The following is a 54,841-nucleotide window of genomic DNA, read 5'->3' as shown; positions in this document are numbered from 1 at the left end:
GGCCGCGCACCCAGATGTAGGACGCCAGCGTAATGATAAAGGCGCTCATCTTCACCTTGACCACGAGATAGCCGTTGAAGGCGCCGATGAGGCCGCCGACGGCCAGCGCAACCAGCAGCGAAACCGGAACCATCAGCCATTGCGGATTGAGCTGTATGCCCATGCCGATGCCCGATGAGCAGAACAGGATGCCGACCGCCATGGCGCTGAGTGCGGCCACCGATTCCACCGACAGGTCCATATGGCCGGCAATGATGACCAGCGACAGGCCGATCGACATCACGCCGAGAACGCTCGAGGCCTCGATGATGTTGGCGAAGATGCCGAGCTGGAAATAGTTGGGGACGAAGACGGAAAAGACAACCAGCACAAAGATCAGCATGAACCAGACGAGGTTGTCGAGGACGAACTCCAGGGCTTTGCGGCTGCGCGGGTTCATGGGCTGATCCGGTTGGCGCCCCCGAGAAAATCAGGCTGAGAAATCAACTCGATTTCATCGGGTTCAGGCGCGGGTTTAGGTTCGCCACGGTGTCCTGGAACGCGGCGTCGTGAATGGGCAGGCTCCGGGCCGCAATGGCCCGGAGCGCTTCGCTAGGCGACTATTCGACAGACTTGATCGTGTCCGTCGGCGGCTTCTGGTTGCCCCAGAAGGCCGGATTGTCGACGTTTTCCTTGGTGATGGCGGCGCCCGGGATCTTGATGTTGGGGCCCCAGCTCTCCTTGGTCACGGTCGATTTCAAGCCGAGCACGTCATACTCGCCAGGCTTGATTTCCTGCTTGCCGGCGATCTTGTCCATGAACATCGCCACGGCCGCGGCCTGCGCGTAGAGCGGCTGCTCGACTTCGACATTGAGCCAGCCCTTGCGGATCAGGTCGAGACCGACCGGAGCGCCGTTCGAGCTCATCAGCATGACGTCGCCCGGCTTCTTGCCGGCGGCCTCGAGCGAGGCGACGGCTGCGACCGACAGGTGCGCGGCATGGCTGAAGATCAGGTCGATGTCGGGGTTGGCGAGCATCTGGTCGGCAACGATCGTGCCGGCGTTGCTGGCTTCCCATTGCATGGCCGGCAGCGAGATGATCTTGACGTCAGGAAACGCCTTCAACTTCTCCTCGAAACCCTTCTGGATGTCGAGCGTGTAGGGATCGCCGGGATCGCCGAGCACCTGCAGGATCTTGCCCTTCACAGAACCGTTCTTGGCGGTCAGAAGCTTTTGCGCCTGCTCGGCGGCGACGTAGCCGATCTCGACCGTGCCCGCCACCGAGGTGAAATCGGACGGGGTCGAGGTGATCTGGCGGTCGAACTCGACCACCGGGATGCCGGCCGCACGCGCCGCTTCGATGGACGGCTTCAGCGCGTTGAAATCGACGGCGGCCAGGATGATCGCCGCCGGCTTCAGCGCAATGACGTCGTTCATCTGCGATTGCTGCGCGTCGGTCTTGTTGTCGGCGTTGAGTGTTTTCACCTCATAGCCGACCTGCTTGAGGAACAGCTCCAGCGCGCTCACCGAGCCGGTCTGGAATTCATCGAGCAGGGTCGGGACCATATAATAGACGGTGCCCTTGGTCTGGGACATTGCCGGCGTGAGCGAGGCAAGAGCCAGTGCCAGGATACCGAAGACAAGAACCAGTATTCGCTTCATGTCGTTCGCTCCTCTTTTATACCGGACCCCTCTTTTGTCCCTCAACCTGCCGGTCCGGCACCGGCAAGCGTCTCACCGGTGATCATGTTGATCACCGCATCGGGACTTGTTTTGTTGCGTGCGACATCGCCGGCCACGACGCCTTGCCGGATCACCACGATCCGGTCGGCGACCTGGAAAGCCTGTTGCATGATGTGGGTGATGATGACGACGCCGATGCCCTGGTTGGCCACCTGGCGGATCATCTCGAGACCGCGCCTGGTCTGCTCGACGCCGAGTGCCGCGAACGGCTCGTCAAGCAGCACCAGCTTGCCGCCCCAGTGCACGAAGCGGTTGAGCTCGATGGCCTGGCGTTGGCCGCCCGAGAGATGCTCGACATTGGTGCGCAGCGACGGGATGCGGGTGCCGGCACTTGCCAGCGCCTTGCCGACCACGGCCTCCATGGCGCGCTCGTCGAGGATGGGGACACCGAGAACCTTGCGGGTGATTTCGCGGCCCATGAAGAAATTGGCGACGACGTCGACATTGGTGCAGAGCGACAGGTCCTGGTAGACGGTCTCGATGCCGGCAGCTTTGGCCTCGGCTGGCGTTTTCGCCAGGAATTCCTTGCCCTCGAACAGCATGCGGCCGGAGCTCGGCTCGAGGCCGCCGGCGATGATCTTGACCAGTGTCGACTTGCCGGCGCCGTTGTCGCCGAGCAGCGCCACGACTTCGCCCTTGCCGATCGAGAAGCTGATGCCCCTCAGCGCATGAATGGCGCCGTAATTCTTGGTGACGTTTTCGAGTACCAGCAGCGGTTCGGTCATGCCGCCACTCCCTTGCTGTGCATGAGGTCGGACCGGCGCTCGCGCTCGGCAATGAACATCTGGCCGAAGCGCGGCGACAGCACGCCCGAAACGGCTAATGCGGCAGCGCCGCGCAGCACCGAATGCTTGCCGCCGGTCGCCACCGTCACGCGCGGTGTCTTGCGGTCGCGCCGCGCCGAGACCGAATTGGGAAGCTGTCCCGCCGCGCCGACCAGCTTTTCGAGCAGGTCGGTGGGCGCAAGCCCGCCGAGGATGACGGTTTCCGGGTCGAACACATTCTCGATGGTGACGATGGCGTTGCGGAAGATCGGCGCGATCTCGGCCACCCAGGCGGCGTCGCTGATGTTGCGGCGGCGACGTGCTTCGAGCGAGAGATACCGTTCGAGGCAGCCGCTGTTACCGCATGGGCAAGGCTCGCCACCGGGAACGGCAGGGATGTGTCCGATTTCGCCGGCATTGCCCCAGGCGCCGCGCATCACCGCGCCGTCATGCACGATGACGCCGCCGAGGCCGACGCCGAAATAGAGGTAGTAGTATTCGGAGTAACCGGAGCCGAGACCGTAAAGCCGTTCGCCCATGGCCGCCGCCGCCATGTCGGTTTCGAAGAAGGCCGGCAGCCCGGTCGACGCCGCCAGCCGTTCCGGCAGCGCGACATCCTTCCAGCCGGCCATGGTCGTCGGGCCGACGAAGCTCATCGACTCCACGCCGAAGGGTCCAGGCAGCGCCATGCCGATGCCGAGCACGCGTCCGCCGGGGCGCAGCGCGGTCAGCTCGGGCACCATCGCGCCGATCAGCTCGAAGGCATGGTCGGGCGTCGCATGCGGCGCCTCGCGATGCATGCTCTCGATGACATCGCCGCTGAGATTGATGAGCGCCGCGTCGATCCCCAGCGGGGTGAGGTGGACGCCGACGGCATAGCCGCCCTCGGGGTTGATCCTGAGCGTCGCCGGCGGCAACCCGCGTCCGCGCGGCTCTTCGCGCAGCGACAGCACATAGCCATGCTCTTCGAGTTCGCGAACGATGGTCGATACGGTCTGGACGGTGAGGCCAACGCGGCCGGCAATGTCGCCGCGAGCTATGGGACCGTGAAGGCGGATGGACTCCAGCACGATGCGCCGGTTGTAAGGCCGCCCGAACTCCTGATTGGTTCCCCGCAGTGCCATGTCCCGCGCCCTTTAGGAAGGCTAAGACTTGCACAGGCAATTTATTCAGTCAAATGGAATTCAAAAATAATTCGGAATGGTTCCCAGACGCGGTGCAGGACCTGTCCCATGCGCCGCGCTGGCCGATTGCAGCCGGGCTGAAACCACCGCAATGGTGAATGACGTCAGGCGGGCGCGGGGCTCGCCCGACCAGTGATCCAGCAGGAAAACCGATGATCGAATTGCCTTTTGCGCGCGATGAGTACCAGCGGCGGCTCAAGAAGATCCGCACCGAGATGGCGGCGCGTGGGCTGGAACTGCTGGTCGTCAACGATGTCGCCAACCAGCATTACATCACCGGCTATGACGGCTGGTCGTTCTACACGCCGCAGGTCGTGCTTGTCCCGATCGAAAACGAGGCCGAGCCGGTCTGGATCGGCCGCGCCATGGATGCGGCAGGCGGCTTGCTGACGGCCTGGATGAAGCCGGAGAATGTGGTCGGCTTCCCCGAGGACCACGTGCAGCGCGCCGATCGCCATCCGATGGACTGGATAGCGGCCTGCATCGTCGCCAAGGGCTGGGGCGCGAGACATATCGGCATCGAGCTCGAAGCCTATTATTTCTCGCCGAAGGCGCATGCCCGGCTCGTCGCCGGCCTGCCCAATGCGAAATGGCACGACGCCGATCTGCTGGTGAACTGGATCCGCGCCGTCAAATCCGCCCCGAAATTGCTTATCTGCGCAAGGCGTCGACACTTGCCGAATCGGCGGTTTCGCGGGCCTTCGAAGTCATCGCGCCAGGCGTGCGCGAATGCGATGCGATTGCCGCGATCCAGGCGGCGCAGATTGCCGGCAGTCCAGACTTCGCCGGCGACATCACGGCACTGCCGCCGACCATCCTCGGCGGCGAGAATGCATCGGCTCCGCACATCATGTGGAGCGATCGGCGCTTCGGCAAGGACGAAACGATTGCGCTCGAACTTGCCGGTGTCTGCCGCCGCTATGCCGCCGGCCTAGCCCGAACGATGCAGCTCGGCAAGACGCCGGCCCGTGTCGCCGACACCGCAAAGGCGGTGATCGAAGGCATGGATGCGGTGCTCGACGCGGTCAGGCCGGGGACCACAGCCGAAGCGGTCGAGGCCGCATGGCGCAAGGTTATCCAGCGCTACGGGCTGAAGAAGGAATCGCGCATCGGCTACTCCATTGGCGTCGCCTATCCCCCGGATTGGGGCGAGCACACGATCAGCCTGCGGCCCGGCGACAAGACCGCGCTGCAACCCGGCAATGTCGTGCACTCCATTCTTGGCATGTGGATGGATGGCTGGGGCATCGAGATCAGCGAGACCATTCTGGTGACCGAGACCGGCCATGAGACGCTAACCAAATTCCCGCGAGACATCCATGTCAAATCCTGACCGGTCAGCCACGACGGACGCCACCGCGACCCGCCTGACGCATCTGCTCAATATTGGATCGTCCGGCGCTCGATCAGCACCACAAGACAAAACAGGACGATCGACAGGCCCGATGACAGCACGATCGCCGCGTAGAGGCGGTCCGACTGGTAGTTGAAGGACGCCTGGATGATCAGCGGCCAAGTCCTTGGTCGGAGCCGATCCATTCGCCGACAATGGCGCCGATCACGGCGGTGGCCGAGGCAATCCTCAGCGATGAGAACAGCATCGGCAAAGCGCGCGGCAGCCGCAGGCTCCAAACACTTCTGGGCGCGTGCCTCAGAGGGTTTCCAGCTTGCAGAAACTTCACGCCGCAGGGCGTGAGTCAACGATCACGACGCCGGAGCACGCGATGTCGGATTGCCAAACAACAGGATGGTACAACGGGTGAAGGAGGCGGGGGCGTGCAACCAGCCGCCTGGCTTGACCCTACAGATACTGCTCGACCTTCTTGCCGACGGTCAGGAAGCGCAGCGGGTCGATGGCCTCGCCATTGTGGCGGACTTCGTAGTGCAGGTGCGGGCCGGTCGAACGGCCGCTGCTGCCGGTTTTGCCAATGATGTCGCCGGCTGCGAGTTTTTGGCCGACGGCAACGTCGATCTCGCTCAGATGGCCGTAGCGCGTGGCAAAGCCGTTGCCGTGATCGACCTCGACCATGCGGCCATAGCCGCCGTTCCAGCCGGCCTTGGTAACGATTCCGGCCGCCGTGACCTTGGCTGCCATGCCGACCGGCGCGCGGAAATCCATGCCCGAGTGCAGGGCAGCGGTGCCGAGGATGGGGTCAGTGCGCACGCCGAACGGGCTGGTGACGGAGTGGCCCGGCGCCGGGTTGGCGAGCGGCAGCCGCCGCGCCTCTTTCTTCAACTGGTCGAGCGTATCCAGCGCCTCGTCCAGTTCCTTGACCTTGCTGTCGAACATCATCGAGCTGTCAAGCGGGATCAGCGGTCCGCCGACATCGCTTTCGTTTTTGCCGAAATCACTGTCGACCGGCAGACCGGCCGCTTCCAGCGCCTGGGTGATGGCATCGGCGTTCTTGTAGGCGTTGTCGGCCAGGGTTTCGATGCGGGTGAGTTGCTGGCTCTCGATAGCCTTCAGTGAATCATTGATCGAGACGAACAATTTGTCGGCGCGGTCCGCAGCCGTTTCGCTGGGCAGCGGATCGGAACGTGTCGACCACAGCGAGAATGGCCTGGTGTCGCCCGAACCAAGGCTGGCGACCGAATAGGCGAGTGGCTCGCCGCCAGTCAGTTCGGCATGTTCGTCGGGTTTTGTTGTCGCTGCGGCATCAGCGGTTGGCAGCGTCCCGACTTCGTTTTCGGCCCGCTCGAGAATCGGGCCGAGGCGGCCATGGCGCTGGCTGAGCTGGCTCTGCCGCTCGATCAATTCGCTGACCTTGGTTTCCATCAGTTTTTGGTCGAGAAGCTGGCGGCTGGTGATGCGGTCGACCTGCGCGCGCAATGCGGAAATGCGATCTTCATAGGCCTGCTGCATGCGCGCCTGCCGGGCCTTGGTGGCGCCGATCAGATCGTCGCGCAGTACGAGATAGGAGGTCGCCAAGAGATAGCCGATGGCGATCGCCGCCAGTGCCGAGCCGAAAAAGGCGACGAGCCACGGCCGGATGGTGAAATGCCGTATTTCATTGCCCCGCGCAATGATGACCGTATGCGGCTCCTTGCGCCTGCCGAAGACCGCTGACTGACCGGTTAGGTTCACGGGACCAAGCTTTCGTTACGACACCAACGAAGCCCGATTACACATTATTAGGGTTAACAAAGTTTTGCCGTCGCGGGCGCGCTAGTGACCAACGGTGTCAGCCAACCGCATATATGTCTTATGCCCCTAATGCACTGCGCGGCGTTGGCCAGATCGGTGGCGCCTCAGAGCGCGCGGACCGCCTCCAGCACTGCTTCGGCATGGCCTTTCACCCGGACCTTGCGCCAGATCCCGGCGATCCGCCCGTCCTTGCCGATCAGGAACGTCGCCCGCTCGACGCCCATATAGTTGCGGCCATACATCGTCTTTTCGACCCACAGATTGTAAGCCTCGATCACCTTGCGCTCCTCGTCGGCAACCAGGTCGACGGTGAGATCGTATTTGGTTTTGAACTTGTCGTGCTTCTTCACGCTGTCCGGCGACAGGCCGATCACCACGGCGCCGGCCTTTTCGAACTCCGGCTTCAGCTGCGAAAAGCTGATCGCCTCATTGGTACAACTTGTGGTGTCGTCCTGCGGATAGAAATAAAGTACAACGGGCTTCCCCCGCATCGAGGCAAGGCTGATCGAGCCGCCGCCGTCGCGCGGAAGATCGAATTGCGGCGCAACGTCGCCAACGTCGAGATCAGCCATATCAATGCCCTTGTTTGAGGTTACGCGGCCCTAAATCAAAGAGATAGAGCATGATGCCTGGACAAACGGAAACCGTTTGTCCGAGAAAACCGCCTCACACTTTTCGGCATCATGCTCTAGCCTGCGTCGTTATAGTGTCGGGCGGGGATTCGTCCACGATCGAATTCGCACAACGGAAAATTGCGTGGATCAGGAAGAACCGCAGCACGAGAAAATCCGGTTCAGGCGTGACGAGATCACCGACCTGGGGGCTTTCCCGTCCGCTTGCCGCGTGCCGCCGCTCGGCAAGGCACGGATCGGCCGCGGCTTTCGTATTCTTGTTCGCGCATTTGCCGGCATTGGAGCCCTTGTGCTGCTGGCAGCGGCCGCCGTCTACGTCATCGGCGCCACCGGCATCGGCAGCGAACGGCTGCGGTTGGAAGCCGAAACGGCGATCGAGAAACTGGCCGGTTTCGACGTCAAAGTCGCCGTCGGTCCTGCCAGCCTGACACTTGACGGATCGAGCTTCATTGCGCTGCAGGTCAAGGATGTCAGCGTCGAGACGGCCGACGGCAAGCCGATGGCCGATGCCGGGCGCGTCCGCTTCGGCATCCGGCTGGTCCCGCTGCTTTCGGGCGAGGTTCGGCTGACCAGCGCCAGGATTTCCGACGCCCATATCGTCACCGCGGCAATGCCGTCGGGTGGTGACTGGATAGCGCGCCTGCGCAATCAAGACGGTCTCATCGATCCGGAAAAACTGGCCGCCGTCGTCTTCAGTGACGTCAATCGTGCACTCGATGCCGTGCGCGAGGATTCGATGCGCCGCATCGATCTCAAAAATGTCGCGTTCGAGCTGCCCGAGGCCGGATCGGTCAAGCTGGTCATGATCGCCAACGCCACGGTGCTGCAGTCAGGCCCCGGCAGCATGGAGTTCTCGTCCGAGGCGGATGTCGATGGCCGCGCGCTCACCGTCACGGCCACCGCCACCCGCGATACGAGCTCGATGCGCGTTACCGCCTTGAACGCCGCCATCGACATGGCGGATGTCGCGGAGACAACGCCGGCGGCCGGCGGGCGAACCGGCGCGATGGCTTTGAAGCTCACGGGATCCGAAGGCTCGGGCGAGACCGATTCGCGGCTGACGGGCTCGCTGTCGCTAACCGGCTCGGTGCTCGACCTCGGCACACGCGGGCTGTTGCCGGCCGATGTCGATGTCGACGCCGCCCTTGTCTCCGGCTCCAACAAGATCGATGTCGGCAGGCTGGTTCTAAAGACCGGGCGCTCGGCGTTCAATTTCGCCGGCTCGATCGGGCCAAAGCCGTCGACCGGCGCGGCCGGCGAGGAGCCTTCCTATCGTTACGACCTGACCAGCGACGGCTCGACGCTGGCGCCTTCGGAATCGCCCGAGCCGGCGCTGAATTTCTTCGCCCGCATCGCCGGCGTCTATCAGATCAAGAGCCGCAAGCTTGTCGCCGACCAGATCGGCATCAGGTCGGGATCGGGGGGCGAAGTGCTGGGAACCGCTGCGGTTTCCTTCATCGACAACGGACCGCCGGGTATCTCGGTGTCGCTCAACGTCCACGACATGGCGGTCTCGCACGTCAAGCAATTGTGGCCCTGGTTCTCGGCCAAGAACGCGCGGCTGTGGGTGCTGCAGAACCTGTTTGGCGGCCGCGTCGTCGATGCCAGCCTGCAGTTCCAGGTCGTGCCGGGGCGTCTCGGCAACGGCGTGCCGCTTTCGGCCGACGAGGTGTTCGGCCGCTTCCAGGTCGAGGGCTCGCGTTTCGACACCGCCGGCCGCATCCCGCCGATACGCGATGCCGTCGGCGTCGTTTCCTTCCACGGCAACGATGTCGACGTCGCGCTGTCCTCGGGCAGCGTCTATATGCCGAGCGGCCGCACCGTGGCGGCAAGCAATGGCACACTGTCGGTAAAGGCGGCAAACCACCCGCCGGTGATCGGCGCGCTCGACATCGACGTCGCCGGTGAGGCGCCGGCCATCGCCGAACTTGCCTCCTACGAACCGATCAACGCCATGCGCCATGTCGGCATCTTGCCGGACGACCTGTCGGGCACGGTGACCGGCCACGTCAAGGCCGACATTCCGTTGCAATCCGGCGTCGACACGTCGAAGCTCGATTGGCTGGTATCGCTCGACTACAAGGACCTGTCGCTCGCCAAGCCGTTCGAAGGCCAGATAGTGACCGATGCTGACGGTTCGATCGAAGTCGGGCCTGACAAGGCGGTGATCTCTGCCAAGGCGCGGCTGAACGGCATTCCAGCCCAGCTCGATCTGGTCGAGCCGCTCAGGGATGGCGGCCCGCCGCGCAGCCGCAAGGTGGCGCTTGTGCTCGACGACAAGACGCGCGCCATCGCCATGCCTGGCCTGTCGCCGCTGATTTCCGGCACCATCAAGGTGGCAATCGACAAGAGCGGCGAAGGCGGCAGCCAGAACGTCGACGTTGACCTGACGAGCGCCAGGCTGGACATTCCCTGGGCAGGCTGGAGCAAGGGGCCGGGCATTCCCGCCAATGCCACTTTTACCATGAGCAAGTCCGGCGATACCACGACGCTGTCCGACTTCGACCTCGACGGAAAGAGCTTTTCGGTCGAAGGCGATGTCGTCCTGGTCAAGGGCGCGCTGTCTTCGGCCCGCTTCAGCAAAGTCGCCTTGAACCGGGGCGACGATGTCGCCGTGACGGTGAAGCGGTCGGGCAAGGGCTTCGCAGTCGATGTCAGCGGCAACGCGCTCGATGCCCGCTCGCTGATCAAGCAGTTCACCTCCGATGTCGATACCGCCACCAAAACCACCGGCACGGACGCGGTTTCGGTTAGCGCCGACGTCAATTCGCTAAGCGGGTTCCATGACGAGGTCCTGTCCAATTTGAAGCTCGACTACAGTGCCGCCGGCTCCAGGGTGAACAGGCTCAAGGTCAGCGCCGCGGCAAGTTCCGGCGCCTCCATCACCATCAGCAATACGGCAGGCAATGGTGCTCGCGCGCTCACCATGAAGTCGGCCGACGCAGGCGCCATATTGCGCTTCCTCAACATCTACGAGCACATGGAAGGCGGATCGATCACGCTGGCGCTCAGCGGCGCAGCCGACGGCCCGATGCGGGGACAGGTCGATTCGAGCAACTTCTTCATCGTCAATGAACCCAAGCTCGCCTCCATCGTCTCGACCACGCCAACCGGCGACAGCCGCAGCCTGAACGAAGCGGTCAAGGGCAAGATCGACACTTCGCGGGTAAAGTTCGAGCGCGGCTTTACCGAGATCGACAAGGGGTCGGGCTATTTGAAATTGGCGAATGGCGTGCTGCGCGGCCCGCGCATCGGCACCACCTTCCAAGGCACGCTCTACGACCAGAACAACAATATGGACATGACCGGAACCTTCATGCCGGCCTATGGCCTCAACCGCATCTTTGGCGAACTGCCGCTGGTCGGCGCGCTGCTCGGCAATGGCCGCGACCGCGGGCTGATCGGCGTCACCTACCGGCTTAAGGGCAACGCCAACAAGCCGGTGCTGGACATCAACCCGCTATCGGTAATCGCGCCGGGCATTTTCCGCTCGATCTTCGAGTATCATTGAGGATCCCAAAAGACGGCTCAGGCCGGCCGCACCAGAACGTGTTTTTTCTTGCCCACTGAAAGCTTTGCGACGTTTTCCGGACTCAAATCCTGAGGCGTCAAAATCCGCCGGTCGTCCGAAACCGGCTGGTCGTTGACGCGCACGGCGCCGCCCTGGATATGCCGGCGCGCCTCGCCGTTCGACCCGGCAAGGCCCGCGGTGACCAGCAGCGACAGGATGCCGATGCCGGCTTCCAGCGCGGCGCCGTCCACTTCCACGGTCGGCAGCGTTTCGGCTGTCACGCCTTCCTCGAAGGTCTTGCGCGCGGTCCCCTCGGCTTGTTGCGCCGCCTCGCGGCCGTGCACGATGGCCGTGGTTTCGGTGGCCAGCACCTTCTTGGCCTCGTTGATCTCCGAGCCGCCAAGGGCGGCCAACCGCGCGATCTCCGAAAGCGGCAGCCGGGTGAAGATCTTCAGGAAGCGCTCGACGTCGGCATCCTCGGTGTTGCGCCAGTATTGCCAGAAATCATAGGGCGAGAAGAGGTCGCCGTTCAGCCACACCGCGCCCTTGGCCGATTTGCCCATCTTGGCGCCCGACGATGTCGTCAGCAGCGGCGTGGTCAGCGCATAAAGCTGCGGCGTGCCCATGCGGTGGCCGAGATCGACGCCGTTGATGATGTTGCCCCACTGGTCCGAACCGCCCATCTGCAGCCGGCAGTCCTGGCGGCGGCTGAGCTCGACGAAATCATAGCCTTGCAGGATCATGTAGTTGAATTCGAGGAAGGACAGCGACTGTTCGCGCTCGAGCCGCAGCCTGACGCTGTCGAAGGTCAGCATCCGGTTGACCGAAAAGTGGCGGCCGACATCGCGCAGGAACTCGACATAGTTGAGCTTCATCAGCCAGTCGGCATTGTTGACCATGATGGCGTCATTGCCAGTGTCGCCGAAGCGCAGGATGCGGCCAAAAATTCGCTTGATGCCTTCGATGTTGGTGGCGATCGCCTCGGGCGTCAAAAGGCTGCGCTGGTCGTCACGGAAGGACGGGTCGCCGATCATCGAGGTGCCGCCGCCCATCAGTGCGATCGGCCGGTGGCCGGTCTCCTGCATCCAGTAGAGCATGGTCGCCGAGATCAGATTGCCGATGTGCAGGCTGGTCGCCGTGGCGTCGTAGCCGACATAGGCGGTCACCGTTTCCTTCGCGAAAAGTTGATCCAGCCCGGTCTCATCCGAAATCTGGTGGATGAAGCCGCGCTCGCTCATAACGCGCAGGAAATCGGACTTGAAGGCGGGCATTGTTTCTTCCTGAAAGCGCCGGGTCTGAACGGCCCGGCATGGCCTGAACGCGGGCGTTTAGCATCCAAGCGCGTCAAGCAAAAGTGGTTTCCGATTTTGCGCCGGCATGGACAGCCTATTCTGCACTGCCGCGCATGCTTGCTTCATCCTGTCGGCTGGCGTAATGAGGCGCCGCGCCAACGGGTTCGATCCGCTGGAACGGCACCGGACGGCATCCACCGAATGCCATATCTTGTGACAGAGCCCGACGCGATATGCCGGACGCATTGATATCCATCGTCATTCCCTGCCGCAACGAGGCGGCGAACCTGCCGCTGCTGATCTACGAGATCGAGGCGGCGATGACCGGGCGCGACTTCGAAATCATCGTCGTCAATGACGGTTCGACCGACGATACGGCTTCGGTGCTTGCCGCTGAAGCCGCCAAACGTCCGTTTCCGCTTCGCCAGCTTCGGCACGAGAAATCCGCCGGCCAGTCGCTTTCGGTGCGCTCGGGCGCCTGGGCGGCGCGCGGCTCGATCGTTGCCACCATCGACGGCGACGGCCAGAACGACCCGCAATATATCCCCGTGCTGGTCGATGCGCTGCGCCAGGCTGGGCCTGGGTTCGGAGCCGCGCAAGGGCAGCGGCTGAAGCGCCGCGACAGCAAGATCAAGCAATTGGCGTCGCGTTTCGCCAACTGGCTGCGTGGCGCGATCCTGCATGACGACACCCGCGACACCGGCTGCGGCCTGAAGGCCATCCACACCGACATCCTGCGCAAACTGCCCTTCTTCGACGGCACGCATCGTTTCGTTCCGGCCCTGGTCATCCAGGAAGGCTACCGCGTCGTCCATTGCGACGTCGTCGACCGCTCGCGCCGCCACGGCAAGTCGAATTACGGCATCTTCGATCGCGGCCTGCAGGGCGCGCTCGATCTCGCCGGCGTCTGGTGGCTTCGGCGCCGGCGCCGCAGAATGCCAAAGGTAGAGGAAATCACGCATGGCTAACGTGTTTCAGGAATTGGCGACCTGGCTGCACCAGGTTTTCGTCAAGCAGTTCGACGCCTGGGTTCTGCTCGGCTTCGTTGCCCAGTTCTTCTTCACCATGCGCTTCCTGGTGCAGTGGATCGCTTCGGAAAAGGCCAAGCGCAGCGTCGTGCCGATCGCTTTCTGGTTCTTCTCGCTGTTCGGCGGCGGGCTGCTGCTGGTCTACGCCATCCAGCGTGAGGATCCGGTGTTCATCGCCGGCCAGGCCATGGGCATGGTGATCTACGTCAGAAATTTATGGCTCATCGCCAATGAGCGCAAGGCGGCGATGACCAAGGTCGACTGAGCCACCAGTCCCGCCAAATTCAGTCTGTCCGGTGTCGAAATGAGCAGGAACTACATCTTTCTCTTCCTGTTCAGCCTGATGATGACGGCGTCGGGACTGGCCTCTATGCCGCCGCTCGACCGCGACGAGCCGCGCTTCGTCCAGGCGACCAAGCAGATGACGGAGACCGGCGACTATGTCGACATCCGCTTCCAGGACGCGTCGCGCTACCAGAAGCCGATCGGCATCTACTGGCTGCAATCGGCCGCGGTGACGCTGAGCGGCGAGGGGGCACAGGCGCCGATCTGGATCTACCGGCTGGTCTCGGCGCTGGGCATCGCCATCGCCGTCGTCGCAATCGCCTGGACCGGGGCCAATCTGTTCGGCGCCAATGCCGGTCTTGCCGCCGGCCTGGTCATCGCGGCGATTTTCGCCACCGCCTTCGAAGGCCGTGACGCCAAGACCGACGCGATGCTGCTTGCCTGCTGCGTTCTGGCGCAAGGCGCGCTGGCGCAGATTTATCTGGCATCGCGCCGCAACGAGCCTGTCGCCGGCCATCTGCCGTGGATTTTCTGGGCTGCGCAGGGCGCGGCTATCCTCATCAAGGGGCCGATTGCACCGCTGCTGTCGGCGCTGACGGTGCTCACGCTGGTTGCTTTCGAGCGCGACTGGCGCTGGCTGGCGAGGCTGAAAGCCGGGCGTGGGCTGATTCTGGTGCTGTTGATCGTGCTGCCTTGGCTCGCCCTCATCACCTGGAAGAGCAACGGCGCCTTCCTGCAGCAGGCCGTCGGCAAGGATATGCTCGGCAAGGTCGCGCAAGGCGAGGAGTCGCACGGCGTTCCGCCGGGCTTCTACGTGCTGACCTATTGCCTGTTCATGTGGCCGTTCGGCCTTGTGGCGCTCGGCGCCGGACTGCAGGCGCTCAACCGATTGCGCGACGATCCGCACCTGCGTTTCTGCCTCGCCTGGTACGTTCCGTTCTGGCTCGTCTTCGAATTGATCCCGACGAAACTGCCGCATTATGTGCTGCCGGCCTATCCCGGCATGGCCCTGCTCATCGGCTGGCTTTTGACGCTGACGCCGCAAGAGGCAAATGCGCCGCTCAGGCGCTGGCAGACATGGCTGTGGTGGGCGACCGCATTCGGCACCGTTCTGGTGACAGTCGGTCTCGCCGTGCTTTGCGTCGGTGCGCCGATCTATCTCATGAAGACATTGTTATGGTGGAGCGTTCCGGCCGCCGCGGCAGCATTGGGCGCCGGCTACCTCGCTGTTTCGCGCCAGGCGCTGGTGCCGCTGGTCCGCATCGGCGGGGCTGCGGTTTGCGCCGGTATAACCTACGCCCTGCTGTTCGGTGTCATCGTGCCGTCACTGAAACCGATTTGGATGAGCCGGGAAATCGAGGCTGCGGTTCGCGCCGATCGTCCCTGTGAGATGAGCGTGCTCGCCTCCGCGCAATATCACGAACCGAGCCTGGTATTTCTGGTGGGCACAAAGACGGTACTGACCGATGTCGACGGGGTTGCGCAACATCTGCTTGGCGATCCGGCCTGCGCGCTGGGCCTGGCGCCGGTCGGTGATGAAAAACGGCTGGATGACCTGCTGGCGGGGCAAGGCAAGAAGGCCAGCCGCGTCGCTGAAATCGACGGCATCAACTATTCGTCAGGTGATAAACTGTCGCTCGGCCTGTACCGTGTGGCGAACTGATACCTCTTCAATGATGGCGCCGAGCTCCGCATGTTGATGAAGTCGCCAAAGCCGGCGCGTGCCGCTTTGCCTGCCATGCTCCGGCAGTCTGTCGCTAATTTCCGTGATACTTTCGGGATTGTACGGCATCGCCTGGCGACGCGCCCGGCGCGCTACCCGAAAATCCTGTGGTCGGTGTGGGTCGTGGCCTGGCTTTTGCTGACGATCGCGGTGTCGCTCCGTTTCGACCATCTTGCAGGGACCATGGCGAGGCAGTGGGCTTCAGGCTCGACCAATGTCTTTCGCATCGCCGAGTTTTTTACCTTCTTCGGCCTCGGCGGCTGGTATCTTGTCCCGTCGGTACTGGTGCTGATTGCCGCGAATCTGACGGATTGGCGCAGCCTTTCCCGGCGCGCGCGGATGACCTTCTACAACTGGACCTGCTTTGCCTTCATGGTGCTGGGTTCGATCGGGCTCTCGGCCATGGTCGTCAACGCGCTGAAATATGGCGTGGGCAGAGCCAGGCCAATGAATTTCGACAAGCTCGGCGATCTGTCGCTGCATCCTTTTTCCATGGAGGCGCGCTTTGCCAGCTTCCCGTCCGGCCATGCCACGACCATGGGTGTCATTTTCGGCATTGCGCTACTGTTGTTGCCCCGGCGCAGATGGGTGTTGCTGGCTGCAACCTTGTCGGTCGCATCGACCCGAATCTGTATCGGCGCGCACTATCCGAGCGACACTGTCGCCGGATTCGGCCTTGGCTGTGCTGTTGCCATCGTCTGTGCGATGGTGCTTGGCCGGCTGGGATGTATCTTCCGCTACACGGCGTCGGGGTTGCCGGTGGCAAAAACTACGTTCCGCCTATTCCGTCGGGCTCGCAAACCAAACCAAAACGATGCGCCGAGACAGACGAATTTCCGCATTGGAGCAGCGCCGGCAAGCAACTGAATTGCTGACGCCTTTGGAACCATCTAGACTAAGACCACCCCAGCTAGCTGTCGATGCCACCCCAGCTCCGCACCAACCGAGCCATGTCAGGCGCGCCGGCGGCGTCCTTCTCCAGCCCTTCGGCGACACCGACGCGGTCGGCGACAGGCCGGTTCTGGCTGACTTTCCACTTGCCGCTGATTTCGGCGATCTCGATCTCCAGCCCGATGATGCCCTTGATCTGCGACTGGATGAAGGTCGGCGGCGCATCGGTCACCGCCCAGGGTGCCTCGCGGGCGTTTTCCTGCGACAGCGTCAACTCGGTGATCTGCTGTGCGATCCAGGCGGAATCCTCGATCACTCTTACCGTTCCTCGCACCTGGACAATGGCGTAGTTCCAGGTCGGCACGACCTTGCCGGTCTCGCGCTTGGTCTCGTACCAGGACGGCGTCACATAGGCGTCGGCGCCCTGGAAGACGACCAGCACCGGCGATGTCGGATTGTCGGCCAGCTGACGCCATTGCGGGTTGGCCCTGGCCAGATGGGCGCGCAGCCGGCCATTCGGCCCAACCTCTGCATCAAGCAGGAAGGGAATGGCATTGGCGACCGGGCCATCGGCGCCGTTGGAGATCAGCAACCCCAGCGGATGCGTCCGGATCAGCCCGTGCAGGACGTCCGGCCGCGTTTCCTGGAAATGGGGAGGCTGGTACATGATCGGTCATGCCTTCTTGCGCTGGCTGAACCGGCATTGTGCACCGTTCAGCCGAGCCGCGCCACATGTCAGGCTGGCTTCACCGTTTGGATCAGCCGAAATGGCATTGTCGCGCCCATGATGGGCACGACTGTGCACGGCATCGGACCGGGAGTTTTTGTTTTGGCGCAATTCCGGACGGAAAACCCGTTTACACTTTTCCTGGAATTGCTCTTAGCGCAGCCGCTTCGGCCGCGGATCGGACAATTCGCCGGCCAGCCGTCGGTCGAGATAGTCGGCGCATTCCTCGAGCAGCAGATCGGCGTCGTTGGCGAAGAAGTGGTTGGCGCCTGGCAAGGTCTTCTGCGTGATGGTGATGCCCTTTTGCGTGTGCAGCTTGTCGACCAAGCCCTGCACATCCTTGGGCGGCGCCACCTTGTCGGCATCGCCATGGATGATCAGACCCGATGACGGGCAGGGCGCCAGGAACGAGAAATCATAGGTGTTGGGCTGCGGCGCGATCGAGATGAAGCCCTCGATCTCGGGCCGGCGCATCAGAAGCTGCATGCCGATCCAGGAGCCGAAGGAATAACCGGCCACCCAGCAGCTCTTGGAATCCGGATGCAGCGACTGCACCCAGTCGAGCGCTGCGGCGGCATCCGACAATTCGCCGGTGCCGTGGTCGAATTCGCCCTGGCTGCGGCCGATGCCGCGGAAGTTGAAGCGAAGCGTGGTGAAATCGCGCTTCTGGAACATGTAGAAGAGGTCATAGACGATCTTGTTGTTCATCGTGCCGCCGAATTGCGGATGCGGATGCAACACGATGGCAATCGGCGCGCTCTTCTCCTTGGAAGGCTGGTAGCGGCCCTCCAGGCGGCCGGCCGGACCGGTGAAAATGACCTCAGGCATGAAATACTCCAAATGGCATACGAATGCGCGGCGCCCGGAACAATTCTTACTCCAGCCCCAGCCCTTCCGGGCCTTGACGCAGGGCAAGCGTCTTCTTAGAAGCTAGTTTAGAATTGTTCAAAACTGGATAGCCAGCCGTGACGGCCCGGCCATCCTCGCCGCAAGCCGCGTAAATAGGACGTCTTGCCTTGCAATTTCAAGGAAATAACGCGCTATCCTTGCGGAAAGGGTCTTGACGGGATCGATTGGGTGAAAATGGCCGCAGCACGCGCCTATCTCGACTACAATGCCAGCGCGCCGCTCATTGCCGAGGCGCGCGAGGCGATGATTGCCGCGCTCGATCTCGTCGCCAATCCGTCGTCGGTGCATGCCGAGGGGCGCGCGGCGCGGCGCCTGATCGACACTGCCCGGCGCGATGTGGCAGCACTTGTCGGCGCCAAGGCCGAGCATGTCGTCTTCACCTCGGGCGCGACGGAAGCCGCATCGACGCTGCTGACGCCGGATTGGCGGATGGGCCGTGGCACGGTGCGCATGAGCCGGCTCTATGTGTGCGAGGCCGACCACCCTTGCCTGTTGAACGGCGGCCGCTTCCCGGCAACACAGGTTTCGCGGATCGGCGTCGACGCCGATGGCATTGCCGACCTCGCTCAGCTGACAGCCGCTCTGGCCGCGCATGACAAGGCCGAAGGCCTGCCGTTGGTCGCGATCCATGCCGCCAACAACGAGACCGGCGTTATCCAGCCGATCGAGGCAATCGCTGCAATCGTCAAGGCGGCGGGCGGCATTCTGGTGATCGATGCCGTGCAGGCTGCGGGCCGCTTTTCCATCGATATGTCAGAGCCTTACGCCGACTATCTGATTCTGTCTTCGCACAAGATCGGCGGCCCCAAGGGCGTCGGCGCCATCGTTGCGGCAGCCGATCTGATGATGCCGAAGCCGCTGATCAATGGCGGCGGCCAGGAAAAGGGCCATCGCGGCGGCACCGAAAACCTGGCGGCCATCGCCGGCTTTGGCGCTGCCGCCCGGCTGGCTTTGGCTGGACTGAACCATGTCGATGCGCTCGCGCACCGGCGCGACGAGGTCGAAACCATCATCAAAACACTGGTGCCGGACGCAGAAATCTTCGGATCCGGCGCGCCAAGGCTTGCCAACACGACATTCTTCGCTATTCCCGGCGTCAAGGCCGAAACGGCGCAGATCGCGTTCGATCTGGCTGGCGTTGCGCTGTCGGCGGGATCGGCCTGTTCGTCGGGCAAGGTCGGGCCGAGCCATGTGCTGAAAGCCATGGGTTATGGCGACAGCCTGGGCGCTTTGCGCGTGTCCATCGGCCACGCAACGAGTGCCGGGGATATCGAACTGTTCCGTGCTGCGCTGGCCGGTATTGCCCAGCGCCGGGCGGGCAGGGAACAAGCCGCCTGAGGCGGCGACAAAGAATTCAGGCCTCGCGGCCTGGTAGAGCCGTGCGTTTGCAAGTGGCCGGGTGAATTCCCGGCCGAGACGCACTATATGAAACTTACGCCGCCCTCGGCGCCTCATGGGCAGCCCTCGGCGATGCCATAGTTTGAAAACTGTCGGGCCTTGACCCCGGCGTGGATGGAGAACGCTTATGCCTGCTGTGCAGGACACGATCGATCGGGTCCGAAAGATCGACGTCGACCAGTACAAATACGGATTCCAGACAGAGATCGCGATGGACAAGGCCCCCAAGGGCCTGAGCGAAGACATTATTCGCTTCATCTCTGCCAAGAAGGATGAACCGTCCTGGATGCTGGAATGGCGTCTGGAAGCCTATCGGCGCTGGCTGACGCTGGAAGAGCCGACCTGGGCGCGCGTCCATTATCCGAAGATCGACTTTCAGGACCTCTATTACTACGCGGCGCCCAAGAGCACGCCCGGCCCGACCTCGCTGAGCGACGTCGATCCCGAGCTGTTGAAGGTCTACGAGAAGCTCGGCATTCCGCTGCGGGAACAAGAAATCCTCGCTGGCGTGCAGAAGACCGACGTCTCCGATCTCGAGGAGCCCAGCGACAATGTCTACAAATCGGGCCGTGTCGCGGTCGACGCGGTGTTCGATTCCGTTTCCGTCGTCACCACCTTCAAGAAGGAGCTGGCGCAGGCCGGCGTCATCTTCTGCTCGATCTCGGAGGCCATCCGCGAGCATCCGGAGCTGGTCCAGAAATATCTCGGCTCGGTCGTGCCGACCTCCGACAATTTCTACGCCACGCTGAATTCGGCTGTCTTCACCGACGGCTCGTTCGTCTTCGTGCCCAAGGGCGTGCGCTGCCCGATGGAGCTGTCGACCTATTTCCGCATGAACGAGAAGAACACCGGCCAGTTCGAGCGTACGCTGATCATCGCCGAGGAGGGGGCTTACGTCTCCTATCTCGAAGGCTGCACGGCGCCGCAGCGCGACGAGAACCAGCTGCATGCCGCCGTCGTCGAACTGGTGGCGCTCGACGATGCCGAGATCAAATATTCGACGGTGCAGAACTGGTATCCCGGCGATGCCGAGGGCAAGGGCGGCATCTACAATTTCGTCACCAAGCGCGGCGACTGCCGCGGCCACCGTTCGAAGATCTCGTGGACGCAGGTCGAGACCGGTTCGGCGATCACCTGGAAATATCCCAGCTGCATCCTGCGCGGCGACGATTCCTCCGGCGAGTTCTATTCGATCGCCGTGTCGAACGGCTACCAGCAGGTCGATAGCGGCACCAAGATGATCCATCTCGGCAAGAACACGTCGAGCCGCATCATCTCCAAGGGCATCGCCGCCGGCTTCTCGCAGAACACCTATCGCGGCCAGGTCTCGGCGCACCGCAAGGCGACCAACGCCCGCAACTTCACCAATTGCGATAGTCTCCTGATCGGCGACCAGTGCGGCGCGCACACCGTGCCCTACATGGAAGCCAAGAATTCGACGGCGCAGTTCGAGCATGAGGCGACGACGTCGAAGATTTCCGAGGACCAGAAATTCTACGTCATGCAGCGCGGCATTCCCGAGGAAGAGGCGATCGCGCTGATCGTCAACGGCTTCGTCAAGGATGTTATCCAGCAGCTGCCGATGGAGTTCGCGGTCGAAGCGCAGAAGCTTATCGGCATCAGCCTCGAGGGCTCGGTCGGCTGACCGGACAATATATATCCAGGAAAGAAAAAATGCTTGAGATCAAGAATCTGCATGCCCGCATCGTCGATGACGGCACCGAGATCATCCGCGGCCTGAACCTGACGGTGAAAAACGGCGAGGTCGCCGCCATCATGGGCCCGAACGGCTCGGGCAAATCGACGCTGTCCTACATCCTCGCCGGCCGCGAGGACTATGAGGTCACCGAAGGCGACATCCTCTATAACGGCCAGTCGATCCTCGAAATGGATCCGGCCGAGCGCGCCACCGCGGGCATCTTCCTCGCCTTCCAGTATCCGATGGAGATACCTGGCGTCGCGACCATGGAATTCCTGAAGGTGGCGATGAACGAGCAGCGCAAGGCGCGCGGCGAGGAGCCGCTAAAAATTCCGGAATTTTTGAAGCGGGTGAAAGAGGCGGCAGCCTCGCTCAACATGGACATGGCGATGCTGAAGCGGCCGCTCAATGTCGGCTTTTCCGGCGGCGAGAAGAAGCGGGCCGAGATCCTGCAGATGAAGCTGCTGGAGCCAAAGCTCTGCGTGCTCGACGAGACCGATTCAGGCCTAGACATCGATGCGCTGAAGATCGTCTCGGACGGCGTCAACGCGCTGCGTTCGCCCGACCGTGCCATCATCGTCATCACCCACTACCAGCGCCTGCTCGAGCACCTCGTGCCGGATAGCGTGCATGTGCTTTACAAGGGCCAGGTGATCAAGTCCGGCGACAAGTCGCTGGCGCTCGATCTCGAAGCCAATGGCTATGCCGGCGTGATCGGCGAAGCCGCGTGAGATGCCAGGTCATTTTGTACCAAAAGACAGGGCCAAGCTTATGAACATGCATTCGACACCCCAGCGCACCCAGGCCGAAACGGCGCTGATCGACGCTTTCGGCGAGCGGCTGTCGCTGCTGCCGGGCGACGGTGCGGTGATGCTGAAGCGCGACGACGCCATCGAGGCGATCAAGCACGGCCTGCCGACGCGGCGCATCGAATCCTGGCATTACACTGACCTGCGCCGGCTGTTGACCGCGGTGCCGGCGTTCGATCCGACGGCCGCCGCCAAGGGGCTGGCTCCCATCGTCGAAGGTTCCGCCGTGCTGGCAGTTCTGAACGGCGTCTCGAGTGCGAAATTCCCTGCCATCGAAGGCGTGACCGTCCAGCGCCTGTCGGAAAAGCTGACCGATGGCTCGATTGCGCCCGGCCTCGACCCCTATGGCAGCGATGACGCCATCGGCGCGCTGAACACTGCTTTCGTCGCCGACGGCTATTTCGTCGACATCGCCGATGGCGCAGCACTGGAAAAGCCGATCGAATTGCAGAACGTGCAAGCCGGCGGACAGACCCATGTGCGCTTTCCCGTGCGTGTCGGCGCCGGCGCCAAGGCTGCGATCGTCGAGCGTCAGGCGGGCGAGGGCGCGGCTCTGGCCAGCTCCGTCAGCCAGCTGGTGCTCGACGAAGGCGCCGAGGTGACCTGGCTGATCATCCAGGAACAGCCGGAGACGGCCACCCATCTGGCGCAGTTCAAGGCGCATCTCGGCAAGAATTCGAAGCTGACGCTGTTTTTCATGAATGCCGGCGGCAAGCTTGTGCGCCAGGAGATCGTGGTGAAGACCACGGGCGAAGGCGCCGACTTCAAATTGCGCGGCATCAACCTTCTGGCCGGCGACACCCACACCGACGTGACCATGGTGCTCGACCATGCCGTGCCGCATACGACATCGACGGAAGTGATCCGCAATGTCGTGACCGGCAAGGCGCGCGGCGTCTTCCAGGGCCGCATCAACGTCCACCAATACGCGCAGAAGACCAACGCCAAGATGGCCTGCAACACGCTGCTTTTGTCGGATGATGGCGAGTTCTCGACCAAGCCGGAGCTGGAAATCTTCGCCGACGACGTCATCTGCGGCCACGGCGCGACCGTTACCGAGATCGACCACAACCATCTGTTCTACCTGATGGCTCGCGGCATCGACGAGAAGAGCGCCCGTGGCCTGCTGGTCAAGGCGTTCGTCGCCGAAGTGATCGAGGAACTGGACGACGAAACCATCGTCGAGGCCCTGGAAACAAGGCTGGACGACTGGTTCGTGGCGCATGGGTAGCGCCTCCCCTTCTCCCCTTGTGGGTCCGAAGGACGGGCGAGGCAAGTGACACGCCCCGGGCGGTGGCCGAGCGAAGCTCGGTCGGGTGAGGGGTGCGTGACGAAGTGAGGCGGTGCCTCAAGAGAGCTTGTAATGGACCAGAAGATCGAAACAACCCCATACGACGTCGAGGCGATCCGCCGCGACTTCCCGATCCTGTCGCGCGAAGTCTACGGCAAACCGCTGGTCTATCTCGACAATGGCGCCTCGGCGCAGAAGCCGCAGGTGGTGCTGGATACGATCCAGCACGCCTATTCCCAGGAATACGCCAACGTGCATCGCGGCCTGCATTTCCTGTCGAATGCCGCAACCGACGCTTATGAGAAGGCACGCGAGACGGTGCGCCGTTTCCTCAATGCGCCAAGCACCGACAACATCGTCTTCACCTCGAACACGACCGCGGCGATCAACACCGTGGCTTACGGCTATGGCATGCCCAATATCGGCGCGGGCGACGAGATCGTGCTGTCGATCATGGAGCACCACTCCAACATCGTGCCGTGGCATTTCATCCGGGAGCGGCAGGGCGCCAAGCTGGTCTGGGTGCCGGTCGACGATCTCGGCATCTTCCACATCGAGGAATTCGAAAAGCGGCTGACCGACAAGACCAAGCTCGTCGCCATCACGCATATGTCGAACGCGCTGGGCACGGTAACCCCGATCAAGGAGATCGTGCGCATCGCGCATTCGCGTGGAATTCCCGTACTTGTCGACGGCAGCCAGAGCGCCGTGCACATGCCGATCGACGTGCAGGATCTGGATTGCGACTTCTTCGTCTTCACCGGCCACAAGGTTTACGGGCCGTCCGGCATCGGCGTGCTTTACGGCAAGAAGGATATTCTCTCGGCCATGCGCCCCTTCATGGGCGGAGGCGAGATGATCGAGGAAGTGACGGAAGACGTCGTCTCCTACAACGAGCCGCCGCACCGCTTCGAGGCCGGCACGCCGCCGATCGTGCAGGCGATCGGGCTGGGTGCAGCATTGGAATACATGGAAAAGATCGGCCGCGAGCGCATCGCCGCGCACGAGGCCGACCTCAAGACCTACGCGCACGAGCGGCTGCGCGCCATCAACTCGCTGCGCATCTTCGGCGACGCGCCGGACAAGGGCGCCATCATTTCCTTTGAGTTGCAGGGCATTCATGCCCATGACGTGTCGATGGTGATAGACAGGCAAGGTGTTGCCGTCCGCGCGGGCACCCATTGCGCCCAGCCGCTGTTGAAACGCTTTGGCGTAACCTCCACATGCAGGGCATCGTTCGGCATGTATAATACCAGGGCCGAAGTCGACGCTTTGGCCGATGCGCTGGAAAAAGCGCGCAAGTTCTTCGGGTGACAGGTTCTTTGGATGACGACCATGGATGATGCGAGCCACACCACCGCGCCGGAAGCAGCCATCAATCCGCTGGTTTCCGCCTCGGCCATTCCCGCCGACGAACTGGCGCGGCTGACCGACGACATCGTCTCGGCGCTGAAGACGGTGTATGACCCGGAAATACCGGCCGACATCTATGAGCTCGGCCTCATCTACAAGATCGACATCGAGGACAACCGCGCGGTCAAGATCGACATGACGCTGACCGCGCCCGGCTGTCCGGTGGCCGGCGAAATGCCCGGCTGGGTGGAAAACGCCGTCGGCGCCGTCGAAGGCGTCTCCGGCGTCGAGGTCAACATGACCTTCGACCCGCCCTGGTCGCCCGATCGCATGTCGGAAGAGGCGCAGGTGGCGGTGGGCTGGTACTAGGTTGACTGAGGTTGGTGCACTTGCACCAGTGGTAAAACTTCACCATTTTAGGTGAGGAATCATTCGGCAGGCCTTGAACCTGCATGGAATGGAAGAGGAAAAAGAATGGGACGCTTCGCCGTCATCACGATGACCGAAAAGGCAGCCGACCGGGTGCGCGAGATCGTCGCCACGCGCGACAATGCGCATGGCATTCGCCTCGGCATCAAGAAGGGCGGCTGCGCCGGCATGGAATACACGGTCGACCTGGTGACCGAGCCCAACACCAAGGACGACCATATCGAACGCGACGGCGCGCATGTCTATGTCGCGCCCGAGGCTGCCCTTTTCCTGTTCGGCACCGAGATGGATTTCGAGCAGACCACGCTGCGCACCGGCTTCACCTTCCACAACCCGAACCAGAGTTCGGCCTGCGGCTGCGGCGAATCCGTCGAACTGAAGCCCGCCGACCTGAAGGCGCTGGCTGAGGCGCGCGCTTCGGCCTGATCTTCCTTCTCCCCGTTCACGGGGAGGTGAGGAATGGTCCGCGCAGCGGGCGAAAAGCCAATTGCTTGGCTTTTCGAATGACGAACGGCCCGAAGGGCCGGATGAGGGGCAGCGCTGACCATCGGAAGTCGCGCTCCGCGCCTCCCTGCTTACTTCACCCACATCTTCGTCCGCTTGTGCCAGTCGGCGATCGATTCCTCCGGATAGACGTCGAAGACCTTGTCCTTTTTGCCGATCATCGGCTCGACCCAACTCGCCTTGTATTTCAACATCAGATGCACCTTCTCCGGCGGCTTCGGCAACTCGCTGTCGATTGCCGAGGCGAAGGGGTGGACCAGGTCCGGCCATGTCGGATCGTAGAGCCAGAGCGCCGAACCGCACTTCTTGCAGAAATTGCGCTCGCCCGTCGAAATCTCACACTTTGGATGCTCGTCGTCCGCGATCTCGGCCTGGTAGACGCCGAGATTGCGCTTGCCCTTGATTTTCAGCGTCTTGTAATCGGCGCCGAGATTGATGGCGAAGCCGCCGCCGCCCTGCTGCTTGCGGCAGATCGAGCAGTAGCACAGCATGAACGGCACCGGCGTGTTGCTCTCCACCTCGAAATGGACGGCATCGCAGCGGCAGGATCCCTTGAGCAGCAGCGGCATGACAGAACTCCGACGGATGGCTCTCAACTTGCCAGCATGGTTTTTGGTTGCAGCCATGGCAAGCCCGGTGACATGATTGCGGCATGGACAATGAACGCATCGAAGAACTGTTCGAAGGCCTCGGCCCGGTCAGTATCCGAAAACTGTTCGGCGGCAAGGGTATCTATTTCGACGGCGTCATCGTCGCTATCGTGCTGCGCGGCGAATTGCTGCTCAAAGCTGACGAGCAAAGCGCGCCCGACTTCGAAGCCGCCGGCTGCAAGCAATGGACCTATACCGGCACCCGCCACGGCAAGCTGGTCGCGATGCCGTACTGGAGCATTCCCGACAGTGCTTTTGACGATCCCGACGAGATGGTTGTGTGGGCGCGCCGGGCCTATGAGGCGGGGCGGCGGGCGGGGAAGTAGTAACCCTGGGGCATTTCTTCATGGCTATGTTCATCAGACCAGAGCAACCTGACGATAAGCAGACCATTCACGACCTGACCATCGCGGCTTTCGAACCCACGCCGTTCAGCGATGGTTCGGAGGCTCCGATCATTACCAGGTTGCGGAATGATGGTGATCTGACGGTTTCGCTTGTTGCCGTCAGAGGTGGAGACATCGTGGGGAACGTAGCTTTCTCGCCAGTTACGGTTGGAGTTGAAAGCGACGGTTGATACGGGCTTGGTCCGGTATCTGTGTGGCCGGATAAGCAGCGGCAAGGCATCGGAAGTGCATTGATCGACGAGGGGCTTGCGATCCTCAAGGTGAACGGAGCAAAAGGCTGCGTGTTGATCGGTGATCCAGCCTATTACGGGCGCTTCGGCTTCAGAAGCGACGGCAATTTGAGCTATCAAGAACTGCCCGCGCAATATGTGCAATCACTCCCCTTCCAGAGCGAGCCCGCGACCGGGCAGCTGAAATTCAGCCCTGCATTCGACGGTAGGACAGATTCAAAGCCGAGGCGATTGGTTTTGACCCTACAGCGCCTTCGCAATCCTCGCCGCCAACCGCGCATTGTTCTCGACCAGCGCGATGTTGGTCTTCAAGCTCCGGCCGCCGGTCAGTTCGAGGATTTTGCCCAACAGGAACGGCGTCACCGCCTTACCGGTCACAATCTGCGCCTCGGCCGCCTTCTGCGCGGCCTCAATGTAGCCTGCCATCTCGTCGGCCGGAATTTCATCGTCCTGCGGCACCGGGTTGGCGATCAGCATGCCGCCGACCAGGCCAAGTGCCGCCCTGGTCTTGTAGAAATGCGCGATCTCTTCCGGTCTGTGCAGGGTCAGCGGCGCGCGGAACGGCGAATGCCGCGACCAGAAGGCCGGCATCGTCTCGCAGCCATGGCCAATCACCGGCACGCCGCGCGTCTCCAGCACTTCAAGCGTCTTTTCGATGTCGAGGATCGCCTTGGCGCCGGCCGAGACGACGATGACCGGCGTGCGCGCCAACTCGTCGAGATCGGCCGAGATGTCGAAGCTCTTTTCCGCGCCCTTGTGGACGCCGCCAATGCCGCCGGTGGCGAACACCTTTATCCCGACCATGTCAGCGGCGATCATGGTGGCGGCGACCGTGGTGCCGCCGGTGCGGCCTTGCGCCACCGCAAAGCCGAGGTCGGCGCGCGACAGCTTCATGGCATTGCCGGTCATGGCCAGCGACTCGCGCTCGCCGTCGGACAGTCCGATCTTGACGCGGCCGGCGACCACGGCGATCGTCGCTGGCACCGCGCCATTGTCCAGGATTATCTTTTCGACATTGGCGGCCATGGCGCCATTGTCGGGGTAAGGCATGCCATGGGTGATGATGGTGCTTTCCAGCGCCACGACGGGGCGGCCAGCGGCGAGCGCCTCGGCCACGGGCGCGTGGAGGTCGATGAAGGGGCGGGCGCTTTGCGGTGTCATGATGGTCTCCGATCCGGAGATCCGCGCGTCCGCTTGGACGTCGCGCTCCGGCAATGGCAATTGGCCGCCCTCATGCCATTTCCTGCGCGTCGGGCACAAGAGCCAGGGCCTCGGTGAAGGTCGCGGCGGTGAAGGCCGGCACGGCATCCGAACTTTCGATGGCGAGCGTCGCCGCGGCAACGCCTTCGCGGAGGGCTTGGCGCAATGCCAGGCCGCGCAGCAGGGCAGCGATGGTGGCGCCGGCCAGCGCGTCGCCGGCGCCGGTGACGTCGGCGACTTTTCTCGGCGCCGGCGGCAGGATAGAGAAGGCGCCGGCTTCGTCGAATCCCAGCACCGGGCCGTCGCCCGCCGTCACCACGCCACTGGTGAGGCCGCTGCAGCGCAGTCCGTCGATGGTCTCGCGCTCGGTGGCATTGGCATCGACGCCGGCCAGCACCATGGCCTCGCGCCGGTTCATGAAGACCTGCGCGAGCTCCTTCAGCACCGGTATCAGCCGCACCACCTTGGCCGGCGAAATGGCAATGGCGAACACCGGCTTGCCGGCGGCGAGCCCCACCAGCCGCTCCAGCGCCGTTGATGGCAGATTGGCGTCGCAGAGCACCGCATCGGCCTCGGCGACCACCTCGCGCACCTTGGAGCGGCGGATCTGCTTGGGGAACGCCAAATCGTAGAGCGCCATATCGGCAAAGCCGGTGATCAGCTCGCCGTCGCGATCGATCAGCGCCGTGTAGCTCGGCGTCGTGCGGTCGAGGAAAACCGCCGACAGGTCGGCAATGCCGGAGTCGGCGATGGCGCGCGCAACCGTCTCGGCCGAGGCATCGCCGCCGCGCACCGACAAAAGCGAGGCCGAGACGCCGCGCCGCACCAGGCTGCGCAGCGCGTTGAAGACGCCGCCGCCGACATCCTCGCGCATCGTGCCGGGGTTGGACGCCGCGGGCACGTACGTGCCCGACACCTGGCCGCGGCGATCGATATGGGCGCCGCCCACCGCCAGTATCTTTGCTGATTTCACCATGCCGGCGATATGACCTTTGTTATTCGAGCCGCACAAGCGCTGCGCTGTGGGGCGGAGCTTCGCAGGAAAGCCGGCGATTCGGCCGATCGAAACAGCCGGCGCGTCTGGCCCAATGGTGGATACATCCGGAAACGAAACCATGAGACAAAAAAAGAACAAATCCGGATAAAGATTGCTTTTCACATATTTGATTCCTCTTGCCAAACGAGAACAAAAGTAGTACAAAATGGGCAGGGATTACGGATTGTCCGGCCTTCATTGACGACCAAGGGGTGATGTATCATGGCTCAGAATTCTTTGCGGCTTGTAGAGGACAAAGCGGTGGACAAATCAAAGGCTCTGGACGCGGCGCTGTCGCAAATCGAGCGCGCCTTCGGCAAGGGCTCGATCATGCGGCTTGGCGCCAATGAGCAGGTCGTCGAGATCGAAACCGTGCCGACCGGATCGCTGGGCCTCGACATCGCGCTTGGCGTCGGCGGCCTGCCGCGCGGCCGCATTGTCGAGATCTACGGGCCGGAAAGCTCGGGCAAGACGACACTGGCGCTGCACACAGTTGCCGAAGCCCAGAAGAAAGGCGGTATCTGCGCCTTCGTCGATGCCGAGCACGCACTCGATCCGGTCTATGCCCGCAAGCTCGGCGTCGATCTGGAAAACCTCTTGATCTCGCAGCCGGACACCGGCGAGCAGGCACTGGAAATCTGCGACACGCTGGTGCGTTCCGGCGCCATCGACGTGCTGGTCGTCGATTCGGTGGCGGCACTGACGCCGCGCGCCGAAATCGAAGGCGAGATGGGCGATTCGCTGCCCGGTCTCCAGGCTCGTCTGATGAGCCAGGCGCTGCGCAAGCTGACCGCCTCGATCTCGCGCTCCAACACCATGGTCATCTTCATCAACCAGATTCGCATGAAGATCGGCGTCATGTTCGGTTCGCCGGAAACCACGACCGGCGGCAACGCGCTGAAATTCTACGCTTCGGTGCGCCTCGACATCCGCCGCATCGGCTCGGTCAAGGACCGCGACGAGGTCGTCGGCAACCAGACCCGCGTCAAGGTGGTCAAGAACAAGCTGGCGCCGCCCTTCAAGGTGGTCGAGTTCGACATCATGTATGGCGAAGGCGTGTCCAAGACCGGCGAATTGGTGGACCTCGGCGTCAAGGCCGGCGTGGTCGAGAAGTCCGGTGCCTGGTTCTCCTACAATTCGCAGCGTCTCGGCCAAGGTCGCGAAAACGCCAAACTGTTCCTGCGCGACAATCCCGACACGGCGCGTGAGATCGAACTTGCGCTGCGGCAGAATGCCGGGCTGATCGCCGAGAAATTTCTTGAAAATGGCGGCCCCGAGCGCGGCGAAAGCGACGACGGCTTCGAGGAAGAATCCGGCGCCATGTAGGGCACGGCCAGAGTTCGGCCATAATCCAGTCTATTATCCGATGCTTAAGTAACCGAGTTCTTTAGTATTGCGTTTCAAACCGCCGGCCTTCGCGCCGGCGGTTTTCGTTTTTGGGCAGCGTGAAGCCGGCTTGGCAGTTGCCGGGATGGCCCAATTCCGTGTTTCTGGACAGGGTGGGGCGTGCCCGCTAAAAGGCCAAGTCAATCTTCTAAAAAGCAGAGACCAGTGTCCGCCGGCCGTGCCGGCGGTTTTCGCGAAAAGGCAGCAGTCATGAGTGGCGTGAACGAGATCCGGTCGACATTCCTCGACTATTTCCGCAAGGAGGGCCACGAGGTCGTGGCCTCGAGCCCGCTGGTGCCGCGCAACGACCCGACGCTGATGTTCACCAATGCCGGCATGGTGCAGTTCAAGAACGTCTTCACCGGCCTGGAGAAGCGGTCCTATTCGCGCGCCACCACTGCGCAGAAAAGCGTGCGCGCCGGCGGCAAGCACAACGACCTCGACAATGTCGGCTACACCGCGCGCCATCTGACCTTCTTCGAAATGCTCGGCAATTTCTCCTTCGGCGACTATTTCAAGGAGCGCGCCATCGAACTGGCCTGGAACCTGATCACCAAGGAGTTCGGGCTGAACAAGGACAAGCTGCTGGTCACCGTCTATCACACCGATGACGAGGCGGCCGGCTTCTGGAAGAAGATCGCCGGTTTCTCCGATGACCGCATCATCCGCATCCCGACCTCCGACAATTTCTGGGCTATGGGCGACACCGGACCGTGCGGGCCGTGCTCAGAAATCTTCATCGACCGTGGCGAGCACATCTGGGGCGGCCCTCCCGGCAGCCCGGAGGAGGACGGCGACCGCTTCCTTGAATTCTGGAACCTGGTGTTCATGCAATATGAGCAGGTCACCAAGGATGAGCGCATCGACCTGCCGCGGCCGTCGATCGACACCGGCATGGGCCTGGAGCGCATGGCCTCCATCCTGCAAGGGGTGGAGAGCGTCTTCGAGACCGACCTGTTCCGTCATCTGATCGATGCGGCCTCGTCAGCGCTCGGGCAGGGCCCGGACAAGGAGACGGTCGCCTCCTTCCGCGTCATTGCCGACCATCTGCGCTCGTCCTCCTTCCTGGTTGCCGACGGCGTGCTGCCGTCGAACGAAGGCCGCGGCTATGTGCTGCGCCGCATCATGCGCCGCGCCATGCGCCATGCGCAGTTGCTCGGCGCCAAGGAGCCGTTGATGTGGAAGCTGGTGCCGGCGCTAGTGCGTGAGATGGGCCAGGCCTATCCCGAACTGCTGCGCGGCGAACAGCTGATTACCGAGACGCTGAAGCTCGAGGAGACCAGGTTCCGCAAGACGCTGGTGCGCGGCCTCGGCCTGCTCTCGGAGGCGACGGATACGCTGCACGCCGGCGATATGCTGGATGGCGAGACGGCGTTCAAGCTCTATGACACGTACGGCTTCCCGCTCGATCTGACGCAGGACGCACTGCGCCAGCGCAACATCTCGGTCGACCTTGCCGGCTTCACCCATGCGATGGAGCAGCAGAAGGCCGAAGCGCGCAAGCATTGGGCTGGCTCCGGCGACGCGGCCACCGAGACCATCTGGTTTTCTGTACGCGAGAAGGCCGGCGCCACCGAATTCCTCGGCTACGAGACCGAACAGGCGGAAGGCCTCATCCAGGCCCTGGTCAAGGACGGCAAGACAGTCGATAGCGCCGGCAAGGGCGACGCGGTGGCGGTGGTCGTCAACCAGACGCCGTTCTATGGCGAGTCGGGCGGCCAGATGGGCGACACCGGCATCATCTCCGGCGAAGGTTTCTCGATCGAGGTTTCCGACACGCAGAAAAAGGCCGACGGCCTGTTCGTGCATCTGGGCAAGGTGACGAACGGCACGGTCAAGCCAGGTGCAGCCGTCGAGCTGAAGGTTGACCATGCGCGCCGCACCCGGCTGCGTGCCAACCATTCGGCAACGCATCTGATCCATGAGGCGCTGCGCGAGGTGCTGGGCACCCATGTCGCGCAGAAAGGTTCGCTGGTCGCGCCCGAGCGCCTGCGCTTCGACATCTCGCACAACAAGCCGATCTCGGCCGAAGATCTCGAAGAGGTCGAGCGCATGGCCAACGAAATCGTCGTCCAGAACAGCCCGGTGACGACGCGCCTGATGTCGGTCGACGACGCCATCGCCGAAGGCGCCATGGCGCTGTTCGGCGAAAAATACGGTGACGAGGTGCGTGTCGTCTCGATGGGCACCGGCGTGCATGGCGCCAAGGCCAATAGAGCCTATTCCGTCGAACTTTGTGGCGGCACCCATGTCCGGGCGACCGGCGATATCGGCCTGGTCCGTGTCGTCTCCGACAGCGCGGTCGCCGCCGGCGTGCGCCGCATCGAGGCGCTGACCGGCGAAGCCGCGCGCAAACATCTCGATGAGCAGGACAGGCGCCTGAAGGCAACTGCGGCCGTGCTGAAGATCTCGCCGGCCGACGTGCCGGCGCGTGTCGAGACGCTGCTCGAGGAGCGCAAGAAGCTCGAGAAGGAGCTGAGCGAAGCGCGCAAGAAACTCGCGCTGGGCGGTGGTGCCGCGGCCGATGCTCCGGCCACCACCGAAACCGTCGCCGGTATCGGCTTCCTCGGCAAAGCGGTTTCCGGCGTGTCGCCGAAGGATTTGAAGCCGCTGGCCGATGCCGGCAAGACTTCGCTCGGCTCAGGCGTCGTCGTCTTCGTCGGTGCGGGCGAAGACAACAAGGCAAGCGTCGTGGTCGCAGTGACGGACGATCTCGTCGGCCGCTTCAGCGCTGTCGATCTTGTGCGCGTTGCCTCGGCCGCATTGGGCGGGCAGGGCGGTGGCGGACGGCCCGACATGGCGCAAGCCGGCGGCCCGGACGCCTCGAAGGCCAATGATGCGATCGCCGCGGTGAGGGCGGCGCTGGAGGCAGCCTGAAAGCCAGCCTATGCCGTATCTGGTTTTGTGTGCGGCTTTCCGGCCTTCGCCGCCGTGCTTGCCATTCTGTGGCTGATAGTGGCAAGCCGGCAATCGGCTCTTAGACGGTCGGTCTAGCTAGTTCTTTTCGCCGCCTTCAGGGCGCGCGTCATTCTGCTGGAATCGCGCAGGGACAGCCAGATCAGCACGTCCGTGGCGATCGAAATCAGCGACCGTAAAAAGTTCAGCGCCGGGCCGGACGATTTCAGCTGCTCTTCGGCGTGATGGAGATGGGCGAGCTCTTCCTCGCGGATCGCCAGGATGATGCCGTGCAAGTCGTGGTCGCGATTGGCGAGGAAAAACAGCTGATCGTCCAGATGGCGATGCACCGCGGCTTCAACCGCCGCCGTGCAGGCCCAGATGCCTTGCGGACCGAGCAGGGCGGTGACAAAACCCAGCACCCAGCCACCCCAGCTCCAGAACTGCATCACCCGGCACGGTCGCGACCGCCGCGCCGGCATGGCGGCGCGGAACGCAGCGCAATCCGTGCGCTCGTGCCCAAGCATCTCCGACAAGGATGGCACGCAATCCGGCCAGAAGCGCCTGGCGACAAGAATCTGGGCCGAATAGATCCTGATCGCACCGAACTCACCGGCGTGGTTGACCCTGACAATTCTGGCGACGGTGAGCGCGTCCTGGCGAGATGGGTCAGCCATGGCCCGAACCCATATCAGCCCGCCGCCAGGCTCGGACGTTTTGCGATGCCCTCCCACCAGGCCTGGATGTCGGCGAACGCCGCAAGCAGCTTTTGCCCGTCGGCGACCTTGACGAAATAGGCGATGATGGATGCCGCATGCAGGTCGGCCAGCGTCAGATGGTCCCCGAGCAGCCACGGCCCGGGAGGCTTGAGTGCGGTGAGCACCCGCAGCACCGTTTCCGCCTGGCGCAGCCCGTTGGCGACCAGTGCCTCGTCTGGCGCTTCCTTCTCAAGCCGCTCGACGGCGACGTCCCAGACCATCGATCTGTAGGCATAGGCGTCGAGCATGCCGATGATCTGGTTCATCGTTGCGCGGGTGCGGGCGTCTTTTGGCTGCAGTGCCGGGCCGTCGAACGCCTCGTCGACATAGCGGGCGATTGCGCTGGTTTCGAACAGGCGAAACCCGTCATGCTCGAAGGCCGGAATGCGGCCGAAAGGGTGATGCTCGAAGTACCAGGCGGGAGTGCCCTCGGCGGCAAAGACATCGACCGGCACAAGGTCGTAGTCGATGCCTTTTTCCGCCAGCACGAGGCGGACGATGCGCACATAGACGCTGTAGTCCGCCCCGTAGACGACCGGCTTGGCCATGGCTGCCGGCTTACGCCATCGCCTTCTGCAAATTCTCGTCGATCTTGTCGAGGAAGCCGGTGGTCGACAGCCATGGTTGGTCGGGACCGATCAAGAGCGACAGGTCCTTGGTCATGAAGCCGCTCTCAACCGTCTGGATGCAGACCTTCTCCAGCGTGTCGGCAAACCGCTTCAACTCGGCATTGTCGTCGAGCTTGGCGCGGTGGGCGAGGCCGCGCGTCCAGGCGAAGATCGAGGCGATCGAATTGGTCGAGGTTTCCTCGCCCTTCTGATGTTGGCGGTAGTGGCGCGTCACGGTGCCGTGCGCGGCCTCCGCTTCCACCGTCTTGCCGTCCGGCGTCATCAGCACCGAGGTCATCAGGCCGAGCGAGCCAAAACCTTGCGCCACCGTGTCGGACTGGACGTCGCCGTCATAATTCTTGCAGGCCCAGACATAGCCGCCAGACCATTTCAGGGCGGAGGCCACCATGTCGTCGATCAGCCGGTGCTCGTACCACAGCTTCTTCGCCTTGAACTCGGCCTCGAATTCAGCCTCGTAGACCTCCTGGAAAATGTCCTTGAAGCGGCCGTCATAGGCTTTGAGGATGGTGTTCTTGGTCGAGAGATAAACCGGATAATTGCGCAGCAGGCCGTAATTCAGCGAGGCGCGGGCGAATTCGCGGATGGAGTCGTCGAGATTGTACATCGCCATGGCAACACCGGCGCCGGGTGCGTCGTACACGTCGTGCTCGATCACCTTGCCGTCCTCGCCGACGAACTTGATGGTCAGCTTGCCCTTGCCGGGGAAGCGGAAGTCGGTGGCGCGATACTGGTCGCCGAAAGCATGACGGCCGACGATGATGGGCTTGGTCCATCCCGGCACCAGACGCGGCACGTTCTTCATGATGATCGGTTCGCGGAAAATGGTGCCGCCGAGAATGTTACGGATGGTGCCGTTCGGCGACTTCCACATCTTCTTCAGCTTGAATTCCTCGACGCGCTGCTCGTCGGGCGTGATCGTCGCGCATTTCACACCGACGCCCCATTTCTTGATGGCATTGGCCGAATCGATGGTCACCTGGTCGTTGGTGGCGTCGCGGTGCTCGACGCCGAGGTCGTAATATTCGAGCTCTAGGTCGAGATAAGGGTGGATCAGCTTGTCCTTGATGAACTGCCAGATGATGCGGGTCATCTCGTCGCCGTCGAGCTCGACGACCGGGTTCGCCACCTTGATCTTCGCCATGAAAAGAATGCCTCGCTTTTGGGGAACTAAACGGCCTTGCCCGCATGGCTTCGGCCGGGGATGCGGAGCGTATATCAAAGCCTATTTGGCCGCGCAAACGCCGATCCGTGCAGAATGGGTCGTCTGTGCCGCGACCGGTGTTTTGCAAAAGCTTCATTTTGCCGAGCGGATGTGGCAGGGAACGCTGAAATGCCGCAAACAGCAGTTCATTGAGATCATGTCCGCCGTCGATCATCCTGAAAACGCATCCGCCGCCGGGCCGGCGATCATCCTGGTCGAGCCGCAGCTCGGCGAGAATATCGGCATGGTTGCGCGCGCCATGGCCAATTTCGGCCTTGCCGAACTGAGACTGGTCAACCCGCGTGACGGCTGGCCGAGCGAGAAGGCGCGCGCCGCCGCCAGCCGCGCCGACCATGTCATCGATGCCGTAACAGTGTTCGGCGATCTGGCGTCCGCCGTCGCCGACCTCAACTTCGTCTTCGCCACCACGGCGCGGGAGCGCGACGGCTTCAAACCCGTGCGTGGTCCGGTCGAGGCGGGCAGGGCGCTCAGGGCGCGTCAGATGGACGGCCTGCGCACCGGCATCTTGTTCGGCCGCGAGCGTTTTGGGCTCTACAATGACGAGGTCGGGCTGGCCGACGAGATCGTCACCTTTCCGGTCGATCCCGGCTTTTCGTCGCTCAACATCGCCCAGGCCGTGCTGTTGATGTCCTATGAATGGATGAAATCCGGCCTGGAGGACGAGACGGCGACCAATTTCTCCAGTCCTGAAATGAAGCCGGCGAGCAAGGAAGAGTTGCACGGCCTGTTTGCCTATCTCGAAGGCGCGCTCGAAGCGCGCGGTTATTTCCGCCCGGCGCCCAAGAAACCCAAGATGGTCGACAATCTGCGCGCCGTCTTGACGCGCGCCGGTTTCGCCGAGCCGGAACTGAAAGTGCTGCGTGGCATCATCTCGTCGCTCGACCGGTTTTCGCCGGCCATGCCGCGCGGTGACGGCTCGCCGGGAGACGATCCAAGGCGTTTGCCGGCCGCTGCGCGAAAACGCCAGGCAGACAAAGAAGATTAGAAATCGCTAAGCTTCGAACGGCTGAAGTAACCGAATTTTATTTGCCTCTCGTCCATTGTTGTCAAAACGGTTGGGTGGCAAATGTTCACGTCCAAAATCGGCCGTATGCGCTTCTTCTTCTATTCGCTCGGCGTAGCCCTGCTCGAGGCCGTTCTTGCTGTGCTGTGCATCGTTGGCACGATCGGCTTTGAGGGGCTGGTCAACTCGGCGCCCGGTCCATCGCGGCAAGGCATGGCAGGCGCGGTTCTGATCGTTTCCCTCCTGGCTGTGGTCATGCGTGCCAACATCGCCTGGCGACGCAGCCGCGACGCCAACGGCAAAGCCTGGATCCTGTGGTCCTACATCGTGTTCTGCGCCATCTACGCCTTTCTGCAGGCAGGCACGCTGCTGGTCATCGATTTCAACAATCCGGAAAGCACGTCCAGCGGTTTGAACCTGCTTGCGCTGTCGATCTTTGGCCTTTGGTGCACGATCCTGGTGGCTAAGCCGGTGGCGGGCATCAATATCGACGAACTGACATCGGTTTTCGATTTCGATGGCGATACGCCCATGCCTGGGGGATCCGGCCGGATGGCCAGCAGCACGGCACAGTCTTCCATGCGCAACGCCACACCGGCCACGCGCTCGGTGCCGTCCGCCCAGCCTATGGGCCGCCCGCGGCCCGCCGGCTTCGGCAAGCGCGGGCTCTAGACCGAGGCAAGGTCGTCTTCGCCGGCTTTGCATAGAACTTGCTGACATTCGCCACTTCAAGACCATGATGGTTGCAGATAGAAGAACGGCATTGGCCAATGACCGCCAAGCCTTCTGATCCAGCCTCTTTCATGGTCCGATATCAATGAGCCACCGTCCGATACTGATGTTCGATTCCGGCGTTGGAGGATTGACCGTGCTGCGCGAAGCGCGCGTGCTGATGCCTGACCGGCGCTTCGTCTACGTCGCCGATGACAAGGCCTTTCCCTACGGCGCCTGGGAAGAGCCGGCGCTGCAGGCCCATATAGTCGAGCTCTTCGCCAAGCTGCTCGACCGTTTTGATCCGGAAATTTCGGTCGTCGCCTGCAATACCGCTTCGACGCTGGTGATCGATGCGTTGCGGGAAAAATTCCCTGGCCATCCCTTTGTCGGCACCGTGCCGGCAATCAAGCCGGCGGCCGAGCGCACCCGGTCCGGGCTGGTCTCGGTGCTGGCGACGCCGGGCACGGTGAAGCGCCAGTACACGCGCGACCTGATCGGCAAATGGGCGCAGAAATGCCATGTGCGGCTGGTCGGCAGCAACAATCTCGCCGGACTGGCCGAGGCCTACATGCGCGAGGGCTTTGTCGACGAGGAGGCCGTGCGTGCCGAGATCGCACCGTGTTTCGTCCAGCATGACGATTTGCGCACGGACATCGTCGTGCTCGCCTGCACGCACTATCCGTTCCTGGCCAATCGCATGCGCAAGACCGCGCCCTGGCCGGTCGACTGGATCGACCCGGCCGAGGCGATTGCGCGGCGCGCTCTGTCGCTGCTTCCGGCTGTCGCCGGGCCATTGCCGCAAAGCGAGCCCGACATCGCCGTCTTTACCTCGGGAAAGGCGGACTTCGCCATCAGCCGGCTGATGCAGGGTTTTGGATTGAGCGCGCGCTAATGCATGTCGCCCAAAAGTGCGCAGCGGTTTTGGGACAAGGACATGCACAAAACGAAAAAACTAAAGCGCGTCGCCGACGCGCTTTAGGCAGGCTCGAAGACAATGACGCGCCGATCCGGATCGGCCGAAACAAGCCTTAGCGTCAGGCCATCGCCCTGCCTGAACCCAGAGGCCTTCACATTCGCAACGACAGGCATGTCCGAGAGCTGAACGCGCACACGCTGATCACCGACGTCGGTGACGACGGCCTTGAATGTTTCACCCATGCGCCCCCTCAGCATCACCGCCTCGGCAAGGTCGATGGCCGCGTGGTTGATCTGCGAGGCGCGGGCGCCTGCGCGGCCCATCACCTTCGGCAGTCTGGAAAACGCCTCGGTAACGGCTTGCGGCACCGGCTGGCCGTTGACGATGGCCAGCACGCAGCGCACGACATAGCGATCGGCCAGCCGCCTCAGGGGCGCGGTGGCGTGGGCATAGGTCGCGGCCATCGCCTCGTGCCAGGGGACAACGCCTTCCTCATAGGGCTGGTAGGACGCACCGGAGCCGGCGCGGCGGATTTCCAGCATCAGCGCTGCCTGTTGCATGTTGGCAGGATCGAGGGTTCGCTGATAGTCGGGCAGGCTGGTCGAAGGAGGCCAGGACAGGCCTAAGGCCCGTGCCGCGCTGCGCAGTCTTTGCACTTTGGAAGCATCGGGCGGCGCCATCACCCGAAACAAGCCGGTCCGGTGTGCCAGCATGGCGTCGGCAATCGCCATGTTGGCGGCCAGCGAAAGTGCTGCGTTGTCTTGCTCGGATTGCAGCAGCGGTCTGAACGCAAGCTGGAATGTGCCATCGGCAAGCTGTTCCACCTCCTGCTCGGGCGGGTCGACGCGCGAAGCGCCGCGACGGTCTTCGGCCGCCGCCATGCGCCGCGCGATTTCGGCGAAGCCGACTGGGACGTCGGCGGCCTGCACGCTGTCATAGGCGAGCTTGGCGCGGCTTTGAATGATTGCCCGCTCCGCGCCATCCAGCCTTACCGCTCCGTCGTCGGCGATCCGGACCGTGAAGATGACAGCCGGACGCGGACCGCCGGGCAGCAAGCTCGCGGCGCCCTCGGCAATGACCCGGGGATAGAGCCCGGCCTTGCCGTCCGGCAAATACAGGGTTTCGCCCCGCGCCCAGGCTTCGCGATCCACCGCGTCGCCGTCTGCGACGAACCAGGCTACGTCGGCGATGGCATAGTGCAACAGAAGGTCGCTACCGCTCGCTTCGATCGAAAACGCTTGGTCAAGATCGGTGGAAGCCGCGGGATCGAGCGTCACGAAGGGCATCGCCGTGCGGTCGGCATGCTGGTCGGGCACGCACCTGGCCGCCGTCTGTGCCATGACCACTACATCAGGGGGAAATCCCTCCGGCACATGGAACTCGGTGCGGATTTTCGCGAGGCCGGTGGCGAGTGCCTGCGAGGGATCGTTCAACGATTTCATGGCGCCGTCCTACACCGGCGTTGCGGGCACGGGAAGGTGGTTTTGCCGGCAGTGCCGGCCGACCATGGGCAGGCATGAGCGCGGAACGGAAGTTGACCGCCAGCGCTGGAACCGTCGCCGGAGCGCAACGTTTCCTCCTCTGGCAGCAAAGGAGGAGCCGATATGCCTGCAACCTCAAAAGCACAGCAAAAGGCCGCTGGCGCAGCCCTGTCGGCCAAGCGCGGCGAGACCAGGAAGAGCGAACTTCAAGGCGCGTCGAAGTCGATGTACAATTCGATGAGCGAAAAGCAGCTCGAGGAATTCGCAGAGACCAAGCGCAAAGGCCTGCCGGAGAAGAAATCGGCAGACTGAAACATTGAACCGAGTCGATAAACAAAGCCCGTGGCCGAAACCACGGGCTTCTTCGATTCAGGCCAAGCCCGAAACTCCTGACGTCACCAGCAGCGCTTCACCTTGTAGCGGATGACCTTCTTGTGGCCATGCCGCCAGATGACCTTCTTCTTCACCACGACATGGCAGGTCTGACGATGCTTGTGGCCCTGCCAGTGCTTGGCCATCGCTGGCTCGGGCACGGCGATCGACATCGTCCCGGCCATGACGGCTGCACCGACCAACGAGAGGAAAAACTTCTTCATGCGACTTCGGGCTCCTTTGGCTCCAGTCCCTTCCTAAATGCCGTCGGCGCAACAACCTCCCGCCGCATCCGGCACGGCACTCAACGCCAAAAGACGTGATATGGTTGCCGGGCCCAGCGCCAGCGACGCGCTTGACTCTGCTCAAATCTCCGTTTATCGAGCGCACCAACACCGGGCCGCAATGCCCGGTTGTTTCTTTTGCATGGCAAGCCCGGGAAAGCAGGTTTATCGTTTCCTGGGTTTTGTCTAGACTGACGTGTCCCGTGGGTTTTCCGCCGCGTTGCGTGGGAAAACCCTGTCAGGCCTCGAAAACGGAGGCCAGAGGAGGGCGCGTTTCCTTCACCCGGACCATGAGGTTCCGGGTGGTTTGTTTTGAAAGGGAATGCGATGAGCAAGCGCGAATCCGCGAAGTACAAGATCGACCGCCGTCTCGGCGAAAACATCTGGGGCCGCCCGAAGTCCCCGGTCAACAAGCGTGAATACGGCCCCGGCCAGCACGGCCAGCGCCGCAAGGGCAAGCTTTCCGATTTCGGCCTGCAGCTGCGCGCCAAGCAGAAGCTGAAGGGTCACTATGGTGATGTCTCCGAAAAGCAGTTCCGCAAGGTCTATGAAGAGGCTGATCGCCGCAAGGGCGACACCTCCGAGAACCTGATCGGCCTGCTCGAGTCGCGTCTCGACGCGGTCGTCTACCGCTCCAAGTTCGTGCCCACCATTTTCGCGGCTCGCCAGTTCGTCAACCACGGCCACGTCAACGTCAACGGCAAGCGCGTCAACATCGGCTCGTACCGTTGCAAGCCGGGCGACGTCGTCGAAGTGCGCGAAAAGTCGAAGCAGCTGGTCATCGTGCTGGAAGCGGTCGGCCTCGCCGAGCGCGACGTGCCGGACTATATCGAAGTCGATCACAACAAGATGGTCGCGACCTTCTCGCGCATCCCCGGCCTGGCCGATGTTCCGTTCGCCGTGCAGATGGAGCCGAACCTGGTCGTCGAATTCTATTCGCGCTAAGCGATCGCTTTCTGCGATACCGGAAAGGGCCGCCCGTCGAGGCGGCCTTTTCTTTGTCGGCCATGTCCGCTAATCCGGCACTCTCGGCTATGGAAAGCGACAAGCCATGAACATGCTGGCAGGCATCGACACAGTTGAACCGATTCCTGAAGGCGGCTTCCATCCGCTGTTTGCCGACGTGCCGTCTTCCGTCGAGTTCAACAAACTGCGTAAGCGGCTGTTGCGGTTAACCCGTCAGGCGGTCGAGGATTTCGCCATGGCGAGGCCCGGCGACCGCTGGCTGGTGGCCTTGTCCGGCGGCAAGGATTCCTACGGGCTGCTGGCCGTGCTGCTCGATCTCAAATGGCGCGGGCTGCTGCCGGTCGAGCTGCTGGCCTGCAATCTCGACCAGGGCCAGCCGAATTTTCCGAAGCACATTTTGCCCGACTACCTCGATGCGCATGGCATTGCCCATCGCATCGAGTATCAGGACACCTATTCGGTGGTCACCGACAAGCTGCCTCAGGGCAGCACCTATTGTTCGCTGTGCTCGCGGCTGCGGCGCGGCCATCTCTATCGCATCGCGCGCGAGGAGGGCTGTTCGGCGCTGGTGCTCGGCCACCACCGCGAGGACATTCTCGAAACCTTCTTCATGAATCTGTTCCATGGCGGCCGCCTTGCCGCCATGCCGCCAAAGCTGCTCAATGACGACGGCGACGTCATGGTGCTGCGGCCGCTGAGCTACTGCGCCGAGGTCGATCTGGAAAAATTCGCCGCCGCTATGAAATTCCCGATCATTCCCTGCGATCTCTGCGGCAGCCAGGAAGGCCTGCAGCGCAACGCCATGAAGGCGATGCTGGACGATATGGAAAAGCGCATGCCGGGCCGCAAGGATACGATGCTGCGCGCGCTGTCCAACACCAGGCCGTCGCATCTGCTCGACAGAAAGCTGTTCGACTTTGCCGCCCTCAATGGCAGCCTCAGCACAGGACAAGACATTTCCGATGATATTTGACGACCAAGCGATCGACTGGCTGGCCGAGCTTCTCGCCGATGCAGCCAGGGCCGAAATCATGCCACGCTTTCGCCGGCTGGGCGAGGGCGACATCAGACAGAAGACCTCGGCTGCCGACCTGGTGACCGAGGCCGACATCAACGCCGAGCGGCTGATCACGGCCAGGCTGCGCGAGCGCTATCCCACGGCGATGATCGTCGGCGAGGAAGCCTGTTCCGACAATCCGGCGCTGCTTCAGGGGCTCGGCGATGCCGACCTCGCCTTCGTCGTCGACCCGGTCGACGGCACCTTCAACTTCGCCTCCGGCGTGCCGCTCTTCGGCGTCATGCTGAGCGTCGTCGTCAAGGGCGAAACCGTCGCCGGTATCATCCATGACCCCGTAGGCCGGGACTGGCTGATCGGCGCCAAGGGCGCCGGCAGCCATATCCGCCATGCGCATGGCGCGCTGGAGACGGTGCACGTCGCCGATGCCGTGCCGATCTCGCAGATGACCGGCTCCGTCTCCTGGCAATATCTGGCGGAACCGCAACGCTCGCTCCTGGCGCGCAACCAGACCAAGACCCTGTCGCAGTTCGGCTATCGCTGCGCGGCACATGAATACCGTCTTCTGGCCAGCGGCCATGCCCATTTCGTCGTCTACAACAAACTGATGCCGTGGGACCATCTGGTCGGTGTGCTGATCCACGCCGAGGCCTGCGGCTACACCGCGCGGATCGACGGTAGCGCCTATCTGCCCTCGCATATCGACGGCGGCATTCTTGTCGCCCCGGACAAGGAAAGCTGGCAGGAGTTGCGCAGGGAACTCTGGGCGCAATAATCGGTCCAACTGCTGGTAGAGGCTTTCGTCAAGTATATTGGCTCTGTTATAGTGTCCAATCTCTCGCGAAGTCGGAAGCTGCGAAATGAAACATCGGTTCGCAATTGTTGCAACGGCGCTTGCACTTGCCTTGGCCGCCGCTGGCGCCACTGTGGCAAGATCGCAGGAACGCGCGTGCGGCAGTCGCGATCCCGTCGATACCATAGACGAGATGTTTTCCGCGATCTTTGCCTGTTGGCAGCCGCCGCCTGGAAGTGCTGGCATGACCCTGACGCTGAGTTTCTCAATTCGCAAAAACGGCACGCTGATGGGCAAACCGCGCGCCACTTTCTCCCATATGGGAGATGATGCCTCGCTCAACCGGGTCTTTGTGTCATCCGTGCTCGAAGCTCTCGACAAGGCTCTGCCGATGCCTCTTTCGGACAGCATGGGTGGCGCCATCGCAGGGCGCCCGCTGTTCCCTCGTTTCATGGCAGTGATTGGCGGCGCATCCTGAAACGCGTCGCTTGAAGGTGGCTGCGGTCTGAGACAAATAAAACTCGTAGCGCAGAACAGTTGCTCAATGCAGGTCGGTGACGTGCCCTGAAATGGGTGGGTTGTGCGGCTGGAACATCTTGCCGCGCTCGGCGATCAGGATCATCAGGAGGGCCGCGACCGAGACGCTGCAGAAGCCGGCGGCAAGCGGCGTCACCGTGCCGTTGAAGGCCTGGCCGATCAGCGTGCCGAGGATGCCGCCGAGAAAAGTCTGCATGAAGCCCAGGATGGACGACGCGGTGCCCGCCAGTTGGCCGAGCGGCTCCATCGCGAGCGCGTTGAAATTGGCGCCGAGCGCGCCGAACGGGAGCATCGCACTGGCGAAGAAGGTGATGAACAGCCAGAGTGGCATCTTCATTTGAAGCGAAACGGTGAGCCAGGCAAGGCTGATCACCAGGAACAACAGCAGTGCGCTCTGCGACAGGCGGCGCATGCCGATGCGGCCGACCAGGCGCGAGTTGAGGTAGTTCGAAAAAGCGAGAACGCCGGCGACACCCGCGAAGATGACAGGAAACAATTCGCCGACATGAAAAATGTCGACATAGATCTGCTGTGCGGAGGCGATGAAGCCGAACATGGCGGCGAAAATGAAGGTGCTGGCAAAGGCGTAGCAAAGCGCCATGCGGTTGGTGAGCACGATGCGGAAACCACCGACGACGGATGAGACTGTCAGCGGCCGGCGGTACTCCGGATGCAGCGTCTCCGGCAGCCGCAGCAGCGACCACGCCGACACGATCAGCGCCCCGACGGCCATGGTGACGAAGATCCAGTGCCATGTTGCGAACAGCATGATGACCTGGCCGATCCCAGGCGCGATCACCGGGATGGCCATGAACACCATGAAGATCAGAGACATCACCTCGGCCATGCGCCGACCGTCGAACGTGTCGCGCACGATCGAGACGGCGATGACGCGGGTCGCCGCCGCACCGATGCCTTGCACCAGCCGGCACAGCAGCAGGACGGCGAATGACGGGGCGATGGCGGCAGCTGCCGCCGCCACGACATAGATCGCCAGCCCGGCAACGAGCGGCGCGCGGCGCCCGAACCGGTCCGAGATCGGTCCGAAGAAAAGCTGTCCGCCACCGAAGCCCAATATATAGGCGGTGATCACATACTGGCGGTGGTTTTCATTCTCAACGCCAAGCGTGGCGCCGATTTGCTGCAGTGCCGGCAGCATGATGTCGATGGCCAGCGAGTTCAACGCCATCAGTGCCGCGCACAGCGCGATGAATTCCCAGCGCGGAATAGGCAATTTGCGTGCCTGTTGCGGCGCTTTTGCTGGCTGGTCCACGGCGGGTCCGATCTTCAAAACGAATATGCGCCGGCATGCCGGCGCATAAGTTCGTCCTCACTCCGATAGGGGGAGGTAACATTTTGCCGGGGCGGGGCTGCCCCGTCTCAACTCAGAATCAGGCTGTCGCTTTGACGCTGACGCCCTTGTCGACGAGCAACGTCTGCAGCTCGCCCGCCTGGAACATTTCGCGGATGATGTCGCAGCCGCCGACGAATTCGCCCTTGACGTAAAGCTGCGGGATCGTCGGCCAGTTCGAATATTCCTTGATGCCTTGGCGCAGTTCGGCCGAGGTCAGCACGTCGACGCCCTTATAGTCGGCTCCGATGTAATCGAGGATCTGGACGACCTGGCCGGAAAAGCCGCACTGCGGAAAACCGGGCGTGCCCTTCATGAAAAGGACGACGTCGTTGCCCTTCACTTCGCTGTCGATGTAGTCGTTGATGCCGCTCATGAGATATCCTTTCACGCCTGTGGGAGTCAGGCTCGAAGCATAGCCATCAAATAAACCCATAGATGGGCCGAAACAAGATGTTTGCGCCGCCGTCGCGGAAATGGCGCAAAGGATCGCCTGTCTTGGGCCAAGCATCCAAGCCGATTGCAACCTTCGGAACATGATGAAAAGACGATATGGCGCCGCCCTTCCGATCGCCATCCTGCTGGCGGCGATTGCCGTTGTCTGGTGGCCGAGACGCCCCGAGCCGCCGCCGCTGGTCATTGGCGGTGACCTGCCCGCGCCTTGCCGGAATGTCGCCTTCGAGGCGGTGACCTATGTCGTCTGCGAGACCGATCTTCGCGCCGACAGCATCGGTGTTTTCCACGCCGGCGCCGATGGCAAGCCTTTTGGTTCGCTCGAAGCCTTCGACAAGGCGGTTGCGGGCGAGGGGAGGCCGGTGCTGCTCGCCATGAATGGCGGCATGTATCACGAGGATTTGTCGCCGGTCGGCCTGCTGGTCGAGGACGGCAGCGAAAAGTCACGGCTCAATCTTGCCGACGGCGAAGGCAATTTCTTCCTGAAACCGAACGGCGTCTTTCTGGTGGGCAATGACGGCAAGGCGGCTGTCATGGAAAGCAACGCCTATGCGGTCACCAAACGCGATGTTGCCTTCGCCACGCAGTCCGGCCCGATGCTGGTGATCGATGGCAAGATTCACCCACGCTTCGAGCCGAACGGAACCTCGCGCTACATCCGCAACGGCGTCGGCGTGCGCGATGAAAACACCGTTTTGCTGGCGATCTCGCGGTCTGAGGTCAGTTTCGGCAGCTTTGCGCGGCTGTTTCGCGACGCGCTACAATGCCGCAACGCGCTGTTCCTCGACGGCGCGGTTTCCGCGCTGTCGGATGGGAAAAGAATGATCGTCGGCGGAAAATACCCGGCGGGCCCGATCATCTCAGTGTCGGCGAAGCCGATCACGTCAGTGTCGGCGAAGCACCCGCAGAAACAGTAGGCCAGTCTGGCTTCAGTCCGGCACGCTGGTCTGCAGGGCCAGCGCGTGCAGCACGCCGCCCATATTGCCCTTCAGCGCATCATAGACCATCTGGTGCTGCTGGACGCGGCTCTTTCCGCGGAAGCTTTCGGCCACCACTTCGGCTGCATAGTGATCGCCGTCACCGGCGAGGTCGCGGATCGTCACCTTGGCGTCCGGAATGCCGTCCTTGATCAGTTTTTCGATGTCGTGGGCATCCATTGCCATGGCAAAATCCTGTTCTGGGCGGCTAGGCACGAGTGACTCGCACGGCAGCCTAAAGCCTTTCTGGTCCGGGTTGAAGCCGTTCTGTCGGCGACGCAGTGTCTAAGGGCCATCCTGCCGCGGGTGAACCACACCATCTTCGGTAATGTCGTCGCGGGTCGAGAACCCCCGGCCAAGGCTGAACACCAGGACATAGAGCGGGATGTTGAGCGCCAGGTTGATAATCGGGAGATAGCTGGTCATCTGCCACAAGGGCGAAAAGAATGGTTGGCCATAGCCGTCGCAGATCAGCGATGACCCGTATTCCCACAGCGCGCCGGTAATGACCGCAATGGCAAAGAGCTTGATGCAGGTGGCGACATGCCTTGCGCGCGCCGGGTTCGGCAAAAGGCGGCTCCACAGCACCAGGCAGACGATGGGGATCGCATAGATCAGACTTTGCAAGGCCAGCATCTGCAGTGTGCCATTGGCCGCCTCAATGAACTGGTCACGCCTTTCCAGCAGCGGACAGACCTCGCTCGAGGTCGTCGACAGCAGGAAAAAGACGAACGGCCCGAGGAACCAGAAGAAGAACAGCGACGGCCAGAAGACGACTGCGATCAGCGTCCGGGCTGCCAGGCTGGTCAAATGGACTTGTCCATGAAGTTCGGGAACCAGCCTTCGTGGGCGGCGGTCAATTCGCTGACCGGGATCGCCCTGGCATCGCCGAGCTTCAGTTCGTTTCCACCGGTCGAGCCGATCCATGGCGCAAAGATGCCGAGCTTGCTCTGTTCCTCGCGGATGGCGTCCCATTCCTTGCTCTGCGGATCGACGGACAGCGTCAGCAGGTAGCGGCCCTGGTCTTCGCCGAACCAGACCGGGATCGGGTCGGTGCCGGCGAGCCCCGGAATGGTGGCGCCGATGCCGGACGCCATCGCCATTTCGGCCAGGGCTATCGCCAAGCCGCCATCGGAAAGGTCATGCGCCGCGGTCACGACGCCCGACGCGATCAGCGCGCGCACATGGTCGCCGACGCGCTTTTCATGGGCGAGGTCGACGGATGGCGGCGGCCCGTCGGTGCGGCCATGGATGTCCCTGAAATAGGCGGACTGGCCGAGATGGCTGCCCCAGCTTGCGGGCGCGCCGACCAGCAGGATCATCTGGCCCTCGGCGGCAAAGCCGATACGGGTCATCTTCGACCAGTCGGCAATCAGCCCCACGCCGCCGATGGTCGGCGTCGGCAGGATACCTTGGCCATTGGTTTCGTTGTAGAGCGAGACATTGCCCGACACGATCGGGAAACCGAGCGCCCGGCAGGCATCGCCAATGCCTTTCACCGCGCCGACCAGTTGGCCCATGATCTCAGGCCGTTCCGGATTGCCGAAATTGAGGTTGTCGGTGGCCGCCAGCGGCAGCGCGCCGGTGGCGGTGAGGTTGCGCCAGCATTCGGCCACCGCCTGCTTGCCGCCTTCGTACGGGTCGGCCTCGCAATAGCGCGGCGTGACGTCGGAGGAGAAGGCGAGCGCCTTGGTCGGATGGCCTTCGACGCGCACCACGCCGGCGTCGCCGCCGGGAAGCTGCAGCGAATTGCCCTGGATCAGCGTGTCGTACTGCTCCCACACCCAGCGGCGCGACGACAGGTTCGGCCCGCCGAGCAGTTTCAACAGCGCATCGGCAACGTCGGCCTTCGGCGCATCGCCGGCTGCGAGCGCCGCCGGCTTCTTCGGCTCGACCCAGGGGCGGTCATATTCCGGCGCCTTGTCGCCAAGGTCCTTGATCGGCAGATTGGCGACCTCGTCGCCCTGATGGATGACGCGGAAACGCAGATCGTCGGTGGTCTTGCCGACGATAGCGAAGTCGAGGCCCCATTTGTGGAAGATCGCCTCGGCTTCCTTTTCCTTCTCGGGGCGCAGCACCATCAGCATGCGCTCCTGACTCTCCGACAGCATCATCTCATAGGCGCTCATGCGCTCTTCGCGCACCGGCACCTGGTCGAGGTGAAGCTCGATGCCGAGGTCGCCCTTGGCGCCCATCTCGACCGCCGAACAGGTGAGGCCGGCCGCACCCATGTCCTGGATGGCGATGACGGCGCCAGACGCCATCAGCTCAAGACAGGCTTCGAGCAGGCATTTTTCGGTGAAGGGATCGCCGACCTGCACGGTCGGGCGCTTCTCGTCGATCTTGTCGTCGAACTCGGCCGAGGCCATCGTGGCGCCGCCGACGCCGTCGCGCCCGGTCTTGGCGCCGAGATAGACGACCGGCAGGCCGACGCCCTTGGCTTCCGACAGGAAGATCGCATCGGTCTTGGCGAGGCCCGCGGCAAAGGCGTTGACCAGGATGTTGCCGTTGTAGCGGGCGTCGAAATTGACCTCGCCGCCGACGGTCGGCACGCCAAAGGCGTTGCCGTATCCTCCGACGCCGGAAACCACGCCGCTGACCAGGTGCCTGGTCTTGGGATGGTCCGGTGCCCCGAAGCGCAAAGCGTTCATCGCCGCAATCGGCCGCGCGCCCATGGTGAAGACGTCGCGCAATATGCCGCCGACGCCGGTCGCCGCACCCTGGTAGGGCTCGATGTAGGAGGGATGGTTGTGGCTCTCCATCTTGAAGACGACGCAGTCGCCGTCGCCGATATCGACCACGCCGGCGTTCTCGCCCGGACCCTGGATGACCTGCGGCCCGGTGGTCGGCAGCGTGCGCAGCCATTTCTTCGAGGATTTGTAGGAGCAGTGCTCATTCCACATCGCCGAGAAGATGCCGAGTTCGGTAAAGCTCGGTTCGCGCCCGACCAGGTCGAAGATGCGCTGGTATTCGTCGGGCTTCAGCCCATGCGCGGCTATGAGTTCCGGGGTGATCGGCACGGAATTGGAAATGGTCATGGGCGGCGATTGGTGTCCATGGGAGAGGGGAATTTGAGTCCCCTCATATCGCAAGCTTTGGCGTGATACACCCCATCGGATGACGAAAAACGCCGGAAAACACAAGGCGACGATGGTAGCGGGGCGCCGTTGGGGAACGCTATGGCATCCCGGCCGTTAGGCCTCAAACCAATCAGGAGATTTCGACATGGCCACCAAGCAAGGCAAGAAAGACAATCGCCTCTCCGACAAGGAGGCCATGCATATTGCCGAGACCACCGACGTTTCGCCCAAGCAGGCCAAGGACCTGGCCGCGAAGCACGGCAAGGACAAGGGTGCAAAGGAAGCCAAAAACTTCAAGGCAGAGGGCTGAACCCGAAGATCGGGATACAGGAGGACCCAGTCAGGACGAACTGTCGTAGCCGGCGCGGCCTTCCTCCAGCAGCCGCCGGATCACCGCGACGCCGCCGGTGATGTCCTCGCGCCGCCTTGGTTGCGAGACGCCGAAACGCACGCCGTGAAAAACCTGCTCGGAACGCCCCGCCTTGAACTCGTCCTCGTCGTCGAGGAGCACGCCATTTTCGAGGCATGCGCTCCTGAACGTGCCGGACAGCCAGGGATCGGGCAGCGTCAGCCAGACGAAGGGCACGCTGCCGTGTGACTTGAAGGCGAAACCCGCCAGTGTCTCGCGCACGATGGCGATGCGGGCGGCAATTTCGGCAATGCTGCGTTTGCGGATATCGCCAGCCTGCCCAGACAGCACCAGCCGCGCATTCACCTCCGCCAGCAGGAACGGCATCCCGCCGGTCATCATCTTGTGGGCGACGCGGATGCGATGGCGATAGGCGGGCGGGCAGGAGAGCCAGCCGCCGCGAACACCTGCCGCGACCGATTTCGACAGACCGCCGGCGACAATGGTGCGCTCGGGTGCATATTCGGCGATGAGCGGCGTCGGATCTTCGGTCAGGCCGCCATAGAGATCGTCCTCGATGACGATGACATTGTACGCGCGCGCGACGCGAGCGATCGCCTCGCGGCGCGAAACCGACAGGATCGCCAGCGTCGGGTTCTGCACCGTCGGCATCAGGAAGATCATCTTCGGGTGCTTTTGCGCGCAGACGCGTTCGAAATCCTCGGGATCGAGGCCTTCTTCGTCCGATGCCACCAGTGCTATGCGCCGCCCGATCAGCCCGGCGCTGCGGGCGATCTGCGAATAGGTGAGGTGCTCGAAGACGACATAGTCGCCCGGCGTGGTCAGCGCCGCGATCGCCGCCATCACCGCGGCATGGGTGCCCAGCGTGGGAACGATGGTCTCGGCGGCAGGGCGGAACGAATTGCGCGACAGCCAGCGGGCGCCGGCCTCGAACCAGCGCTCCGGAAAATCCCTGGTGTAGCTCGAAATCTCGTGCGGATGATCCTGAACCGTGCGAAGCAACATGTCGGCAACAATGGCGCCCTGGCCGATGTCGGGCGCGGCAGTGCTGTCGAAGCGCAGCTTGCCCGGCGGTGCATCGACATAGCGCGTGCCTTGCACGGCGGGCTCGGCGAATTCGGGTGACGCCGCTTCCGATTGCTGCGCCAGCACATAGGTCCCGCGTCCGACTTCGCCGCTCACCAGGCCGCGTTCGCGCAGCAGCTGATAGGCCCGGCCGATCGTGCCGACCGTCGTGCCAATGTCATAGGCGAGATCGCGCTGCGGCGGCAATTTTGCCCCGGCATCGATAACGCCCTTGTCGATGTCCGACTCGATGCTGTCGGCAAGGCGCTGGTAAAGCGGGCCGGAACCGGTGGTGAGGTCAGGGAGCCAATTTGTCATGGTGACAATTCTGTATATTGCACCAGATCGGGTGTCAATGCATATCAGAACTGTACCAAGATGGGTACAATTTGCAAGGTTGGCAGAAAGACAATGGATACAATCGAGACAATCCGCTGCGCGGGCATTGAATTGGTCGGGCCGGCCAGCCGGCGAGGCTTTGTCGGCCGGATCGTGCATGTGGTCAGATCGCTGGCGCGATGGATCGACGTGCTGATCGAGCGCCGTCGCGGCCGCCTGGCTTTGCTCGAAATGACCGACGAGCAGCTCAGGGACATCGGTGTGTCGCGTGACGACGCTCACCGCGAAGGCATCAGGCGATTCTGGGACTAACTTGTAGTCTGGTCAGCGGCGTGTGCCCGGAGCCCTGAGGCGTGAGACGCCCTTATCGGCAAGCACGGCGAGGATGCACAGCACCAGGAAAACACCGGTGACGGCCAGCGCCGCAAGGGCGACGTTGGCCGCGCCGTTTTTCGCAACGTCGAGGAACGGGTAGGGCACTTCGCCTGCGATCGGTGCGCGCGCCAGCGCATAGGCGAGATAGGCGACCGGATAGGCCATCCACCACGAAATGTCGCTCCAGCGTGTCCTGCCGTCAGCGCCTGCAATAAGCCACCACAGCACGAACAGCACCGGCGTCACATAGTGCAGCAGCACGTCACAGAGCAGGAACAGCCCCTGCGGCTGCCAGAGCTGCGCCAGAACCGTCGCATAGACGATGAAGACAAGCGCGATGGACACGGCGACGCCGGCCCGCATCCGCGGTCCGGCAAAGGCGGGCAGCCAGGCGTAGCCCGAAGGCGACAGCAGCGAGACATGGACCAGCACCGCACCGATGTTGGTCAGGATGGTGAAGAAGCTGAACAGAAAGACGATGGAGCCGAGAAAACTGCGGCCGGCCTCCATCGATGCCGGGATGGTGATGCACGCTTGCAGGACAAGCCCGGCCAGACCTATGACCAATCCCGCAAACTGCAGGAAGCGGCCCATGGCGTCAGGCGGCCGCGTTGCAGGAGGGGTTGCCCGTTTGCCAGCGCGCAATGTCGGATCCGATGCGCGCGCCGAGCGGATCGTCCATCAGCGGACCGAACACGTCGACGCGGCTGGAATTGCCTTGCGCCTGGACGACCAGCAGCGGCTTGCCGCCATAATGCTTGGCCGGCACCAGCAGGAAGCGGGGCGTGCCGCTGAACGAATTCAGCTCATTGGCCATCTGATAGGATTTGAAGGCTGGATCCTTGCTGGCGATCCAGCATTTGTGGGCCGATATCGCTACCTGTTCCATGGCCAGCAGCGAAGCGCTCTTGCCCGTGGGGACCGGCGCGCTCTTCGGGCTGGACTGGCAGGACGCCAACGCCAAGCCGGCAGCAGCCAGGGGACCTAGGCGAACAATCATCAGTCTCATGGTCAACCGCCCCCGCGTTTTGAAAGGAATTCGAAGAGATATCAGGCGGCGATGCCGAGCGCGCCTTCGAACAGGGCGCGGCCGTCGCTTCCGCCATGCGCTGCCTCGATCAGGTTTTCGGGATGCGGCATCAGGCCGAGCACATTGCCCTTCTCGCTGACGATACCGGCAATGTCGTTCATCGAGCCATTGGGATTGCTGCCCTCGGCATAGCGAAACACCACCTGTCCTTCGCCTTCGAGACGGGCAAGCGTGTCGGCGTCGGCGAAATAATTGCCGTCGTGATGCGCCACCGGCGTGCGGATGATCTGACCCGGCTGGTAGCGGCGGGTGAACATGGTGTTGGCGTTGGCGATTTCGAGCTTCACCTCTCGGCAGACGAATTTCAGCGAGGCATTGCGCATCAGCGCGCCGGGCAAAAGGCCAGCCTCGACCAGGATCTGGAAGCCGTTGCAGACGCCGATGACCATGACGCCCTTGGCCGCCTTTTCCGCCACCGCCCGCATGACCGGCATGCGCGCGGCAATGGCGCCGCAACGCAGATAGTCGCCGAACGAGAAGCCGCCGGGAATGGCGATCAGGTCCACATCAGGGATTTCGGTGTCGGTCTGCCAGACGGTCGCCGGCGCCTGCCCGGAGATCTTGGTCAGCGCCGCAATCATGTCGCGGTCGCGGTTGAGGCCGGGGAGAAGAACGACAGCTGATTTCATATCAAGCGATCTCCACCGCGTAATTCTCGATCACTGTGTTCGCCAGCAGCTTGTCGCACATGGCTTTCAGATCGGCTTCGGCCTTGGCCTTGTCGGTCTCTGAGAGCTCGAGGTCGAAGACCTTGCCTTGCCGCACCTGGCCGACGCCGCCGAACCCCAGTCCGGACAGAGCGTGCTCTATGGCTTTTCCCTGCGGGTCGAGCACGCCGTTCTTGAGGGTGACGGTGATGCGGGCCTTGATCATGCTGGACAGGTTCCTGTTCGAAGACTTAGCAATTCCAGGAAAAGTCTGAAGCGGTTTTTCGTCCGGAATTGCGTCAAGAAATGAAGACTTAGTGCGGCTTGCCTTTGAGGCCATCGGTCGAGGCGACGAGCACCGGGCCGGTCGGGCGCGGCGGCTCGTTCTCGTTCATGATGCCAAGGCGGCGGGCAACTTCCTGATAGGCTTCGACGAGGCCGCCCATATCGCGGCGGAAACGGTCCTTGTCGAGCTTGTCCTGCGTTGCCACGTCCCACAGCCGGCACGAATCCGGCGAGATCTCGTCGGCAACGACGATGCGCATCATGTCGCCCTCGAACAGGCGGCCGCATTCGATCTTGAAATCGACGAGCTGGATGCCGACGCCCATGAACAGGCCGGAGAGGAAGTCGTTGACGCGGATGGCCAGCGCCATGACGTCGTCGATCTCCTGCGGGCTTGCCCAGCCGAAAGCGGTGATGTGCTCTTCCGACACCATCGGATCGTCGAGCGCATCGGCCTTATAATAGAATTCGATGATCGAGCGCGGCAGAACGGTGCCTTCCTCGATGCCGAGGCGCTTGGACAGCGAGCCGGCGGCGACATTGCGCACCACCACTTCGAGCGGAATAATCTCGACTTCCTTGATCAACTGCTCGCGCATGTTGAGCCGGCGGATGAAGTGGGTCGGAATGCCCATGCGGTTCAGATGGTTGAAGATGTACTCGGAAATGCGGTTGTTGAGCACACCCTTGCCGTCGATGACCTCATGTTTCTTCTTGTTGAATGCGGTCGCATCATCCTTGAAGAACTGGATAAGTGTGCCCGGTTCCGGTCCCTCATAGAGGATCTTGGCCTTGCCTTCATAAATGCGGCGGCGATTTTTCATCTGATTTTTCTCTGGATTTGCGGGCAGGCGGCAAGCGACCAGTTCCTGTCCGTCTGCCTAAATTGGTGCGGCGACGGGTGGGGTTCAATGCCGGGTCTATCCCAATCACAGCGTTTGCTCAATCGGCAAATCCTTTCGATCGACCGCTTTCAGGAATGAAATGCCGCAGCGCAGCAAGCGATGTAGCATATTGACC

The 54,841-nt window shown here is 62.8% G+C and carries 55 protein-coding genes and 2 pseudogenes (1 of these 57 only partly in view); 28 read left to right on the top strand and 29 right to left on the bottom strand.

The window, feature by feature from the left end; all coding sequences use genetic code 11:
* The 4 genes from NKJ76_RS04845 to NKJ76_RS04830 form a co-directional block, all read right to left on the bottom strand.
* On the bottom strand, positions 1–439 hold the 5' portion of the coding sequence (locus tag NKJ76_RS04845; protein ID WP_023690226.1) for an ABC transporter permease. Its footprint begins 557 nt before the window's first position; only the first 439 of its 996 coding nucleotides appear in the window; its start codon is at positions 437–439; the stop codon falls past the left edge of the window.
* A gap of 160 nt (positions 440–599) precedes the next feature.
* A complete protein-coding gene (locus tag NKJ76_RS04840; protein WP_023684845.1) occupies positions 600–1,640 on the bottom strand; it encodes a sugar ABC transporter substrate-binding protein in 1,041 nt (346 codons plus the stop codon).
* 41 nt (positions 1,641–1,681) lie between these two features.
* On the bottom strand, positions 1,682–2,446 hold the full coding sequence (locus tag NKJ76_RS04835; RefSeq protein WP_023669142.1) for an ATP-binding cassette domain-containing protein: 765 nt from the start codon (positions 2,444–2,446) through the stop codon (positions 1,682–1,684).
* A complete protein-coding gene (locus tag NKJ76_RS04830) occupies positions 2,443–3,609 on the bottom strand; it encodes an ROK family transcriptional regulator (protein ID WP_023694099.1) in 1,167 nt (388 codons plus the stop codon). The genes NKJ76_RS04835 and NKJ76_RS04830 overlap by 4 nt, the downstream gene beginning before the upstream one ends.
* A gap of 212 nt (positions 3,610–3,821) precedes the next feature.
* On the opposite strand from NKJ76_RS04830, the pseudogene NKJ76_RS04825 reads away from it, so the two are divergent.
* Positions 3,822–5,002 (top strand): annotated as a pseudogene (locus tag NKJ76_RS04825) (M24 family metallopeptidase).
* Positions 5,003–5,049: 47 nt separating this feature from the next.
* Here NKJ76_RS04825 and NKJ76_RS04820 read toward each other — a convergent pair.
* The 3 genes and pseudogenes from NKJ76_RS04820 to NKJ76_RS04810 all read right to left on the bottom strand — a co-directional run.
* Positions 5,050–5,300 (bottom strand): annotated as a pseudogene (locus NKJ76_RS04820) (ABC transporter permease); the annotation flags it as partial.
* Positions 5,301–5,470: 170 nt separating this feature from the next.
* Positions 5,471–6,754, bottom strand: coding sequence for a M23 family metallopeptidase (locus NKJ76_RS04815; protein ID WP_352536881.1), 1,284 nt, complete (start codon positions 6,752–6,754; stop codon positions 5,471–5,473).
* A gap of 164 nt (positions 6,755–6,918) precedes the next feature.
* The gene (locus tag NKJ76_RS04810; RefSeq protein ID WP_023706427.1) at positions 6,919–7,386 is read right to left on the bottom strand and encodes a peroxiredoxin; all 468 of its coding nucleotides are present in this window, start codon (positions 7,384–7,386) and stop codon (positions 6,919–6,921) included.
* Positions 7,387–7,570: 184 nt separating this feature from the next.
* Between NKJ76_RS04810 and NKJ76_RS04805 the strand changes: the two genes are divergently transcribed.
* Positions 7,571–10,957: a hypothetical protein gene (locus NKJ76_RS04805; protein WP_352536880.1), complete on the top strand. Its 3,387-nt coding sequence runs from the start codon at positions 7,571–7,573 to the stop codon at positions 10,955–10,957.
* Between the two features lie 17 nt (positions 10,958–10,974).
* On the opposite strand, the gene tyrS is transcribed toward NKJ76_RS04805, so the two are convergent.
* Positions 10,975–12,228: a tyrosine--tRNA ligase gene (tyrS, locus tag NKJ76_RS04800; RefSeq protein WP_352536879.1), complete on the bottom strand. Its 1,254-nt coding sequence runs from the start codon at positions 12,226–12,228 to the stop codon at positions 10,975–10,977.
* Positions 12,229–12,482: 254 nt separating this feature from the next.
* Between tyrS and NKJ76_RS04795 the strand changes: the two genes are divergently transcribed.
* From NKJ76_RS04795 to NKJ76_RS04780, 4 genes are all read left to right on the top strand, one after another.
* Positions 12,483–13,217: a glycosyltransferase family 2 protein gene (locus tag NKJ76_RS04795; protein WP_352536878.1), complete on the top strand. Its 735-nt coding sequence runs from the start codon at positions 12,483–12,485 to the stop codon at positions 13,215–13,217.
* Entirely contained in the window at positions 13,210–13,542 is a 333-nt protein-coding gene (locus NKJ76_RS04790; protein ID WP_023669132.1) for a lipid-A-disaccharide synthase N-terminal domain-containing protein, read from the top strand. The genes NKJ76_RS04795 and NKJ76_RS04790 overlap by 8 nt, the downstream gene beginning before the upstream one ends.
* A 39-nt stretch (positions 13,543–13,581) precedes the next feature.
* Positions 13,582–15,225 (top strand): ArnT family glycosyltransferase, encoded by a 1,644-nt coding sequence (locus tag NKJ76_RS04785; protein ID WP_352536877.1) that lies wholly within the window; start codon positions 13,582–13,584, stop codon positions 15,223–15,225.
* A gap of 75 nt (positions 15,226–15,300) precedes the next feature.
* The gene (locus NKJ76_RS04780; protein WP_352536995.1) at positions 15,301–16,152 is read left to right on the top strand and encodes a phosphatase PAP2 family protein; all 852 of its coding nucleotides are present in this window, start codon (positions 15,301–15,303) and stop codon (positions 16,150–16,152) included.
* A gap of 43 nt (positions 16,153–16,195) precedes the next feature.
* Here the strand turns inward: NKJ76_RS04780 and NKJ76_RS04775 are convergent, their stop codons facing one another.
* Together NKJ76_RS04775 and NKJ76_RS04770 are read right to left on the bottom strand one after the other, a co-directional pair.
* Positions 16,196–16,843: an FMN-binding negative transcriptional regulator gene (locus tag NKJ76_RS04775; protein ID WP_352536876.1), complete on the bottom strand. Its 648-nt coding sequence runs from the start codon at positions 16,841–16,843 to the stop codon at positions 16,196–16,198.
* Positions 16,844–17,056: 213 nt separating this feature from the next.
* On the bottom strand, positions 17,057–17,731 hold the full coding sequence (locus NKJ76_RS04770) for an alpha/beta hydrolase (protein WP_023669128.1): 675 nt from the start codon (positions 17,729–17,731) through the stop codon (positions 17,057–17,059).
* A gap of 255 nt (positions 17,732–17,986) precedes the next feature.
* Here NKJ76_RS04770 and NKJ76_RS04765 point away from each other — a divergent pair, with 255 nt between their 5' ends.
* From NKJ76_RS04765 to sufA, 7 genes are all read left to right on the top strand, one after another.
* Positions 17,987–19,150: a cysteine desulfurase family protein gene (locus NKJ76_RS04765; RefSeq protein ID WP_352536875.1), complete on the top strand. Its 1,164-nt coding sequence runs from the start codon at positions 17,987–17,989 to the stop codon at positions 19,148–19,150.
* Positions 19,151–19,337: 187 nt separating this feature from the next.
* Positions 19,338–20,855, top strand: coding sequence for a Fe-S cluster assembly protein SufB (gene sufB, locus NKJ76_RS04760; RefSeq protein WP_023706434.1), 1,518 nt, complete (start codon positions 19,338–19,340; stop codon positions 20,853–20,855).
* 29 nt (positions 20,856–20,884) lie between these two features.
* Positions 20,885–21,640, top strand: a complete 756-nt coding sequence (sufC, locus tag NKJ76_RS04755; RefSeq protein ID WP_352511288.1) for a Fe-S cluster assembly ATPase SufC — start codon at positions 20,885–20,887, stop codon at positions 21,638–21,640.
* Positions 21,641–21,680: 40 nt separating this feature from the next.
* Positions 21,681–22,949, top strand: a complete 1,269-nt coding sequence (sufD, locus tag NKJ76_RS04750) for a Fe-S cluster assembly protein SufD (protein ID WP_352536874.1) — start codon at positions 21,681–21,683, stop codon at positions 22,947–22,949.
* Positions 22,950–23,081: 132 nt separating this feature from the next.
* Positions 23,082–24,323 carry a cysteine desulfurase gene (locus NKJ76_RS04745; protein WP_023734521.1) on the top strand — a complete coding sequence of 414 codons (1,242 nt, stop codon included), beginning with the start codon at positions 23,082–23,084 and terminating at the stop codon, positions 24,321–24,323.
* A gap of 21 nt (positions 24,324–24,344) precedes the next feature.
* Positions 24,345–24,731 carry an SUF system Fe-S cluster assembly protein gene (locus NKJ76_RS04740; RefSeq protein ID WP_023709315.1) on the top strand — a complete coding sequence of 129 codons (387 nt, stop codon included), beginning with the start codon at positions 24,345–24,347 and terminating at the stop codon, positions 24,729–24,731.
* 105 nt (positions 24,732–24,836) lie between these two features.
* The gene (sufA, locus tag NKJ76_RS04735; protein WP_013532156.1) at positions 24,837–25,217 is read left to right on the top strand and encodes a Fe-S cluster assembly scaffold SufA; all 381 of its coding nucleotides are present in this window, start codon (positions 24,837–24,839) and stop codon (positions 25,215–25,217) included.
* Positions 25,218–25,366: 149 nt separating this feature from the next.
* Here sufA and NKJ76_RS04730 read toward each other — a convergent pair whose 3' ends face one another.
* Positions 25,367–25,864, bottom strand: coding sequence for a GFA family protein (locus NKJ76_RS04730; protein WP_352536873.1), 498 nt, complete (start codon positions 25,862–25,864; stop codon positions 25,367–25,369).
* Between the two features lie 83 nt (positions 25,865–25,947).
* Here NKJ76_RS04730 and NKJ76_RS04725 point away from each other — a divergent pair, with 83 nt between their 5' ends.
* A complete protein-coding gene (locus tag NKJ76_RS04725; RefSeq protein WP_023724213.1) occupies positions 25,948–26,271 on the top strand; it encodes a TfoX/Sxy family protein in 324 nt (107 codons plus the stop codon).
* 20 nt (positions 26,272–26,291) lie between these two features.
* Positions 26,292–26,522: a GNAT family N-acetyltransferase gene (locus NKJ76_RS32375; protein WP_502902272.1), complete on the top strand. Its 231-nt coding sequence runs from the start codon at positions 26,292–26,294 to the stop codon at positions 26,520–26,522.
* A 303-nt stretch (positions 26,523–26,825) separates the two neighbouring features.
* Here the strand turns inward: NKJ76_RS32375 and NKJ76_RS04715 are convergent, their stop codons facing one another.
* Positions 26,826–27,743 (bottom strand): pseudouridine-5'-phosphate glycosidase, encoded by a 918-nt coding sequence (locus NKJ76_RS04715; protein WP_352536872.1) that lies wholly within the window; start codon positions 27,741–27,743, stop codon positions 26,826–26,828.
* Positions 27,744–27,813: 70 nt separating this feature from the next.
* The gene (locus tag NKJ76_RS04710; RefSeq protein ID WP_023724210.1) at positions 27,814–28,758 is read right to left on the bottom strand and encodes a carbohydrate kinase family protein; all 945 of its coding nucleotides are present in this window, start codon (positions 28,756–28,758) and stop codon (positions 27,814–27,816) included.
* Between the two features lie 282 nt (positions 28,759–29,040).
* Here NKJ76_RS04710 and recA point away from each other — a divergent pair, with 282 nt between their 5' ends.
* On the top strand, positions 29,041–30,144 hold the full coding sequence (gene recA / locus NKJ76_RS04705; protein ID WP_023669117.1) for a recombinase RecA: 1,104 nt from the start codon (positions 29,041–29,043) through the stop codon (positions 30,142–30,144).
* Positions 30,145–30,414: 270 nt separating this feature from the next.
* On the top strand, positions 30,415–33,081 hold the full coding sequence (gene alaS / locus NKJ76_RS04700) for an alanine--tRNA ligase (RefSeq protein WP_352536871.1): 2,667 nt from the start codon (positions 30,415–30,417) through the stop codon (positions 33,079–33,081).
* A 113-nt stretch (positions 33,082–33,194) separates the two neighbouring features.
* Here the strand turns inward: alaS and NKJ76_RS04695 are convergent, their stop codons facing one another.
* Genes NKJ76_RS04695 through NKJ76_RS04685 form a run of 3 tightly spaced genes read right to left on the bottom strand, consistent with a single transcriptional unit; the run spans position 33,195 to position 35,627 of the window.
* Positions 33,195–33,776, bottom strand: coding sequence for a demethoxyubiquinone hydroxylase family protein (locus NKJ76_RS04695; RefSeq protein ID WP_023724208.1), 582 nt, complete (start codon positions 33,774–33,776; stop codon positions 33,195–33,197).
* Between the two features lie 14 nt (positions 33,777–33,790).
* Positions 33,791–34,405 carry a glutathione S-transferase family protein gene (locus NKJ76_RS04690; RefSeq protein ID WP_352536870.1) on the bottom strand — a complete coding sequence of 205 codons (615 nt, stop codon included), beginning with the start codon at positions 34,403–34,405 and terminating at the stop codon, positions 33,791–33,793.
* A 10-nt stretch (positions 34,406–34,415) separates the two neighbouring features.
* A complete protein-coding gene (locus tag NKJ76_RS04685; protein WP_023724206.1) occupies positions 34,416–35,627 on the bottom strand; it encodes an NADP-dependent isocitrate dehydrogenase in 1,212 nt (403 codons plus the stop codon).
* Positions 35,628–35,844: 217 nt separating this feature from the next.
* Here NKJ76_RS04685 and NKJ76_RS04680 point away from each other — a divergent pair, with 217 nt between their 5' ends.
* From NKJ76_RS04680 to murI, 3 genes are all read left to right on the top strand, one after another.
* Positions 35,845–36,693, top strand: a complete 849-nt coding sequence (locus NKJ76_RS04680) for an RNA methyltransferase (protein ID WP_023724205.1) — start codon at positions 35,845–35,847, stop codon at positions 36,691–36,693.
* Positions 36,694–36,774: 81 nt separating this feature from the next.
* Positions 36,775–37,383, top strand: a complete 609-nt coding sequence (locus tag NKJ76_RS04675) for a DUF805 domain-containing protein (protein ID WP_023724204.1) — start codon at positions 36,775–36,777, stop codon at positions 37,381–37,383.
* Positions 37,384–37,528: 145 nt separating this feature from the next.
* Positions 37,529–38,317, top strand: coding sequence for a glutamate racemase (gene murI, locus NKJ76_RS04670; protein WP_352535384.1), 789 nt, complete (start codon positions 37,529–37,531; stop codon positions 38,315–38,317).
* 83 nt (positions 38,318–38,400) lie between these two features.
* On the opposite strand, the gene NKJ76_RS04665 is transcribed toward murI, so the two are convergent.
* Positions 38,401–39,783, bottom strand: a complete 1,383-nt coding sequence (locus tag NKJ76_RS04665) for an RNB domain-containing ribonuclease (protein WP_352536869.1) — start codon at positions 39,781–39,783, stop codon at positions 38,401–38,403.
* Between the two features lie 162 nt (positions 39,784–39,945).
* On the opposite strand from NKJ76_RS04665, the gene NKJ76_RS04660 reads away from it, so the two are divergent.
* On the top strand, positions 39,946–40,134 hold the full coding sequence (locus tag NKJ76_RS04660; protein WP_023684876.1) for a DUF3008 family protein: 189 nt from the start codon (positions 39,946–39,948) through the stop codon (positions 40,132–40,134).
* 83 nt (positions 40,135–40,217) lie between these two features.
* Here NKJ76_RS04660 and NKJ76_RS04655 read toward each other — a convergent pair whose 3' ends face one another.
* A complete protein-coding gene (locus NKJ76_RS04655) occupies positions 40,218–40,418 on the bottom strand; it encodes a hypothetical protein (RefSeq protein WP_023684877.1) in 201 nt (66 codons plus the stop codon).
* Between the two features lie 387 nt (positions 40,419–40,805).
* Between NKJ76_RS04655 and rpsD the strand changes: the two genes are divergently transcribed.
* The 4 genes from rpsD (at position 40,806) to NKJ76_RS04635 (ending at position 43,730) form a co-directional block, all read left to right on the top strand.
* Complete coding sequence (rpsD, locus tag NKJ76_RS04650; protein WP_023669107.1) at positions 40,806–41,423, top strand: 30S ribosomal protein S4; 618 nt, start codon at positions 40,806–40,808, stop codon at positions 41,421–41,423.
* Between the two features lie 112 nt (positions 41,424–41,535).
* Complete coding sequence (gene ttcA, locus NKJ76_RS04645) at positions 41,536–42,417, top strand: tRNA 2-thiocytidine(32) synthetase TtcA (protein ID WP_460222072.1); 882 nt, start codon at positions 41,536–41,538, stop codon at positions 42,415–42,417.
* A complete protein-coding gene (locus NKJ76_RS04640) occupies positions 42,407–43,234 on the top strand; it encodes an inositol monophosphatase family protein (RefSeq protein ID WP_352536867.1) in 828 nt (275 codons plus the stop codon). The genes ttcA and NKJ76_RS04640 overlap by 11 nt, the downstream gene beginning before the upstream one ends.
* Positions 43,235–43,319: 85 nt before the next feature.
* Positions 43,320–43,730 carry a UCP034077 family protein gene (locus NKJ76_RS04635; protein ID WP_352536866.1) on the top strand — a complete coding sequence of 137 codons (411 nt, stop codon included), beginning with the start codon at positions 43,320–43,322 and terminating at the stop codon, positions 43,728–43,730.
* Between the two features lie 63 nt (positions 43,731–43,793).
* On the opposite strand, the gene NKJ76_RS04630 is transcribed toward NKJ76_RS04635, so the two are convergent.
* Both NKJ76_RS04630 and grxD read right to left on the bottom strand, forming a co-directional pair.
* Positions 43,794–45,062: a multidrug effflux MFS transporter gene (locus NKJ76_RS04630; protein WP_023697568.1), complete on the bottom strand. Its 1,269-nt coding sequence runs from the start codon at positions 45,060–45,062 to the stop codon at positions 43,794–43,796.
* 118 nt (positions 45,063–45,180) lie between these two features.
* Entirely contained in the window at positions 45,181–45,516 is a 336-nt protein-coding gene (gene grxD, locus NKJ76_RS04625) for a Grx4 family monothiol glutaredoxin (protein ID WP_023669102.1), read from the bottom strand.
* 163 nt (positions 45,517–45,679) lie between these two features.
* Between grxD and NKJ76_RS04620 the strand changes: the two genes are divergently transcribed.
* Positions 45,680–46,510, top strand: a complete 831-nt coding sequence (locus NKJ76_RS04620) for a phosphodiester glycosidase family protein (protein ID WP_352536865.1) — start codon at positions 45,680–45,682, stop codon at positions 46,508–46,510.
* Positions 46,511–46,522: 12 nt separating this feature from the next.
* On the opposite strand, the gene NKJ76_RS04615 is transcribed toward NKJ76_RS04620, so the two are convergent.
* The 3 genes from NKJ76_RS04615 to purL all read right to left on the bottom strand — a co-directional run bounded on the left by NKJ76_RS04615 (position 46,523) and on the right by purL (position 49,608).
* Positions 46,523–46,756, bottom strand: a complete 234-nt coding sequence (locus NKJ76_RS04615) for a BolA/IbaG family iron-sulfur metabolism protein (RefSeq protein ID WP_010909092.1) — start codon at positions 46,754–46,756, stop codon at positions 46,523–46,525.
* Positions 46,757–46,855: 99 nt separating this feature from the next.
* Positions 46,856–47,380, bottom strand: a complete 525-nt coding sequence (locus NKJ76_RS04610; protein WP_023669100.1) for a hypothetical protein — start codon at positions 47,378–47,380, stop codon at positions 46,856–46,858.
* A complete protein-coding gene (purL, locus tag NKJ76_RS04605; protein ID WP_352536864.1) occupies positions 47,377–49,608 on the bottom strand; it encodes a phosphoribosylformylglycinamidine synthase subunit PurL in 2,232 nt (743 codons plus the stop codon). Before purL ends, NKJ76_RS04610 begins: the two co-directional genes overlap by 4 nt.
* Before the next feature lie 187 nt (positions 49,609–49,795).
* On the opposite strand from purL, the gene NKJ76_RS04600 reads away from it, so the two are divergent.
* Positions 49,796–49,960 carry a hypothetical protein gene (locus tag NKJ76_RS04600; RefSeq protein ID WP_023731163.1) on the top strand — a complete coding sequence of 55 codons (165 nt, stop codon included), beginning with the start codon at positions 49,796–49,798 and terminating at the stop codon, positions 49,958–49,960.
* Positions 49,961–49,990: 30 nt separating this feature from the next.
* Here NKJ76_RS04600 and NKJ76_RS04595 read toward each other — a convergent pair whose 3' ends face one another.
* Positions 49,991–51,403: an aminotransferase-like domain-containing protein gene (locus NKJ76_RS04595; RefSeq protein WP_352536863.1), complete on the bottom strand. Its 1,413-nt coding sequence runs from the start codon at positions 51,401–51,403 to the stop codon at positions 49,991–49,993.
* A gap of 93 nt (positions 51,404–51,496) precedes the next feature.
* On the opposite strand from NKJ76_RS04595, the gene NKJ76_RS04590 reads away from it, so the two are divergent.
* The gene (locus tag NKJ76_RS04590; RefSeq protein WP_352536862.1) at positions 51,497–51,736 is read left to right on the top strand and encodes a DUF1127 domain-containing protein; all 240 of its coding nucleotides are present in this window, start codon (positions 51,497–51,499) and stop codon (positions 51,734–51,736) included.
* A gap of 12 nt (positions 51,737–51,748) precedes the next feature.
* Here NKJ76_RS04590 and NKJ76_RS04585 read toward each other — a convergent pair whose 3' ends face one another.
* From NKJ76_RS04585 to purC, 5 genes are all read right to left on the bottom strand, one after another.
* Positions 51,749–52,393, bottom strand: coding sequence for a Pr6Pr family membrane protein (locus NKJ76_RS04585; protein ID WP_352536994.1), 645 nt, complete (start codon positions 52,391–52,393; stop codon positions 51,749–51,751).
* Positions 52,394–52,397: 4 nt separating this feature from the next.
* Positions 52,398–52,808 carry a hypothetical protein gene (locus NKJ76_RS04580; RefSeq protein WP_023697575.1) on the bottom strand — a complete coding sequence of 137 codons (411 nt, stop codon included), beginning with the start codon at positions 52,806–52,808 and terminating at the stop codon, positions 52,398–52,400.
* 41 nt (positions 52,809–52,849) lie between these two features.
* Entirely contained in the window at positions 52,850–53,518 is a 669-nt protein-coding gene (gene purQ, locus NKJ76_RS04575) for a phosphoribosylformylglycinamidine synthase subunit PurQ (RefSeq protein WP_023711489.1), read from the bottom strand.
* A gap of 1 nt (position 53,519) precedes the next feature.
* Positions 53,520–53,762: a phosphoribosylformylglycinamidine synthase subunit PurS gene (purS, locus tag NKJ76_RS04570; RefSeq protein WP_023669092.1), complete on the bottom strand. Its 243-nt coding sequence runs from the start codon at positions 53,760–53,762 to the stop codon at positions 53,520–53,522.
* A gap of 88 nt (positions 53,763–53,850) precedes the next feature.
* Complete coding sequence (gene purC / locus NKJ76_RS04565; RefSeq protein WP_013532127.1) at positions 53,851–54,645, bottom strand: phosphoribosylaminoimidazolesuccinocarboxamide synthase; 795 nt, start codon at positions 54,643–54,645, stop codon at positions 53,851–53,853.
* Between the last annotated feature and the right edge of the window lie 196 nt (positions 54,646–54,841).

The organism is Mesorhizobium sp. M0029 (assembly GCF_040323735.1).
Classification (GTDB): domain Bacteria; phylum Pseudomonadota; class Alphaproteobacteria; order Rhizobiales; family Rhizobiaceae; genus Mesorhizobium.
This window is presented reverse-complemented; position numbering and strand designations above follow the sequence as displayed.

Coding starts and splice junctions, on each gene's coding strand:
- NKJ76_RS04740 (WP_023709315.1), top strand. CDS start 24,345: ATGGATGATGCGAGCCACACCACCGCGCCGGAAGCAGCCATCAATCCG.
- NKJ76_RS04730 (WP_352536873.1), bottom strand. CDS start 25,864: ATGCCGCTGCTGCTCAAGGGATCCTGCCGCTGCGATGCCGTCCATTTC.
- NKJ76_RS04770 (WP_023669128.1), bottom strand. CDS start 17,731: ATGCCTGAGGTCATTTTCACCGGTCCGGCCGGCCGCCTGGAGGGCCGC.
- sufA (WP_013532156.1), top strand. CDS start 24,837: ATGGGACGCTTCGCCGTCATCACGATGACCGAAAAGGCAGCCGACCGG.
- sufD (WP_352536874.1), top strand. CDS start 21,681: ATGAACATGCATTCGACACCCCAGCGCACCCAGGCCGAAACGGCGCTG.
- tyrS (WP_352536879.1), bottom strand. CDS start 12,228: ATGCCCGCCTTCAAGTCCGATTTCCTGCGCGTTATGAGCGAGCGCGGC.
- sufC (WP_352511288.1), top strand. CDS start 20,885: ATGCTTGAGATCAAGAATCTGCATGCCCGCATCGTCGATGACGGCACC.
- NKJ76_RS04595 (WP_352536863.1), bottom strand. CDS start 51,403: ATGACAAATTGGCTCCCTGACCTCACCACCGGTTCCGGCCCGCTTTAC.
- murI (WP_352535384.1), top strand. CDS start 37,529: ATGAGCCACCGTCCGATACTGATGTTCGATTCCGGCGTTGGAGGATTG.
- purL (WP_352536864.1), bottom strand. CDS start 49,608: ATGACCATTTCCAATTCCGTGCCGATCACCCCGGAACTCATAGCCGCG.
- NKJ76_RS04590 (WP_352536862.1), top strand. CDS start 51,497: ATGGATACAATCGAGACAATCCGCTGCGCGGGCATTGAATTGGTCGGG.
- purC (WP_013532127.1), bottom strand. CDS start 54,645: ATGAAAAATCGCCGCCGCATTTATGAAGGCAAGGCCAAGATCCTCTAT.
- rpsD (WP_023669107.1), top strand. CDS start 40,806: ATGAGCAAGCGCGAATCCGCGAAGTACAAGATCGACCGCCGTCTCGGC.
- NKJ76_RS04725 (WP_023724213.1), top strand. CDS start 25,948: ATGGACAATGAACGCATCGAAGAACTGTTCGAAGGCCTCGGCCCGGTC.
- NKJ76_RS04665 (WP_352536869.1), bottom strand. CDS start 39,783: ATGAAATCGTTGAACGATCCCTCGCAGGCACTCGCCACCGGCCTCGCG.
- NKJ76_RS04710 (WP_023724210.1), bottom strand. CDS start 28,758: ATGGTGAAATCAGCAAAGATACTGGCGGTGGGCGGCGCCCATATCGAT.
- NKJ76_RS04835 (WP_023669142.1), bottom strand. CDS start 2,446: ATGACCGAACCGCTGCTGGTACTCGAAAACGTCACCAAGAATTACGGC.
- purQ (WP_023711489.1), bottom strand. CDS start 53,518: ATGAAATCAGCTGTCGTTCTTCTCCCCGGCCTCAACCGCGACCGCGAC.
- NKJ76_RS04780 (WP_352536995.1), top strand. CDS start 15,301: ATGCTCCGGCAGTCTGTCGCTAATTTCCGTGATACTTTCGGGATTGTA.
- NKJ76_RS04640 (WP_352536867.1), top strand. CDS start 42,407: ATGATATTTGACGACCAAGCGATCGACTGGCTGGCCGAGCTTCTCGCC.
- sufB (WP_023706434.1), top strand. CDS start 19,338: ATGCCTGCTGTGCAGGACACGATCGATCGGGTCCGAAAGATCGACGTC.
- NKJ76_RS04690 (WP_352536870.1), bottom strand. CDS start 34,405: ATGGCCAAGCCGGTCGTCTACGGGGCGGACTACAGCGTCTATGTGCGC.
- NKJ76_RS04775 (WP_352536876.1), bottom strand. CDS start 16,843: ATGTACCAGCCTCCCCATTTCCAGGAAACGCGGCCGGACGTCCTGCAC.
- NKJ76_RS04715 (WP_352536872.1), bottom strand. CDS start 27,743: ATGACACCGCAAAGCGCCCGCCCCTTCATCGACCTCCACGCGCCCGTG.
- NKJ76_RS04660 (WP_023684876.1), top strand. CDS start 39,946: ATGCCTGCAACCTCAAAAGCACAGCAAAAGGCCGCTGGCGCAGCCCTG.
- NKJ76_RS04695 (WP_023724208.1), bottom strand. CDS start 33,776: ATGGCTGACCCATCTCGCCAGGACGCGCTCACCGTCGCCAGAATTGTC.
- alaS (WP_352536871.1), top strand. CDS start 30,415: ATGAGTGGCGTGAACGAGATCCGGTCGACATTCCTCGACTATTTCCGC.
- NKJ76_RS04840 (WP_023684845.1), bottom strand. CDS start 1,640: ATGAAGCGAATACTGGTTCTTGTCTTCGGTATCCTGGCACTGGCTCTT.
- NKJ76_RS04580 (WP_023697575.1), bottom strand. CDS start 52,808: ATGAGACTGATGATTGTTCGCCTAGGTCCCCTGGCTGCTGCCGGCTTG.
- ttcA (WP_460222072.1), top strand. CDS start 41,536: ATGCTGGCAGGCATCGACACAGTTGAACCGATTCCTGAAGGCGGCTTC.
- NKJ76_RS04635 (WP_352536866.1), top strand. CDS start 43,320: ATGAAACATCGGTTCGCAATTGTTGCAACGGCGCTTGCACTTGCCTTG.
- NKJ76_RS04685 (WP_023724206.1), bottom strand. CDS start 35,627: ATGGCGAAGATCAAGGTGGCGAACCCGGTCGTCGAGCTCGACGGCGAC.
- NKJ76_RS04600 (WP_023731163.1), top strand. CDS start 49,796: ATGGCCACCAAGCAAGGCAAGAAAGACAATCGCCTCTCCGACAAGGAG.
- NKJ76_RS04830 (WP_023694099.1), bottom strand. CDS start 3,609: ATGGCACTGCGGGGAACCAATCAGGAGTTCGGGCGGCCTTACAACCGG.
- NKJ76_RS04790 (WP_023669132.1), top strand. CDS start 13,210: ATGGCTAACGTGTTTCAGGAATTGGCGACCTGGCTGCACCAGGTTTTC.
- NKJ76_RS04620 (WP_352536865.1), top strand. CDS start 45,680: ATGAAAAGACGATATGGCGCCGCCCTTCCGATCGCCATCCTGCTGGCG.
- NKJ76_RS04680 (WP_023724205.1), top strand. CDS start 35,845: ATGTCCGCCGTCGATCATCCTGAAAACGCATCCGCCGCCGGGCCGGCG.
- NKJ76_RS04745 (WP_023734521.1), top strand. CDS start 23,082: ATGGACCAGAAGATCGAAACAACCCCATACGACGTCGAGGCGATCCGC.
- NKJ76_RS04810 (WP_023706427.1), bottom strand. CDS start 7,386: ATGGCTGATCTCGACGTTGGCGACGTTGCGCCGCAATTCGATCTTCCG.
- NKJ76_RS04765 (WP_352536875.1), top strand. CDS start 17,987: ATGGCCGCAGCACGCGCCTATCTCGACTACAATGCCAGCGCGCCGCTC.
- NKJ76_RS04675 (WP_023724204.1), top strand. CDS start 36,775: ATGTTCACGTCCAAAATCGGCCGTATGCGCTTCTTCTTCTATTCGCTC.
- NKJ76_RS32375 (WP_502902272.1), top strand. CDS start 26,292: ATGGCTATGTTCATCAGACCAGAGCAACCTGACGATAAGCAGACCATT.
- grxD (WP_023669102.1), bottom strand. CDS start 45,516: ATGAGCGGCATCAACGACTACATCGACAGCGAAGTGAAGGGCAACGAC.
- NKJ76_RS04655 (WP_023684877.1), bottom strand. CDS start 40,418: ATGAAGAAGTTTTTCCTCTCGTTGGTCGGTGCAGCCGTCATGGCCGGG.
- NKJ76_RS04785 (WP_352536877.1), top strand. CDS start 13,582: ATGAGCAGGAACTACATCTTTCTCTTCCTGTTCAGCCTGATGATGACG.
- NKJ76_RS04795 (WP_352536878.1), top strand. CDS start 12,483: ATGCCGGACGCATTGATATCCATCGTCATTCCCTGCCGCAACGAGGCG.
- purS (WP_023669092.1), bottom strand. CDS start 53,762: ATGATCAAGGCCCGCATCACCGTCACCCTCAAGAACGGCGTGCTCGAC.
- NKJ76_RS04615 (WP_010909092.1), bottom strand. CDS start 46,756: ATGGCAATGGATGCCCACGACATCGAAAAACTGATCAAGGACGGCATT.
- NKJ76_RS04585 (WP_352536994.1), bottom strand. CDS start 52,393: ATGGGCCGCTTCCTGCAGTTTGCGGGATTGGTCATAGGTCTGGCCGGG.
- recA (WP_023669117.1), top strand. CDS start 29,041: ATGGCTCAGAATTCTTTGCGGCTTGTAGAGGACAAAGCGGTGGACAAA.